Here is a 55,975-nt window from a genome sequence, read left to right as displayed (position 1 = left end):
GGCCGCGGTCGTGCAGGGCCCCCAGGGGACGACCTTCTCGCGCACGAAGCACTGCCTGCCGGAGATCGTGACCACGCTCTGGCGCGCGCGTGACGAGGCCAAGCGGGCCGGGAACGAACCGCTGTCGCAGGCGCTGAAGCTGCTGATGAACTCGTTCGCCGGCGTGCTGGGCGCGTCGGAGTGCCGCTTCTTCAATCCCAAGCTGGTGTCGGCCATCACTCTTCGGGGCCACGAGATGATGAAGCTCACGCGCGAGTTCGTGGAACGCCGGGGCTACGAGGCCATCTACGGCGACACCGACTCCATCTTCATCTGGCTCGGGCGCACCCACACCAACGAGGAGGCGCATGCCGTCGCGGCGGGCCTCGTGAAGGACATCAACGGCTGGTGGACGCGCACCCTGCGCGAGACGCACGGACTCGAGAACTTCCTCGAGATCGAGTTCGACACCCACTACAGCAAGTTCTTCATGCCCACCATCCGCGGCTCCGACGTGGGCAGCAAGAAGCGCTATGCCGGCCTGGGCAAGGACGCCGCGGGCAAGGAGGAAATGATCTACCGCGGCCTGGAGATGGCTCGCAGCGACTGGACCCCGCTGGCGCGGCAGTTCCAGGAGGGGCTGCTCTCGCGCATCTTCCGCGGCGAGCCCTACGAGGAGTTCGTGAGGGAGTACGTGCGCTCGACGCTGTCAGGCGGCCAGGACGAACTGCTCGTCTACAGGAAACGCCTGCGCCATCGCCTGGATGCCTACCTCGTCAACGTGCCGCCGCAGGTGCGCGCCGCGCGCCTGGCCGACGAACACAACGACCGGCTTCATCGGCCCAGGCAATACCAGAACGGCGGCTGGATACGGTACGTCATGACGCGCAACGGTCCGGAACCGATGGAGGCCCTCCACTCCCGGATCGATTACGACCACTACCTGAGCCGGCAGCTGCAGCCGATCGCGGATGCCATCCTGCAGCCCATGGGAGAGAGCTTCGCCGCGCTGACGAGCTCGCAGCAGCATCTTTTCTAGCCCGGCAGAGGGGGCAGTCGCCGGGTCTTCTCAGGTTTTCAGCAGCGAGCCCCGAAAGCAGACGTGCTTGCGGACGTCTGCAGCCTGCCGCTACCGCAGTGCGACCTCGGCTCCATCGGCGGCCACCATGACGCCGGGCGAAGCTTCGTCGATCTCGATGCGCACGCCCATGTGTTTCGTCGCGCTCATGTCCCGCTCGCCAGGAATGGTCATGAGCTCCAGGCAATGGACGTATTCGGCGCGCAGTGCCGGGCTCAGCACGAACTTCTGGGGATAGGCGTTGTTGTTGGCTCTCCAGTGCTCGGAGAGCTTTTCGGTCATCTGCAGGTAGAGGGTGGTCATCCGGGGATTGTCGCGGCGCCGCGGCCACCCGGATTCAGCTCAATAGCACTGGAACAGCACACCCTGCTCCGCGGGTGCCCTGCCAAGCCAGCGCGGCGTCTTGTCGCGCGCATCGCAGTAGTCGGAGGCCTGGACATAGGTCATGGCGCGCAGCACGCCTTCGCGGACTTGCATCACTTCGTTGGGTGGGGTCGAGCAGCCGGCCAGGACCAGGAGAGCAAGCGGAAGCAGTGTGCGCCAATTCATCGGGGCATTCTAAGACCGCGGATCGTTGGAGCTGCGCCCGCGCTCGGGGTAGAGATACTTGAAGTATTCGCCGGAGCGGCCGAACAGTTGCCGCGCCAGCTGGACCGGATCTTCGCCCTTGTGCTTCTCGTAGAGCACGGGCCCCCAGATGATGAAGCCGTCGATGCTGAGGCTCTTCGGGGAGGGCTCGATGGCCTTCCACGCATGCGCGAACTTCGAGATCCAGGCCAGCGCATCCTTGAGCGCATGATTGGGTGGGGCGGGTGTTTCTTCGGTTGGCGGCATGGCGTGCATCCTGGCTGAAAAGACTGTACAAATATACAGTAAACTATGCCCACCGAAAACAAGCTGTTCACAAACGGGCTTGGCGGCTCGATGACTGTCCGGCATGTCCATCCGGTTTTCTGATTTCTCCTTGACGGGTAAACCGTCCCCCGCCGGTCAACCTGAGCGGGGGCCTTGATGCATTGCCAAGCAGATAGGCATTTCAAGCCCAGCCTCGTGCTGGGCTTTTTTTTATGCGGGCGGCACCCGTGTGCGGCCCCGTGAAGCCGCGCTTCTTTTTGCCTGGGCGCAAGGCTATAGTCGGCAGGCACTGTCACATTGCAGTCACTGCAATCTCCCGCTCTCGCCCGCCTGCCCAGATCCCGAAAAGGACGCCCGTGCCGGATTCCCTGACCTCCGAGTTGACCAGCTACTACGACACGGTGCCCTATGACTCGCATCCGTTCCCGCAATCGGCGATGGAGCACCTGGAAGCGCTGGCCTTTCTCTTCGGTCTCGACGTTCCCCCTCCCGCAACGGCCCGCGTGCTCGAACTCGGCTGCGCCGCCGGCGGCAACCTGATTCCCTTCGCGGCACGCCATCCCCAGGCGCGCGCGGTCGGCGTCGACCTGTCGACCGTGCAGGTGGCGCAGGGCATGGCGGCCATCGCGCGTGCGGGGCTCTCGAACATCGAGCTCAGGGCTTTCAATCTCGCGGACATCGATGCCTCGTTCGGCCAGTTCGACTACATCGTCTGCCACGGCGTCTACAGCTGGGTGCCGGCCCCGGTGCAGGAGGCGATCCTGCGCATCTGCGCCGAGAACCTCGCACCGGACGGCGTTGCCTACGTCAGCTACAACGTGTACCCCGGCTGGAAGGCCCGCGAGATCGTGCGCGACGCGATGATCCTGCGCGGCGGCCCCCGCGACTCTCCCGACGAAAAGCTCTCCTATGCCCGCGGCATGCTCGACTTCCTCGAGCAGTCGGCCCGCGCCGACAGCGTGCTCAAGAAGACGCTCGAAGAGGCGATGCCCATCGTGCGTAACGCCAACAGCTCCTACCTGCTGCACGAGTTCCTCGAGCCCTGCAACGCGCCGTGCTATTTCAAGGAGTTCGTCGCGCGCGCGGAGGCCTGTGGCCTTGCCTATCTTTGCGATGCCGAGCCGTCGACGATGTTCGTGCAGAACTACGGCGAGAAGGTGCGCGATCCGCTGCTGCGCGAATGCGGCGGCAGCCAGGTGCTCATGGAGCAGTACCTCGACTTCCTGGTCAACCGCACGTTCCGGCAGACGCTGCTGGTGGGGCAGTCGCATGCCAGGGACATCCGCTACAAGCTGCAGCCCGGGCGCATCCGCCAGCTCGAACTCGCCGGCATGTTCAAGACCGAGGACGGCACCGCGCTCTCGCTCGACGCGCGCGAGCAGCCCTGCAATGCGCAGCGCGGCCTCAAGGTCACGATGCGGCTGCCGGTGCACAAGGCGGTGGCGCATCTGCTCGACACGCGCTATCCGGCCTCGATGTCCGCCGGGGCCCTCATCGGGGCAGTGGCCGGGCTGGTGGGACAGCCCGTAGCGGCGGTCGAGCCGGCCGTGATGGCCATGGTCGAGGAACTGCTGATCCTCGGCGCCTTGCGCTTCAGGCGCTCGCCGGTGCTCACGGCCGATGCGATTTCCAGCCTGCCCCAGGCGCTTTCCGCGGTGCGGGGCTCGGTGGCCCTGGTGGCGGGCGCCAGCGTCACGGCCAGCACCTGCAACCAGTGGCACGAGCACGTGACGGTGTCGCTGCTCGAACGCAGCCTGCTGCCGCTGCTCGACGGCACCCATTCGCACGAGGCGCTGGCAGAGCATCTCGAAGCCGAGGTGCGCAGCGACCGGCTGCGCTTCGTCAAGGACGACAAGCCGCTGACCGACCCGGCGGCCGTCCGGGAGTTCGCGCGCCAGCAGGTCGCGATCGCGCTCGACGCATTGCGCCGCAAGGCGCTGCTGACGGCCTGACCTTATCGATCGGCAAGACACACACATCAGATTCTTCAACACGCTCTAGAGGAGACTTCAACATGCAACAAATCCACTGGACTCCCAGGCTGAGGGGCGCCGTCGCGGCGGTGCTCGCGCTGGCCGCGGCCGGCGCGTCGAACGCCGCTTCTGTGGCGCCCGTCGCGGCCGAGAACGGCATGGTCGTGAGTGCCCAGCACCTGGCCACCAAGGTCGGCGTCGACGTGCTCAAGCGCGGCGGCAACGCGGTCGATGCGGCGGTGGCCGTGGGCTATGCGCTGGCGGTGGTCTACCCCGCGGCCGGCAACCTCGGCGGCGGCGGTTTCATGACCGTGCAGCTGGCCGACGGCCGCAAGACCTTCCTCGACTTCCGCGAGAAGGCACCTCTGGCCGCCACGGCCAACATGTACCTCGACAAGGACGGCAACGTCATCAAGGGCCTGAGCACCAAGGGCCACCTTGCCGTGGGCGTGCCGGGCAGCGTCTCGGGTATGGAATACGCGCGCGAGAAGTACGGCACCATGAAGCGCGGCGACCTGCTCGCCCCGTCGATCCAGCTGGCAGACAAGGGCTTCGCGCTGCAGCAGGGCGACATCGACCTGCTCGCCACCGCCACGGCCGACTTCAAGGAAGACCCGGCCACGGCCGCCATCTTCCTGAACAAGGGCGAGCCCTACAAGGTGGGCGACAAGCTGGTGCAGAAGGACCTGGCCAGGACCCTGCGCGAGATCAGCGCCAAGGGCACCGACGGCTTCTACAAGGGCTGGGTCGGCAATGCCATCGTGGCCTCCAGCCAGGCCGGCAAGGGCCTGATCACGCAGGCCGACCTCGACCAGTACAAGACGCGCGAAATGGCTCCCGTGGAGTGCGATTACCGCGGCTACCGCGTGGTGTCGGCGCCCCCCCCGAGCTCGGGCGGCGTGATCATCTGCGAGATGCTCAACATCCTCGAGGGCTATCCGCTCAAGGACCTGGGCTACCACTCGGCACAGGCCGTGCACTACCAGATCGAAGCCATGCGCCACGCCTACGTGGACCGCAACAGCTACCTGGGCGACCCCGACTTCGTGAAGAACCCGCTCGAGCGCCTGCTCGACAAGGGCTACGCCGAGAAGATCCGTGCCGTCATCGATCCGAAGAAGGCCGGCGTCTCCAAGGACATCAAGCCCGGCGTCGCGCCGCACGAAGGCAGCAACACCACCCACTACTCGATCGCCGACAAGTGGGGCAACGCGGTCTCGGTGACCTACACGCTGAACGACTGGTTCGGCGCCAAAGTCACGGCCGCCAAGACCGGCGTGCTGCTGAACGACGAGATGGACGACTTCACCTCGAAGGTGGGCGTGCCCAACCTCTATGGCCTGGTGCAGGGCGAGGCCAACAAGATCGAGCCGGGCAAGCGCCCGCTGAGCTCCATGAGCCCGACCATCGTGTCCAAGGACGGCAAGCCGGTGATGGTGGTCGGCACCCCGGGTGGCAGCCGCATCATCACCGCGGTGATGCTGACCATGATCAACGCCATCGACTACGGCATGAACGTGCAGGAGGCCGTGGACGCGCCGCGCTTCCACCAGCAGTGGCTGCCCGACGTCACCAATGTCGAGACCTACGCGCTGAGCCACGACACGCGCAAGATCCTGACCGACATGGGCCACAACCTGGGCGTGCCGCAGCCGGCCAACCACCTGGCGGCGATCATCGTCGGCGCGCCTTCGCTGGGCGGCAAGCCGGTGGGCAACAACCGCTTCTACGGCGCCAACGACCCCCGCCGCAACACGGGCCTGGCGGCAGGGTACTGATCCTGCGGCAAACTCGAAGGCGGTCGTGCCCTGGCGGCGCGGCCGCTTTTTTCTTTTCCCATGCATCTGCAAGACATCCTCTACACCCAGGGCTTCGGCACGCGCCGCGTGTGCGCGGGGCTGGTCCAGCAAGGCCACGTGAGCATCGGCGGCGAAGTGGTGGACGACCCGTTCGCCGACCTGGAACCCGAAGGACTCCACTACATCGTCCAGGGCACCCCGTGGGAGTACCACGAGAAGGCCTACCTGATGCTGCACAAGCCCGCCGGCACCGAGTGCTCGCAGAAGCCCTCGACCTATCCGAGCATCTACACGCTGCTGCCGTCACCGCTGCGGCTGCGGCCCAACAAGGGCGCGGTGCAGGGTGTGCAGGCCATCGGCCGGCTCGACCAGGACACCACCGGCCTGCTGCTTCTGACCGACGACGGCCAGTTCATCCACAAGATGGGCTCGCCCAAGCACCACGTGCCCAAGGTCTACGAGGTGACGGCCAAGCACCCGGTGGACGAGGCGCAGATTGCGAAACTGCTGGCCGGCGTGGTGCTCGACGACGATCCGAAGCCGGTGCGCGCCGCCGCCTGCGAATCCGACGGCCCGCTGCACCTGCGGCTCACCCTCACCGAGGGCAAGTACCACCAGGTCAAGCGCATGCTGGCCGCGGTCGGCAACCGGGTGGAGGGGCTGCACCGCTCGCGCATCGGCGAGCTGGCGCTGCCTGCCGAACTCGCGCCCGGGCAGTGGCGTTGGCTGACCTCCGACGAGGTGGCGGGCCTGCGTGCGCCGGCCAAACCCGCCAAGGCGTTGAAATAGAAGGGAAAAACGCGAGGAAAACGCTGAGAAACGGGGGAAAACGGCACGGTCCCGGTCAGCCAGTCTTAAGGGCCGGCCGTTAACATTCCGAACTCTCTCCCGGAACATTCCCTTGCGACTCCCAGCCCGACCGAATGGCCGCCTCGCGGCTTTCCTGCTTGCCTGCATGACGGCCTTCGCGGCCCATACCGCCGCTGCAGCGCCAGAACCCCCTCCGATCTTCGTGCTCAACTCGCTGGACGCGAACGTGAGCGTGATCAATCCCGTCGACTGGACGGAAAGGCAGCGCATTCCCACCGGCAAGGAGCCGCACCACATCTACATGACGCCAGACGAGAAGTCGGTCATCGTGGCCAATTCGGCGGGCGACTCGCTCACTTTCCTGAACCCCCGCACGGCCGAAGTGCAGCGGGTGGTCTACGGCATCATCGATCCGTACCAGCTGCAGTTCTCGCGCGACATGAAGTGGTTCGTCACGGCCGGCAACCGCCTGAACCACGTCGACGTCTACCGCTGGGACGGCAAGGACCTGAAGCTGGCCAAGCGCATCGCCAGCGGCAAGACGCCCAGCCATATCTGGATCGACAACACCAGCACCATCGCCTATGTGACGATGCAGGACAGCGACGAGATGATCGCCGTCGACCTGCCCACCCAGACCATCAAGTGGCGCACCGCCACCGGCGCCATGCCGGCCGACATCTTCGGCGTGCACAACGACAAGACGCTGCTCGTGGGCCTCACCGGCAGCGACGGCGTGCAGGTGTTCGACGTGGCCGGCGCCGAGCCGAAACTGGTCGGCAAGATCCCCACCGGCAAGGGCGCCCACGCCTTCCGCTCGGCCGGCGACGGCAAGAGCGTGTTCGTGAGCAACCGCGTGGCCAACAGCATCAGCCGCATCGACCTGGCGACGCTGAAGGTGGTCGCCACCTACCCGGTGCCCGGCGGTCCCGACTGCATGGACGTCTCGGCCGACGGCAAGACGCTCTACGTGACGTCGCGCTGGGCCAAGAAGCTGAGCGTGGTCGACCTAGCCAGCAACAAGGTCGTGCGCCAGGTCAACGTCGGCCGTTCGCCTCACGGCGTGTGGACGCTGGACCATGCCAGGCGCATCTAGGCGCGCCGGCCTGGCCGTCGCGGCTTCCATGGTCGCGCTGGCGGCGGTGCCGTCTCCCGGCGCCTGGGCGGCGCAGGAGCCCCCCGCCTGCGAAAAGCCCGTCTACCTGACCTTCGACACCGGCCACATGGGCATCGCGCCTCTGGTGGCCGACGTGCTCAAGCGGCAGGACGTTCGCGTCACCTTCTTCGCCGCCGCCGAGCGCACTCAGACCGACGGCGACAGCCTCGACGACCACTGGGCGCCGTGGTGGAAGGCGAGGGCGGCCGAGGGCAACGAATTCGGCTCCCACACATACGACCACGCCTACTGGCGCGCCGACGTGAAGGGCGCGCCGCCGTCCTTCCGCATCAAGCCCTCGGCCGGTCCGCAGAACGGCAAGGAATCGACCTGGAGCGCGGCCGAGTACTGCGCCAACATAAAAAAGGCTTCCGACCGGCTGGCGGCGGTCACCGGAAAGAAGCCACTGCCGCTGTACCGCGCGCCGGGCGGCAAGACCTCGCCCGCACTGCTGGCTGCGGCCGAAGGCTGCGGCTACAAGTACGTGGGCTGGGCGCCCGCCGGCTTTCTCGGCGACGAGCTGCCGAGCGAGAAATTCAGCAACGCGAAGCTGCTCACGCAGGCGCTGGACACCATCCGCCCCGGCGACATCCTGCTCGCGCACCTGGGCATCTGGTCGCGTAAGGACCCGTGGGCTCCGGCCAACCTCGAGCCGCTGATCGTCGGCCTGAAGGCCAAGGGTTTCTGCTTCCGCACGTTGCGCCAGCATCCGGACTTCAAGGCCTGGATCGCCTCCCATCCTTGAACGACTGAACGACGAGTTTCTGACCGTGATCGACTGGCTGACAGACGCCTTTTCCGCCATGCAGGGCTGGTTCTTCGAAACCGCCGTGCAGCCGCTGGTCTACGCCGTGGGGCTGGGCGGCTGGACGGAGGACGCCTTCGACGCCACCGGCTGGCTGCTGGTGGGCATGATCCAGATCCTGGTGCTGCTGGCCATCATCGGGCCGCTGCAGCGCTGGCGTTCGGCGGAGCCGGTGGTCGACCGCCACGCGATCCGCATCGACGTGCTCTACACGCTGATCCACCGGCTGGGGTTGTTCCGGCTGGCGATGTTCTTCACGCTGCAGCCTTTCTTCGACGACGCCATGGGCGTGCTGCGCACGGCGGGGTGGGGCACTTTCCACCTCGACGAGGTGTGGCCGGGCGTCACCGACATTCCCTGGGTTGCCTTCGCCATCTACCTCGTGGTGCTCGATTTCGTGGGCTACTGGATCCACCGGGGCCAGCACCAGTTCAACTGGTGGTGGGGGCTGCATTCGCTGCACCACTCGCAGCGCCAGATGACGATGTGGAGCGACGACCGCAATCACCTGCTCGACGACATCATCCACGACGCGCTGATCGTCATCGTCGCGCAGCTCATCGGCGTGGCGCCGGGGCAGTTCATCGCGTTCGTCGCCTTCACCCAGCTCAGCGAGAGCCTGCAGCACGCCAACCTGCGGCTGAGCTTCGGCGCCATCGGTGAGAGGCTGTGGATCAGCCCGCGCTTCCACCGGCTGCACCACAGCATCGGGCTGGGCCACGAATCGAACGGCCCCACCACTCTCGGCGGCCACAACTTCGGCGTGCTGCTGCCTTGGTGGGACATGCTCTTTCGCACCGCCAACTTCGATAACCGCTACGACCCGACCGGCATCCGCGACCAGGTGGAGCCCCGTGCCGACGGCCGCGTGCGCGACTACGGCCGCGGCTTCTGGGCGCAGCAATGGCTGGGACTGAAGCGAATGGTCGGTCGCGGTTGAGGGGCTCCGGGCCCTGAACCGCGCGCCCGAGGCGTTATCCTCGCTGCCTCATGCGCCTGCTCCTCGACTCCTTCTGGCGCGCGGTCGCCTATTGCATGCTGCCGCGCGTGATCGTGCTGTCGCTGCTGCCGCTGGGGCTCATGATCGTGCTGGCCGCGGCGCTGGGCTACTTCTACTGGGACGCGGCCGTGGTCTGGACGCGCGGCGCGCTCGACGCCTGGCCGCTGCTGTCGAGCTTCTGGTCGTGGCTCGGCCGTCTCTTCTCCGGCGATGTCACTTCCGTGCTGGCATCGCTGGTCGTGGTGTTCGCCGCCACGCCGGTGATCGTGGTGGTCTGCCTGCTGATCGTGGCCGGTTTCATGGCTCCCGCGTTGACGAAGCTGGTCGGCGAACGGCGTTTTCCGGGGCTGGAGCAGAAGAAGGGCGCTTCCTTCCTCGGCAGCGTGGCGCGCTCGCTGGCCGCCACCGTGCTGGCGGTGATCGCGCTGGTGGTGTCGATGCCGCTGTGGCTCATTCCTCCGCTGGTGCTGATATTGCCGCCGCTGATCTGGGGCTGGCTCACCTACCGCGTGATGAGCTTCGACGCGCTGGCCGAGCATGCCAGCCCCGAGGAGCGCGCCGCGCTCATCCGAGCGCACCGGGTGCCGCTCTTGTGCATCGGCGTGCTGTGCGGCTACCTGGGCGCCGCGCCCAGCATCGTCTGGGCGTCGGGCCTGCTGTTCGCCGCCGCCTTCTTCGTGCTTGTGCCGATCGCCATCTGGATCTACACACTGGTTTTCGCCTTCTCGGCGCTCTGGTTCGCCCACTACTGCCTCGACGCGCTCGCGCAGCTGCGCGCCCGGCGCGCGGCGGCGGAAGCATCCGCGGCCGGCGGCACGCCCGCCATCGAGGCCGATGAAGCCAGCAAGGCCGCTCTTTCCCAATGGGGTTCTCCATGACTCGCGCATTCGGTCTCATCGTCGTCGGCGACGAGATCCTCTCCGGCAAGCGTGCCGACAAGCACATGTCCAAGGTCATCGAGCTGCTCGCCGCCCGCGGCCTGCAGCTGGGCTGGGCCGAATACGTGGGCGACGAGCCCGCCCGCATCACGGCGGCGCTGCAGCGCGCCTTCGCCTCGGGCGACGTCGTCTTCTCGACCGGCGGCATCGGCGCCACGCCCGACGACCACACCCGCCAGTGCGCGGCCAGGGCGCTGGGCGTGCCGCTGGCGCTGCACCCCGAGGCCGAGCTGCTGATCCGCGAGCGCATGCAGGACACCGCGCGCGAGCAGGGCGTGCCCTACGAGCCCGACCGGGCCGACAACGTGCACCGGCTCAACATGGGCGTGTTTCCACAGGGGGCCACGCTCATCTACAACCCGTACAACAAGATTCCGGGCTTCAGCGTGGGCGACGTGCACTTCGTGCCGGGCTTTCCCGTCATGGCCTGGCCGATGATCGAATCGGTGCTCGACGGGCGCTACGCCAGCCTGTTCGCCAGCAATGCCGTCGCCGAGAAGTCCGTGATCGTTTTCGGTGCCATGGAGGCCACGCTGACCCCCCTCATGGAAGCCATCGAGGCCACCCATGCCGGCGTCAAGGTGTTCAGCCTGCCCAGCGTCGATCACCCGACCTACGGCCGCCACATCGAACTGGGCGTCAAGGGCGACGCGGGCCGGCTCGACGCCGCCTATGCCCAGCTCATCGAAGGTCTGCACACTTTTGACGCCAAGCTTGGCCCTGAATTGGTGCGATAAAAATCAATGCACCAAAATAGTGAATTTCCGCCTTCATTTGGGTTCCACGGCGGTCATCGAAGCCTCATCCGGCGAGGCGACAATGGCACAGAAACTGCATCCCACGTCCCTGTATTCCTAACCACCATCCAACTCAGGAGAAACTGATGGCAAAGACCGTCGCCGATGTACTCAAGCTCGTCAAGGAAAACGAGGTCAAGTTCGTCGACTTCCGCTTCACCGATACCCGCGGCAAAGAGCAGCACGTGACCGTGCCGGTCTCGGCTTTCGACGAAGACAAATTCACCTCGGGCCACGCATTCGACGGCTCGTCCATCGCCGGCTGGAAGGGGATCGAAGCTTCGGACATGCAGCTCATGCCCGACCCGAACACCGCCAACATCGATCCGTTCTTCGAAGAGACGACGATGATCCTGACCTGCGACGTGATCGACCCCGCCGACGGCAAGGCCTACGAACGCGATCCGCGCTCGCTTGCCAAGCGCGCCGAGGCGTACATGAAGGCATCGGGCCTGGGCGACACCGCCTACTTCGGTCCGGAACCCGAATTCTTCGTGTTCGACGGCGTGCGCTGGAAGAACGACATGTCGGGTTGCTTCGTGAAGATCGAATCCGAAGAAGCCTCGTGGAACACCGACAAAGAGTTTGAGCACGGCAACAGCGGCCACCGTCCCGCGGTCAAGGGCGGCTACTTCCCGGTTCCCCCGGTCGACAGCTTCCAGGACATGCGCTCGGAAATGTGCCTGGTGCTCGAATCGCTGGGCATCCCGGTCGAAGTGCATCACCATGAAGTGGCCAACGCCGGCCAGCTCGAGATCGGCACCAAGTTCAGCACGCTGGTGCAGCGCGCCGACTGGGTCCAGCTGCAGAAGTACGTGATCCACAACGTGGCCCACGCCTACGGCAAGACCGCCACCTTCATGCCCAAGCCCGTCGTCGGCGACAACGGCTCCGGCATGCACGTGCACCAGTCGGTCTGGAAGGACGGCAAGAACCTGTTCGCCGGCGACGGCTATGCAGGCCTCTCGGACTTCGCCCTGCACTACATCGGCGGCATCATCAAGCACGCCCGTGCCCTGAACGCCATCACGAACCCCGGCACCAACAGCTACAAGCGCCTGGTCCCCGGCTTCGAGGCCCCGGTGAAGCTGGCCTACTCGGCCAAGAACCGCTCGGCATCGATCCGCATTCCGTTCGTGGCCAACCCGAAGGGCCGCCGTGTCGAAGCGCGCTTCCCCGATCCGCTGATGAACCCGTACCTCGGTTTCGCGGCCCTGCTGATGGCGGGTCTCGACGGCGTGGAAAACAAGATCCATCCGGGCGAAGCCGCCAGCAAGGACCTGTACCACCTGCCGCCGGAAGAAGACGCGCTGATCCCGACCGTCTGCCACAGCCTCGACCAGGCCCTGGAAAACCTGGACAAGGACCGTGCGTTCCTGACCAAGGGCGGCGTGTTCACCGATGCCTACATCGACGCGTACATCGACCTGAAGATGCAGGAAGTCACGCGCTTCCGCATGGCGACCCATCCGGTCGAGTTCGACATGTACTACTCCCTGTAATCGGTTCCCCCCAGACTGCATGCGCCTTCCTCACGGGAGGTGCAGGCCTGATGGGTCATGAAGGACGGCTCGGCCGTCCTTTTTCTTTTGGGTGGAACATCTGGTCACTTTTGCCGTCGAATTGCACGAAAATGCGCCTTTGTCGCCGCTCTCCACCGATACACATGAAGACTGCTTCCCTCATTTTCCTGGCTGGTTCATTGGTCGCGTTGCCGGCGCTTTCGCAGGAGCGCGTCTGGCGCTGCGGCAACGAATACACGAACAACTCCACCATCGCGCAGCAGAAGGGCTGCAAGGTGATGGAAGGCGGCAACGTCACGGTGGTGCAGGGCACGAGGGCTTCGGGCGGCGGTTCCGCATCTTCCTCTTCGGGTGGTGGCTCCTCGGCGGCGCGTTCACCGGCCGGCAGCCCCCGCGTGGAAGGCGTCGACCAGCGTGCCCGTGACGGCGAGGCGCGCGCGGTGCTCGAGGCCGAGCTCAAGAAGGCCGAGGCGCGGCAGGCCGAGCTGCAGAAGGAATACAACAACGGCGAGCCCGAGAAGCAGGGCAGCGAAGGCCGCAATTACCAGAAATACCTGGACCGCGTCGCCGAGATGAAGGCCGAGCTGGCGCGCAACGAGAGCGACATCGCCGGCATCCGCCGCGAGATCGCCCGGCTGCCCGCCAAGCAGCCTCAGTAAGACGCCATGGTGTTCGGAAAGAAGGCGGCCGGCGCCAATTCGCGCTTCCAGTCCTTCGACCTGCTGTCCACGCTGATCGCGGTGGTCGACAGCAAGGGCTCGGTACTGTTCGCCAACGCGGGGCTCGAGGACGCGCTCGGCACATCGCGCCGCACGCTCGAAGGCTCCCAGTTCGGCGCGTGCTTCCACGAGCCGCAGGTGCTGCGCACGGCCATCGACGGCGCGAGCAGCAACGACTTCGCCACGCTGCGCTACGAAGCCTTCCTGCGCCGCGTGAACCACGAGCTGATGCCGGTGCAGGTTTCGCTCGCGCACGGCGAGAAGAAGGGCGAGCTCATCATCGAAATGTCGCCGCTGGAGCAGCAGGTGCGGCAGGACCGGGAGGAGCGGCTCATCGACCAGGCGCAGGCGAACAAGGAGCTCATCCGCAATCTCGCGCACGAGATCAAGAACCCGCTGGGCGGCATCCGCGGCGCCGCGCAGCTGCTGCAGATGGAGGTCGAATCGCGCGACCTCGTCGAATACACCCAGGTCATCATCCACGAGGCCGACCGGCTGCAGACGCTGGTCGACCGGCTATTGGCGCCGCACCGACGCCCGCACGTGGTGGGCGACGTCAACATCCACGAAGTCTGCGAGCGGGTGCGCTCGGTCATCCTTGCGGAGTTTCCGCGCGACCTGCACATCGAGCGCGATTTCGACGTTTCCATTCCCGAGTTCCGCGGCGATCGCGAGCAGCTCATCCAGGCCACGCTGAACATCGCGCACAACGCGGCGCAGGCGCTGGCGGAGCGCCGCGCCGCCGGTGACGCGCAGATCACTTTCAAGACGCGGGTGGCCCGCCAGGTGATCTTCAACAAGCAGTGGTATCGACTGGCACTGGAATTGCATGTAATCGACAATGGACCGGGTGTGCCGGACACGATCAAGGACCGCATCTTCTATCCGCTCGTATCGGGCAGGGAAGGCGGGACCGGGCTGGGATTGACGCTCGCGCAGACTTTTGTGCAACAGCATCACGGCGTGATCGAGTGCGACAGCGTCCCGGGCCGAACCGATTTCAAGATATTGATACCGCTGCCCTAGCGCAGCCACCGGCAACAGAGGAGATGCATGAAGCCGATCTGGATAGTTGATGACGACCAATCGATTCGCTTCGTGCTCGAGAAGGCTCTGCTGCGCGAAGACCTGCCCACGCGCAGCTTCACCAACACGCGCGAGGTTCTGGCGGCACTCGAGCAGGCCGCCGACGATGACCAGCTCGCGCCCCAGGTCCTGGTGAGCGACATCCGCATGCCCGGCGGTTCCGGGCTCGACCTGCTCGACAAGATCAAGGCCCTGCACCCGGGCCTGCCCGTCATCATCATGACGGCGTTCTCCGACCTCGACAGCGCCGTCTCGGCCTTCCAGGGCGGCGCCTTCGAATACCTGCCCAAGCCCTTCGACCTGCCGCGCGCGGTCGAGCTCATCCGCCGCGCGGTCGACGAAAGCCAGCGCGAGGAAGTGGCCGAGGAGCGCATGGTCGCTGCGCCAGAGATGCTCGGCCAGGCGCCCGCCATGCAGGACGTGTTCCGCGCCATCGGGCGTCTTTCGCAGAGCAACGTCACGGTGCTCATCACCGGTGAATCGGGCTCGGGCAAGGAGCTGGTGGCGCGCGCGCTGCACAAGCACTCGCCGCGCGCCAACGGCCCCTTCGTGGCCATCAACACCGCCGCCATCCCCAAGGACCTCTTGGAGAGCGAACTCTTCGGCCACGAGCGCGGCGCCTTCACCGGCGCGCAGACCATGCGCCGCGGCCGCTTCGAGCAGGCCGAGGGCGGCACGCTCTTCCTCGACGAAATCGGCGACATGCCCTTCGACCTGCAGACGCGCCTGCTGCGCGTGCTGAGCGACGGCCATTTCTACCGCGTGGGCGGCCACAACTCGGTGAAGGCCAACGTGCGCGTCATCGCGGCGACCCACCAGGACCTGGAGCAGCGCGTCAAGCTCGGCGGCTTCCGCGAAGACTTGTTCCACCGCCTCAACGTGATCCGCCTGCGCCTGCCGGCGTTGCGCGAACGCGGCGAGGACGTGCCCGCGCTCACGCGCCACTTCCTGCAGGTGAGCGCGCGCCAGCTCGGCGTGGAGCCCAAGCGCATCTCTGATGCTGCATTGGCGAAGCTCGCGGCATTCAATTTCCCGGGCAACGTGCGCCAGCTGGAAAACATCTGCCACTGGCTGACGGTGATGGCACCGGCCCAGCTGATCGAGGCGAAGGACCTGCCGCCCGAAGTGATGATGGCGGGCGGCACCGGTGCCGAAGCGCATGTCGTGGCCGACGCGCCGTTCGTCGCATCGACGCCCGTGGCGGCACAGCCTGTGCCCTCACTGCCGGTGGCCGGCGGCGAGGCGGTGTCCTCCGCGCTTGCCGTCTCCGAACACGCCGAGACTCATGCTCCAGCAGCGAGCACCACCAGCAGCTGGGAAGGCGGCCTGGAAGCCGAGGCGCAGGCCCTGCTGGCTGCCGGCCGCACCGACGTATGGGACGTGCTTTCGCGCCGATTCGAGTCGAGGCTGATCCTCACCGCGCTGGCCAACACGCGCGGCCGCCGCATCGAGGCGGCGCAGAAACTCGGCATCGGGCGCAACACCATCACCCGAAAGATCCAGGAACTCGGCATCGAATGAAAAAGGCCCCTTCAGGGCCTTTTTTCTTTCTTCCGCTTCGCTCTTTCAGCGGCTGCGCTGCCCCTGCGTCAGCGAATCGATCTGGAACTTGTCGCTGCGGTCCCAGAGCCAGGTGTCCACGTAGGTGTGGCCTCCGAGCTTGCCCGGGTTGGGCAGGGGAGAGGCGGCCTTGATCATCTCCGCGATCATCGGCGCCACCTCCGGCGCATGGCTCGGCGTTCGGCTGAAGGTGACGTTCACCACCTTGCCCGTCGCGTCGATGTCGGTCTCGACCACCACCACCGCATACACCAGCGGCGGCAGCTTGCCCTTGTAGATGCGGCTTGCGTACTTGTTGTAGATGTGTCGCGCGCCGATCTTGCGGTAGGCGCGCACCGCGGGCGTCTGCGCGGTGATGAGCCGCACGGTCGGCACCTCGCGGCCGTCGGTCGTGGTCTCGCCGGTGGAAGAGGGCGGGGTGCCCTTGTTGTCGCCTTCCTCCGCCTTGTCGGCCGGCTTCAGCAGCGAACAGGCCGAGAGCATCAGCGCGACGGCGGCCACTGCCAGTTTGCGCGCGGCCATGGCCTAGGCCCCCAGGTCCAGGTCGAGCACCACCGGGGCATGGTCGCTCGGTTTTTCCCACTTGCGCGGCACGCGGTCGATGATGCAGCCCTTCACGCGCGGCACCAGCGGCTCGCTCACCAGGATGTGGTCGATGCGCAGGCCGCGGTTCTTCTGGTAGCCCAGCATGCGGTAGTCCCACCACGAGTAGCTCTTCTCGGGCTGCTCGAACATGCGGAAGCTGTCCTTCAGGCCGAGATCGAGCAGCGCCTTGAAGTGGTTGCGTTCTTCGGTCGTGTGGTGGATGGTTTCCTTCAGGCCCACGGGGTCGAAGCTGTCGCGGTCTTCGGGCGTGATGTTGAAGTCACCCAGCAGCACGAGGTTCGGGTTGGCCGCCAGTTCCTGCCGCAGCGCGTCGCGCAGCGCGTCGAGCCACTTCATCTTGTATTCGAACTTGTCCGTACCCGGCGCCTGGCCGTTGACGAAGTAACCGTTGACCACGCGCAGCGGACCCGACGGTGTCTCCACCGTGGCCGCGATCACGCGCGACTGGTCGTCGCTGAAGCCGGTGATGTTCTTCACCACGTCGCCCACCGGCGCGAGGCTGAGGATGGCAACGCCGTTGTAGGTCTTCTGGCCGAACACCGCGGCCTCGTAGCCGGCCGACTTGAGCACGTCGAGCGGGAATTTGTCGTCCGTCATCTTCAGCTCCTGCAGGCACAGCACGTCGACAGGGTTGGCGATGAGCCAGTCGAGCACGTGCTGCAGGCGCGCGGTGAGGGAGTTGACGTTCCAGGTGGCTATTTTCATGTGGGAAAAAAGTCTTTTCAGATCAATAACTTATGGCGTTGATCTTGAGAATTCGAGGGCTGACTACCCGGCTGGCTACCCGCAATTCAAGGCGTTGCCGAAGCGCAGGACCCTGCCATCCTACCCAGCATCGGCCGGCTCGCGCGCCTTGAGAAATTCGGAAACACTCTCTGCGGTGACGCGGCTGCCGCGTTTCCCAACCTTGACCAGGGTGAGGTGCTTGTCGCGGATCAGCCGGTAGACCGTCGAGCGCGACACGTCGAGCATCTGCGCGACGCGGTTGACGTCGAAGGCGCAGAGCCTGTTGCGCTTCGAGTTCGTCCTCCGCGCAGATGAGCTCAAGCGCGTGGAGCTCTCCGACCCGCACGCTTTGACGTCCAAAACCGGTCGCGGTCTTATCCAGCGTCAGTTCGACTTCATGACCCGAGCCGACGGAGTCATTCCGGATTGCGCGCTGGCATCGGACTTGTCGCGCGCGTGCCGAGCGAAGCTTCGTGCGCGGGTTCTGGGCGATACGTCTGCGTTCGCTGACTCACCAACGAAGTTCGCCTCGAATCGCCGCCAAGTCTTGGCCGTAGCTGGATCGACATCGCTAGTCCGGCCGATGCCAAGACCCAGCGTTTGGCCGTTCTAACGGTCCGCAACGTGCTGCGCCATGGTGTCGGATTCAAGGCCCATCCGAAGCTGTGGGAGCGCCTCAAGGAGCACGCCGAAGCGCACGGCCAGGCAGCACCTCGCGAATAGAGAGAGCACATCAACCCCGTCGGTGGTCCTGACTGCCACTCGACGGGTTCTAGGCCTCGGTCGAAGCTGCAATTCCCTATGAAAAGGGATCTCCCATTCGCTTGTGCGGAGCAACCGTGCTCAACCGAATCAAATTGCAGAAACCTCGCTTCGAAAGTGGCACGCGTGTTTAAGTGCCAAGCGCGGCATCGCGCAGGTCGACAGCGGCTTTGAAATGCGCTGCTGCCGCGCGATCAATAGTCCCAGATGATCGGTACCCAGCGAAACGCCTCGCCATCGACCGCGACGTGGCCCAGCGAGGGGAACGGCAGGTGGGCGGCAACCAGCAGCCCCCCGGTTTGCGCTAGTTCCTGGAAAAGGCGCATGCGAACACGAGCAGCCTCCTCGGGGTCGTGCTCGAAACCGTTTTGCCAGTCGGGGTGATCGAATCCGACCGGAAACACGGCGTCGCCGGCGAAAGTCAGCCGTTCACCGCCTGACACCAGGTCGACCACGCTGTGCCCAGGAGTGTGGCCGCCGGTGTGGCGAACGATGACACCCGGCGCAACTTCACGCGTGTCCTCGAAGGTCTGCAGCTTGTCGCGGTATTCCTCGTAGAAGCTCCTGGCAGTCGACCGCAGCACCTCGGGCACCGGGTTCGGCATGACGGTGCGAGTGAAGTCGGGCGAGGTCCAGAACTTGACCTCGGCCGCGGAGACATGAATGCGCACGTCCGGGCGCAGGCGCTCCTTGACGCCCGGAACCAGCAGCCCGCCCACGTGGTCCATGTGCATGTGAGTCAGGATCACATCGGTGACGGACTCGAGCGCGATGCCGGCGGCTTCGAGTCGCTGGGGGAACTGACCGGCACGCGGGAAGCCCGAGAACTGACCGCCCAGACCAGCGTCGATGAGGATGGTCTGGTCGCCGCTGCGGGCCACCATCACGTTCAGCGGCCAGTCGTACTTGTCGGGTGGCATGAACATGTCGCTGAGCCAATTCGCAAGATCGGCGGGGGTTGCATTGGTGGCCATCGTCGAAGTAGGCAGCGGCAGCACGCCGTCGCTGACCACCAGCGCATCGATCTCGCCGACTTTCAAGGCATAGCGGGACGGCACAAGCTCTTCGAACTTCTTGGTACCCGATTGCTGGGTTTCATCTAGGGAAAACATGGCGGAATCTCCAAAAGAGGTAGCTCGATCACTCGAGCCGAGCCAGCCCGGGGCTGGCAGGACGTGCCGTTCAACAGTGGGGTTGTCGGGCGCGGATCACGACACGAGGCCGCATGTCGCCAAGAGTAGGCAGGACAGGACCGAGGCGGTAGGCATGCACAAGGGCACACGGTGGTGACTGAAACGCACCAAACACGTCATCCTCAGGTTGCGGATCCTTGCGCCGAACGCGTAGCCAGTCCCAGCGCGTTCGCAACGCCCGCGCCGTAGGCCGCATCCGCTCTGGCGCAGTTGTCGACGTGCCTGCGCTTGATGAACTCCGGTGCATCACCCATGGCCCTTGCGGTGTTCTCGAACAGCACCAATTGCTGCGCAGGCGTCATCAGACGGAACAGGTCACCGGGCTGCTTGAAGTAGTCGGCGTCGTCTTCGCGAAAGTTCCAGAAGTCGGCATCGCCGCGCAGCCTGAGGGGAGGCTCGCGATAGCCGGGCTGTTCCTGCCACTGGCCGAAGCTGTTGGGCTCGTAGTGGGGCAGGCCGGCGTAGTTGCCGTCGACGCGTATCGCGCCGTCCCGATGATTGCTGTGCACGGGGCATCGCGCGGCGTTCACCGGGATCTGGTGGTGGTTCACGCCCAGCCGGTAGCGCTGCGCGTCGGAATAGGCAAACAGGCGCGCCTGCAGCATCTTGTCAGGGGACACCCCGATGCCCGGGACGAGGTTGTTGGGCGCGAAGGCGCTTTGCTCCACGTCGGCGAAGAAGTTCCCGGGATTGCGGTTGAGCTCCATGACGCCCACCTCCACTAGGGGGCAATCCTTCTTCGGCCAGACCTTGGTGAGGTCGAAGGGGTGGTACGGCACGCTCTCGGCATCGGCCTCGGGCATGACCTGGATGTACAGCGTCCATCGGGGGAAGTCCCCGCGTGCGATCGCATCGAAAAGATCGCGCTGGTGGCTCTCGCGGTCCGCACCCACGAGGCTCGCGGCCTCGGCATCGGTGAGGTTCCTGATGCCCTGCTGCGTCTTGAAGTGGAACTTGACCCAGAAACGCTCGTCGCGCGCGTTGACGAAGCTGTAGGTGTGCGAGCCGAAGCCGTGCATGTGGCGGTAGCTCGCCGGAATGCCGCGGTCGCTCATCACGATGGTGACCTGATGCAGTGCTTCGGGCAGCAGCGTCCAGAAGTCCCAGTTGTTGGTGGCGCTGCGCATGTTCGTGCGCGGGTCGCGCTTCACGGCCTTGTTGAGGTCGGGAAACTTGCGTGGATCGCGCAGAAAGAACACGGGCGTGTTGTTGCCCACCAGGTCCCAGTTGCCTTCCTCGGTATAGAACTTGAGCGCGAAGCCGCGGATGTCGCGTTCGGCATCGGCCGCGCCGCGTTCGCCGGCCACGGTGGTGAAGCGCGCGAACATCTCTGTTTTCTTGCCGACGGCGCCGAAGAGCCTGGCTCGGGTGTACCGGGTGATGTCGTGCGTGACGGTGAAGGTGCCGAATGCGCCCGAGCCTTTGGCATGCATGCGACGCTCGGGAATGACCTCGCGGTTCAGGTTGGCGAGCTTCTCGATGAGCCAGACATCCTGCATGAGCAGCGGGCCGCGCGGTCCGGCCGACAGGCTGTTCTGGTTGTCGGCCACGGGCGCGCCGAAGGCGGTGGTCAGAGGAGTCTTGTTCGACTGCTCGGGTGGGGTGTTCATGGAAAGACTCTTGTCGTTGGTGTTCACTGTCTTTCCACTCTAAGAATCTTCCGCGCGTGCCTGCATCTGCCGTTGGGTAGAGGTCGCGGCACACGATGGGAGGGTGCGTCTAAACCTCTGATGAGCTAGGCGGAGGGCACTCGCCCTGCATCTCCAGCACGGTTCGTCCAGTGAATGTTTTCGTCTAACATGAAGGCAGCAGATGAGCCGCTCGAATCCCTCCGTCGCACCGCGAACCCCCATGCAAGAACGCGCCGCTGAGTCGCCCGAACGGACTGATCTGGCGGAGGTTCGCTGGCGTTTCGGCCCCTTCATCCTCAAGGAAATGCAGCGCCGGCTCGAGCGCTCGGGTGAATCGGTGCGGCTCGGCCCCCGCGCTTTCGACCTGCTGCTTCAGCTCATCAAGCGGCCCGGCGAATTCATCGGCAAGGATGAGCTGCTCTCGGCGGTCTGGGCGGGCGTGGTGGTCGAGGAGTCCAGCGTGCGCGTTCACATGTCGATGCTTCGAAAGTCGCTGGGGCGGCCGGGCGAAGGAGACGGTTGCGAGGAGTGGATCTCCAACGTGCCCCAGCGGGGCTATCGATTCAACGCCAGGGTGCATCGCGAGTCGCTCGATGCCGTTGAAGCGCCGCCGCCTTTCCCGGCTCCTTCTTCTTTTGCCAAACCGCCGGCCCGGTTGACCGAACTGGTCGGTCGTGAAGCCGATGTGCAGAGCATCCTCTCAGCGCTCGAGGCCAACCGATTGGTCACCATCGTCGGCACGGGAGGCATCGGAAAAACCAGCGTCGCGATCCATGCTGCGGAGCGTTATCAGCTGCAGCGCGCTGCGCCGACGGCGTTTGCCGATCTTTCGTCATTGATTTCGCAGGACCACGTGCCAGGCACTCTGGCGCGATCGGTGGGGGCCGCCGCCGACATGCCCGACACCTTGCAGGCCATCGTCCAGTGCCTCGCCGGACAGAAGGTGCTCTTGCTGATCGACAACTGCGAGCACGTCATCGACGTGCTTGCGCCACTGATCAACGAGCTGCTGATCGCCTTGCCAGAACTGCGCATCCTGGCGACCAGCCGCGAGTCGATCCGCGTGACGGCCGAGTACGTCGTGCGACTGCCGCCGCTGGCGGTTCCTGATGCGGAAGCCGTGCCTCTCGCCAAGGCCTTGAAGTGGTCGTCGGTCCGGCTGCTGGTCGAGCGCGCCAAGGCCGCGGGCGCAGGCATGTTCAATGAAGCGCATGCCCCTCTGCTGGCCCGGATCTCGCGGCAGGTCGATGGCATCCCGCTGGCCATCGAACTGGTGGCTGCCCGCCTTGGAGTGCAGTCGGTCGGCGATCTGGCGCGCACGCTGGACGATCACATGCGGCTGTATGCCATCGCCAATCGGGCCGTCTCGGCGCGCCACCGCACGCTGGCCGCCGCGCTCGACTGGAGCATCGCGCTGCTTGACGAGACGGAACTGCGGTTCTTCCGCCGGCTGTCGGTGTTCCGGGGGCGCTTCGACGTGGCCGCGGCACTCGGCGTCAACGCCGACATGGATGGCGATGTCGCGTTCGACGCGCTGATCTCGCTGACCAACAAGTCGCTGATCTTCTTCGACACCAGCGACAGCGTCTCGCCCTATCGCCTGCTGGACACCACGCGCAGCTACGCGAGCGCACTGCTCGAGGGCAGCGACGAGCACGCGGCCATGCTTCGGCGTCATGCGTCGTACATGCTCGACGTGATGAAGACCGCCACGGCGGAACTGGCGCAACTGGCCGAGCAGGCCTGGGGCGAGCGCTACGCGTACAGCCTCGACGACGTTCGCTTCGCGTTGGAGGTCTGCCTGGTGCGGCAGCCCGACGCCGGCTTGGGCGCGGCGCTGGTCATCGCGTCGATGCCCCTGTGGTTCCACCTCTCGCAGGTGGCCGAATACCGCGACAGGGTCGCTGCGGCGCTCACGCTGGTGGAGCAGCAACCCGAGCCCGATCTGGAGAGTGCTACTTGGTTGAGAACCGCCTTGATCACGGCACTGCTGAACACCCGGGGCTCGAACGACGACCTGAATGCCGTCTGTGATCAGGCGCTGGCGGGTGCGCTGGCGCTCAAGATGCCGGTGCTGGAGCTGCGCGCACGCTGGGGCCGCTGCACGCACGACATGTTTCGCGGGGAGTACGCCGCGGCTCTGCGGCACTCGCAGCCTGTTCTCGCGCTTGCCCAGTCGGGGGAGGATCCGGCGGCGCTCATCCTTTCCCACCGCGTGAGCGCGATGGCCAATCATTTCTGCGGCAAGTTCGATGTGTCCCGACAGCACAGCGAGGCGTCGATCGCCATCTCCGCCGGCGCCGGGCGCACGCATGCCAACATGCTCGGACCGGATGCGAGCGTGGCGGCGATGGCGGTGCTGTGCCGCACATTGTGGGTGCGAGGCGATACGGCCAACGCGCTCGAGGTTGCCCAAGCCGCCGTTTCCAGGGCCGACTCGCTGGCCAATTCCCTCTCGGTGTGCTCCGCGCTGTACGGCGCCTGTCCTGTCGCGCTTTGGTCTGGCGAGACGGAGCTGGCTCGCCGCTGGGTCGCATTGATGATGGAGGAGGCGCAGCGCCGCGGGTTGCTGGGCTGGCTCCGGTACGCCGAATGGTTCCAGCAGGGACTGCAACTCGCGACGGCCGGCGATCGGCATCCGCTCGTGCAGGAAGTGTCTGCACGGTTCGCCACCTATGACGCACCGCGCAGGGAAATGCTCGTGACGTTCTGCCCCGATTGGTTCGACGACCAGTTGATCGAGCGGCTCGCGCAAGGCGAAGGACTGTGGTGCGCCGCGGAGGTCTGGCGCGCCGCGGGCTGGCGCAGCGAGCGCCGTGGCATGACGGACGAAGCCGAGGGCTTCTACCTGCGCGCCATCGAGACGGCCAGGCAGCAGGGCGCGAAGGGCTGGGAATTGCGCGCCGCGCGCAGCCTGGCCAGCATGCGGGCCGGCCTGAACCCCGAGCAGCAGGCAGAGCGAGGGCGCGACGGTACGGACGGTCGCCCTATGCCCATGCCCGAAAGCCCGAGTCGGCCAGGCGACGCGCCAGATAGGCCGCAGCCTGGTCGTGGTCGTAGAAGCGGCCGTTCCGGGTGAACCCGGACTGCACCGACGTCTTCAACGACAGCGCCTTGCCGGTGACCGACCGCGCGACGACCACCTCGTCGGGCAGGCCGTCGATCGTGTGGACCGGCGCGAGCCGCCCATCGGCAAAGCGCGCGGCGTAGACACGACCCGTTTCCGTGTTGCGGAAGGCCGGCCGGAATCCGAACGAACGATGTTCGGAGACGACACCGCCGCCGTCCTGGCGGGCTTCCTGCTCGAGGATCGATGGATGCATGTGCTCACCCCGTGATCGATGTTGCGGAATGTCGTGACACGTGGGAGTCGATGCTAGGCAGGCGATGCATGGTGCGGAAGGCTGCTCTGCCGCATCGCGGTGTTTCCAGCCAGGCAACTGTGAGGGCGCGAACACCCTGGTGAGCGCGAACCTGCCCGCGTGCCATTGATGCTGGCTGCGCAACCCGCTGGTTCCCGAAACCGGCCTACCGGTCGACGCTCCGGCTCCATAGCATGAGCGCCCAGCAGTACCGCAGGTCAGAGCCGAAAGTTGGCGATGGCTGCCTGCATTGCGCGCACTCGGCCGCGTCCTCCTTCAAGAAAGAATCTCATGCCCATCGATGACCGAGAGCCGCCCGCGCGGCGTCTTTTCCTGCGCCGGCTCGGCGGCGCGTCCGGCGCGGCGCTTGCGGCGCCCATGCTGCTTGGCGGCGCCGGCACTCCACCTGCTCCGGCGCAAGACGCCGCAGCCCGCGACGCTGAAAAGTCCCGCGAGTCAGGCTACCTGTCGCTAGGGCCCCGGGAGGCAGCCTGTGTCGAGGCCCTGGTCAACATGATGTGTCCAGCCGACTCGCTCACGCCGAACGGCGTCGATTGCGGCCTGCACATCTACATCGACCGACAGTTGGCCGGTGCCTGGGGGCGCGGCGACCGGCTCTACCGGCAAGGCCCGTGGCGACCCGGCAAGCCGCAGCACGGCTCGCAGTCGCCATTGACGCCGGAGGAGCAGTTCAAGGCCGGCGTCGCCGCTTTGAATCGGGAGATCCGTCGGCGCATGGGCAAGGTCATCGAACAACTCACCCCCACCGAGCTCGACGGGCTGCTCCAGGACGTTGCGGCCGGCCGATGGGACGACGAACGTTTCGCGCTCGGCGAGTGGTTCGACAACTGCTTCTATCCGCTGTTCGTGCAGGCCTGTTTCGCGGACCCGTTCTACGGCGGCAACCGCGACAAGGTTTTCTGGCGCGCAGTCGGCTACCCGGGGCTGCCGGCCTTGCACGCACGCAATGTCGTGGAGTACCGCGGCCGGCCCTATCCAGGCGCAGCGGCGCCGCAGTCGATCGAGGACTTCAGCTGAAGGCGGATGCCATGACACTCAAGAAACTACCCAGGCGCACCGTCGTTTTCGTCGGCGGCGGTCTCACCGCGGGCCTTGCCGCGCGGCAACTGATGAACACCGGCATCGACGTGCTCGTGCTAGAACGCGGCGGCGATCTCGCCGGCAGTGCCGCCGCGACCTTGCCCAACCAGCGCGACGAGTTGCGCTGGGGCGTGCGCAACGGCCTGGTGCAGAACTGGGCCACCGAGACTTACACGCTGCGCCACGCAGCCTCCGAGCAGGCGCTGCCCATCCGACGCATGGAGGCGTTCCTGCCTGGGGACGGCATGGGTGGCGCGGCCAACCACTGGAACGGGCAGACCTGGCGCTGGGCGGAATACGACCCCGCGCTGCGCACCCACCTCGAGAGCCGCTATGGCAAGGCGGCCATACCCCGCGAGATGACGGTCCAGGACTGGGGCGTCAGCTACGCGGAGATGGAGCCCTATCACGACCTCTTCGAGCGCCTCTTCGGCATCGCGGGGCAGGCGGGCAACATCGGCGGACGGCTCATCGATGGCGGCAATCCGTTCGAAGCACCGCGACGGCGGGATTTTCCCCAGCCACCGCTGGAGATCCTGGAATCGGGCCGGATCTTCCAGGCCGCCGCGCAGAGCCTGGGGTACAAGCCGTTCCCGCTGCCGGCAGCCAATTCGCCGCGCGCCTACACCAATCCGGATGGAGTGAACCTGGCGCCGTGCCAGTACTGCGGGCATTGCGAGCGCTTCTTCTGCGAGGCCAATGCCAAGGCCAGCCCCGCGGTGTTGCTCTATCCAATGCTGCAGAAGCACCGCGACTTCGAGATTCGGCTGCACGCACAGGTGACCGGCATCGACTACGACCGCACGGCCAGGCGTGTGACCGGCGTGCGGTTCATCGACCTCGAGACTGCGCAGGAGTATGAACAGCCGGCCGACGTCGTCGTGCTCTCCGGCTTCACGATGACGAACACCAGGCTGCTCCTCGCGAGCGGCATCGGCAAGCCCTACGACCCGAAGACCGGCAAGGGCGCGGTGGGCAAGAACTTCTGCTACCAGGTGATGTCTTCCGTGCCCGTTTTCTTCAAGGACCGCTGGATCAACCCCTTCATGGCCACGGGCGCTTCGCAGATGGTGGTGGATGAGTTCAATGGCGACAACTTCGACCACACCGGCCTGGGCTTCTTCGGTGGCGGCTACATCTACGCGAACGTGACCAATGGCCGCCCGATCAATTCGCGTCTTCTGCCGGCCGGAGCGCCGCGCTGGGGCACCGCCTGGAAGCAGGCCAACGCGGACTGGTACGCGCACGCCTTCAACGTGGCCGTGCACGGAAGCAACTACCCGCACCGCGAGAACTACCTCGACCTCGATCCGGTCTACCGCGACGCCTACGGCCAGCCCTTGCTGCGAATGACCTTCAATTTCCACGACAACGACCACCGGATGAGCGAGTACGTGACAGGCAAGGCTGCGGGCATCGCGCGCGCCATGGGCGCCACCATCGTCGGCGCGCCCCAACCACGGCGCGGCGACTTCGACGCGAGGCAGTACCAGACCACGCACACCACCGGTGGGACCATCATGGGCGTCGATCCCGCAACGAGCGTGGTGTCTCCCCGGCTGCAGCACTGGGATGTGCAGAACCTCTTCGTGGTCGGCGCTTCGGTCTACGCGCACAACGCCGGCTACAACCCCACAGGGCCGCTCGCGGCGCTGGCGCTGCGCCTGGGCGACGACCTCGTGCGCTATGCCCGCCAGCCGCGGATGTTGTGAGCGGCGGCCGCGTGGCTCAGGCCCCGATATGCCTGGCCCGGCCTACCGAGAGACCCAGCGCGCACATCGCGATGCAAAGCACCGTACAGACCACGAGCGGCGTGGTCCAGCTCCCCGAGGACTCGTGAAGAAAACCGATGAATGTCGGACCGACGGCCGCGAGCAGGTAGCCGATACATTGCGACATGCCCGAGAGCGAAGCCGCGATCTTCTGGTTGGTTGCACGCAGCCCTACGAAGGCGAGGCTCAGGATCAGTGCGGCGCCCATTCCCATGCCGAACGCGAAGACCCAGAGAGGTGCCAGCGCAGGCATCGCGAGCAGGCCGGCAAGGCCGATGGCGCTCAACGCCGGGGATGCGAAGGAGATCCAGCGCTGGTCGGGCATGCGTTGCAGCAGCGGCATCAGCAGCAGCGCGGGAATGGCGCCGGCCAGCTGCATCCATCCGTGCAGCGCGCCTGCACGTGCACTCGAATCTCCGACCTCCTGAAGGATCGACGGCAGCCACGCGATGGCGGCGAAATGGATGAAGCAGGTCAGCCCGAGGTAGGCGGCGACCTGCCAGGCCAGCGGAGCCTTCCATACCGACGCAGCCGGTGCCTCCGTCGCGAGGCCGGGCGCCGAGGTCTTGCGAAGACGCAGTTGTGGAAGCCACAAGATGGCGGCGGCCAGCGGAAGCACAGCGACGCTGCCCAGCGAGGCCTGCCATCCGGCACCGAGCGCCTGGTCCAGCGGGACGGCGACGGCGGACGCCAGGCCGGCGGCGGTGATCATCGCCAGCGCATAGCAGGCCGTGAGCCTGGCCACGTGCGTGGGAAAGTCGCGCTTCAGCAGGCTGGGCAGCAGCACGTTGGCGACGGCGATGGCGCTGCCGATGACGCAGGTGCCAGCGTACAGCGCGGGCGTGGTACCCGCCGACCGCACGGCAATGCCGGCGATCAGCAGAACAACAGCCGCGAACAGCACGCGCTCCAGGCCGAAGCGATGCGCAACGCCGGCCGCGAAGGGCGAGACCACGGCGAACGCGAACAGCGGCAGCGTGGTCAGCAGGCCGGCCGCGGAGGCGCTGAGCGCGAAGCTCGCGCGGACAGGTTCGAGCAGCGGGCCCAGCGCGGTGATCGGTGCGCGCAGGCTGGCGGCGGTGCACAGGATGCCGATGAGCAGCAGCGCAGAATGTTGCGAGGAGTGCACCTGTGATGTCGAGGAATGCATGGTGTTGGAAGTGATGCTGTGTTGCTTTTGAATCTAGCGACGGCGCCCTTTTCGAGATGACGGCCGACCGACAGAAAATTCGCGAATCCGGTCAAAATGAAAAACGTGAGTCCCCACCGAACAGGCCCCTGGAACTTCGAGTTCGACAAGATGGATGCCGACGTGGCGGCTTGGCGGATCCGTACCCATGGACGCGCCGAAGCGCTCGCGACGCACACGCATGCTCAGGGGCAGCTGGTGATGGTGCTGCGTGGCGCCATGACCTGCGAGGTGCCTGGCGCGCTGTGGATGGCGCCCGTCCACGGCGGGCTATGGATTCCAGGCAACGTGCCACATGGAAACCGCGTGACGACCGATGCGGATGTGTGCTTTCTGTTCGTGGCGAGTGACGCCGCAGACATGCCGGGGGACTGCTGCGCAGTGGGCATCTCGCCCCTGCTGCGAGAACTCATCCTCCATCTGGCCACGCGGCCCGGGGGCGATGTGCCTGACGGCGAGATCGGGCGCCTGCATGCCGTGGTGCTCGACCAGCTCGTGCGCATGCCCGCGGAGCCAATGCACTTGCCGGTGTCCGACGAGCCGCGCCTGCGCAGGCTCGTCACGGGGTTGATGGCCGACCCCGCCGACCGCGCCACCGCCACGCAGTGGGCATCGCGCCTTGCGATGAGCGAGCGCACCTTCGCACGGCTGGTCCGGCACGAGACGGGCATGTCCTTCGGCCGATGGCGCCAGCGGCTGCAGCTGATCGTGGCGTTGCAGTGGCTGTCTTCGGGGCAGTCGGTGCAGCAGGTGGCCGTCGACCTGGGCTACGACTCGGTGGGTGCGTTCATCGCGATGTTCAAGAAGGCGATGGGCAAGCCGCCGGCGCGCTACCTCGCCGAACAGCGCCTTGCGCACGGCCGGTGAGCTTGCCCCACTGCTTACTTCACCGGAATGAAGAAGTCGACGCCCTTGTCCTTGATCAGTGTCACAGTGAATCGGGCCGGCTGCGTGCTGCTCGCGTTACGCCCGACGGTGTGGATGTCGTTCGGCCCCTCGTAGAAGGTCTGGCCCTTGGTGAGAGTGACTTCCTTGCCGCCCTTGACGCCCATGACGATCGATCCCTCTAGCACGTACACGAACGCGTGCGCATCGTGCTTGTGGACGGGATCGACCGCGCCCGGGGGGTACTCGACGCTGATCATCAGCACTTCCTTGCCGGGAATGTTGGGCAGGTCGTGTGTCAGCAGCGGCGTCACGATGGCCGCAGGCGCGGCCATTGCGTGCTGTGCGAGCAAGACGCTGCACGCCAGCAGGATTCGGCTTCCGGTTTTCCTGATCAAAGACATTGGTTCTTCCTTTCGATGGCCCGTCATGTCGGGCCGGGTTGCAAACGATCGACGCGAAGCGTCGATCTTCCTGAAGGCTCACTTTGCCGGGTGAGCGCCGGGAGGCCATGCCCTCGACGGGGCAGGCCGGTCTATCCCTTTGAGGTAGTGCGACGCGCTAGAAGCGCCGCGCGTAGCGGACCTGGATGAAGTTCTCTCCAGGGTTCGGATGCTTGATGCCGGCGTTCGAGAAGTGCTCCAGCCGCAACGAGATTTCGTGCTGGCCGCGCTCGCCGAAGCTGCGGCCCACTGCCAGGTGCGTTCCGAAGTTGAAGCTGGTCGAGAAACTTTTCTGCCTCGTTCGATAGACGGATGAGGTCGCCGTCAAGCCGACCCCCGCCTCGACGAACCACGGGGAGGCACCGTCGTCTGGCCGGTAGCGCAGCGCGGGCACCAGCGCGAACTGCGACAGCTGCGAGAGCCCGGCCCGGTCCCGCGATTGGACGTTCCAGTACGAGTACGAGGCTTCGAGATAGCTGCTCACTTCTCCGGTGCCGAGTTGCCACCGATAAGGCATGTCCCAGGTAAGCCCTGCCGTCAGGGCGCGGGTGCTGTGCGCAGAGCCGAATTGCGTGAAGAAAGAAGAGGGTTGGAGCAATGAGGTTTCGGCGCTAGCCGCCAGTGGGAGGCATGCACCGAGGCCGAGCAGGGCCGCTGCCGCGGCATGGCGCTTGAGACGGAGCTGAGACCCCCGGAGGGCCACACGGAGAGTTGGATCGAACATTTGTATTTGTGCTACGGCGGTATCGAACGGCACGCATCACCGTGTCGTCGAAGGCATCAGAGGTTCAGAAAGTCAGAGAGTCAGGGCAGGCGCACGGCGTGCCTGTGCGTACCGGTCGATGAGGGCTCGGGAGCCACGGTGAACGCCAGCGCGGCGTCGGCCGCTGCGGTTGCTGGCGCGTCGGCGGGCGTCTCGAAGCGCCCGTTCAGGCGATTGCCGGCCGAATCCTCAAGGGTGCCGCGCGCGACGAGCCTGTACTCGCCCACGCGCCAAGGCGTGTGCGGGGTGAATGTCCAGGTACTCTCGCCGTCTTTCAACAGCGCGTGGCCGTTCACGCGTCGGCCGCGCCAGTCAGCGACCGCGAGGTAATCGGTGCCCCGGCCGTCGATAGGGCCGTCCAAGATCACGACGAGCGGCTGCCTCGACGCGGCGCGAACCGGCGACAGGCGCCACGCCGAAGCCACGGGACCGTTCGTGTCCACGGGGCCGACGCGCCAGTGCTGGATGGGGCGGCCATCGAGCGTCAATGTCACTTCGTCGCCGTCAACCAGGATCGGTCCCAGTGCGTCGCGCGCATTCAGGCCGGTCTTGACGCGACCCGGATGCATCAGCACCGTCAGGATCCGTCCGCTCGGCGACCAGAGTTCCTGCTCGAGAAACGGCTGCGCAAGGGGCTTCCCATCAGGACGCAGCAGCGCGATCCTTGGGAGCACCGGGCCTTCGATCCGTGTGGAAAACTCGATGGAAAGACGCAGCAGATTGGCCGGCACCTGGCTCGCGGACGGCTGCACGCGCACCACCTGCGCGGCCGCCGGAGATGGTGCGGCTGCAGCTGGTGGCGCGAGGGAAGCGGCGTGCGAGACGTGCAGTGCCGCGGCGAGCGCCATGGCGCCGCACAATCGACGAAGAGGCACCGCTTACTCCGATGCCTTGATCAGGTCCGGGAAGCCTTCGTCCTTCAGCAGCATGTCCTGCCGAGGCTTGATGTTCTGCAACTGGAAGTCGTTGCCCTTGAAGCTGTACTCCGCGAAGGCGTATTCCGAGACGTGGTCGGTCAGCCGGAAGCTCAGCTCCTTGCCGATGGAGACGAGCTGCAGCGCGTCCTTCTCGAGCCGACGGCGTACCACGACGAACGATTTCTCGTCGAGGTTGTCCAGCCGCAGCGTGCCGGCCAGGGGCGCCTGCATCACCTCGACGCCCGCGAGCTGCCCGAAGGGCACCTGCTTTTCGATGCCGGGCCGCGAACCCGTCGCCTCCAGCTGCGACACGGGGATGACGTTCGACACACGGTCGAAGTTCGCCAGCAGCAGGAAGTCCTCGGTCTTGCCCTGTTCGGTGCGCGAGTAGGAAATCATGTCGGCCGGCGTGTTGCCATAGCCGAGCTCGGCGACGGTCTTGCCACGGATGTGCGCGCCGTCCTTGAGATCGTCGAGCGGAATCGTCACCAGCGGGGTGCAGGTGTAGGCGGCGACCAGGTACGGCTTGCCGCCCCAGCTTGCGAAGCTCATCGCGCGAATGGGGGCGCGCGTCTCGATCAGGTTGTGGCCCGCGTGGTAGATTTCCACCGAGGTGATCGACTGCTTCGAATCGAACGGGTATCTGATCCGGCGCAGCGTCGAGGCGAAGTCCTGGTTCGAAAGGCCGGCCACGAAGAGCTCGCCGTCGCGCCACTTCATGTCGGTGACGGTGAAGCTGCGCTCCGGCGTTTCCCTCCAGAAGCTGTAGTCCGTGGTGGGGGCATCGCGCAGGGCGACGGAGGTCGAGGCCGCTGCCTTCAGGTCGATGCGGTGCGCCTTCTTGTCGCTGGTGATCATGATGAGCGCCGGCGTCTTCGCGCTGCCGTAGCTTACGGCGACGTACACCTGCGCGGTGCCGGGCCGCACGACCATGTCCTCCACCGTGACCTTGGCGCCGCCGACCTGGGCGGAGAGCAGCGACTCGAGGTCCAGGATGTTGAATGCGGAGCCCGCGGGCTGCTGCTGCGCCGCTGGCAACGAGATCGCGTGGACGCGGGCGGCTTTCCAGTCGGCGATGAACAGGGTGTTGCCGGGACCCGCGGCAAGGCGGGAGATGGACTTCACGTCCGCCGCTGCGGCGCCGAGGGCCGTGCAAAGGCCGCAGGCGAGGACGGCGGTGATGGTGCTGAGACGCATGGAGGGCTCCTAGAAGAGGGATGGACCCCATCGATGCTAGGAACGCCCGCGTCTCGGCGGTAGGCATGGGCAAGGGATCACGGCGTTGTCCGCAAGGCACCAATGCCGCCGTCGATTCACCACAGACTCTGGAGCAGTTCGTCGAGCTTGACGCTCGCGTTGTCGCCGAGATCGGCCACTTCGTTGGGATAGTTTTTCTTCAGCAGCCGGGCGACCTCGGGAAGCTTGGCCGGATCGAGGTCGAACGCGCTGATGCGGTTGGGCAGGCCGAGCAACTTCACCACCTGCGAGATCTGGTCGGCCAGATGGGCCGCCACATCTGCATTCTGCGAAGTACTGGAGGGCGTCGCGGCGAAGACGCCGAGCTTGTCTCCGTAGAAATCCGCGCACGCACGGATCACTGGTGCCAGCGTGATGCAAGAGGTCACGCTGTGCGGCAGGCCGAAAGTGCCGCCCAGGATGTGGCCGATGCGGTGGCTGAGGCCGTAGATGACCGAGGCCGGCGAGAAGTAGCACTGCCATGCCGCGAGCTGCAACTGCAGCAGGTCGTCGGCCGTCACCAGCCCTTTCTCGAGCGCCGCGCGTGTTTCCACGGCCTGTGGCCATTTCTGCAGGACGCGGAGAAACCGCGCCAGCCCGCTGGCCGCCATGATCGCGTGGGGATGCTCCTTCGTGACCTTGCGCATGCCCTCCACCGCATGGTCCATGCCCTTGACGGCCGATGCGAGCAGCAGCGCGCGCGGGGTGTCGGACACGAGCACCGGATCGATCACGACCACCTTGGGCACCGTCTCGCGCACCGCATAGCTGCGCTTGAATTTCTGCGGGCCGTCCGTCTCGGTGATGCCGAAGTAGTGCGAGAACTCGGAGCCCGACAGCGTGGTGGGCAGGGCGGCGATGGGCAAGTAATGCCCGGTCTTCTCGTGGTGCAGATGCGATACCGCCTTGGCCGCGTCGAGCACCGATCCGCCGCCGAGTGCGACGATCGATGCGGCGCCTGCTTGCAGGCAGGCGTCGAGGCCTTCCTGCACCGCCACGTCGGGCACGTGGGCGGGCAGTTCCGTGAAGCTGCCCGCCTGCTCCTTCAGGTTGGGTTGGACACAGCTGCGGTAGAGGCCTTCCAGGGGCGCCACCGTGAACGTGATGGGTCGATGGATGCCGTGGTCGCCGAGCCGTGCGACGACGCTCTGCAGGATGTGTTGGCCCCAGTAGATGCCTTCTTGCGGCAAGCAGTTCAAGTGATTCATGTCGGTCGCGCGTTGTATGTCGGACCGACAAGATAGGCCGGCCACCTCCAGGTCACAAGCCGCTGTTTGCCAGACGCAGCGTCCATGCGCGTGGACGACGGCGCGCGACGTCGCAGGGGTTCAGGCGAAGCGCGATGGGTGATCGAAGGCCGTGATGACCGGGATCTCCACCGCCAGGAAATCCACCAGCGAACGAACCGCGGGCAGCAGCCCGGTGCGAAAGGGAATGAGTGCTGAAATGCGCGCATCCGCGGCCGACCAGTCGGGCAGCAGCTGCTGAAGGGCGCCGGAGCGCAGTTCCGAGCGACAGATATAGCCCGGTAGCGCGGCGATGCCCAGGCTGGCGCACGCGGCTTCCTTGAGCGCGACCATGTTGTTGCTCTGGAAGCGCGGATCGATGGGCATCACGATCTCCTCGCGGTGCGGCCCCTGCAACTGCCATTGGAGCGGGCCGTTGCGCACCATCGCCACGGTTGCGTGCTGCGCAAGATCGGCCGGGCTTTCGGGAACGCCATTCTTCTTGAGATAGGCTGGACTCGCGAACAGGTACCACGGTACGTCCGCGAGCGCACGTTGTACCAGCGTGGAGTTCTGCAATGGAGCTGTATGGCCGCGAATTGCCAGGTCGAAGCCTTCGCCCACGATGTCCACGTACCGGTCGGTCGCGATCTCGATCACGCGCACCTTCGGATACTGGTTGAGAAAAACAGGAAGAATCTCGCGCAGCGCGAACTGCGCGATCTCCACCGCCGTGGTCAGGCGGATCACGCCGCTGGGTTCGGTCAGGCGCTGGCGTACGGCCTCTTCGGCGACCTCGGAGCTGTGCAGCATCGCCACGGCGTACTCGTAGAACTCCTTGCCGATGTCGGTCATGCCGAACTGGCGCGAGGTCCTGTTGAGAAGCCGCACGCCCAGGTAGCTTTCGAGTTCCTGGACGCGATGGCTCAATGTCGACTTCGGAAGGCGCAGCGCCGTGCCGGCGGCCGTGAAGCCGCCACGGTCGACGACCTGCACGAAGTAGAAGACATCCTTCAGATCCAACATCGGCGGCCTGCAAAGAGCGCTGGAAAGCGGGCGGTGGGACGCCGCGCGAGGCGGCCGTACGACCCGAGCATAGCGCCAGGGGCAATCCGCGCAACGGGTGCCATCAACACTCCTGCAGCCCGCTTCCCGATTCCGTCAGGCCGCTTCGGCAACGGCTTTCGGCAGGCGCAGCGCCCGTGCGGTGAGCGCCACGCGACGCCCCTGGTAGGCGGCCACTGCGAGCTCTTCGGCCGCGGGCATCACCGAGTCCTTGTGGGAGACGTGCGTCGCGCCGTAGGGCGTGCCCGCGGCGAACATCGCCGGGTCGGCGTATCCGAGCGGGACGATGATGAGCCCGAGGTGCGCCATGGGGCCGTACAGAGAGAGCAGCGTCGCCTCGTTGCCACCGTGCCTGGACGAGGTCGAGCCGAACACCGAGCCGACCTTTCCGTTGAGCTTGCCCTGGAACCAGAGGCCGCCCAGGGAATCGATGTAGGCCTTGAGCTCCGATGCAATGGAGCCAAAGCGCGTCGGCGTGCCGAAGACGATGGCATCTGCCCAGTCGGCGTCGGCTTCGGTCGGCGCCTCGTACTTCGCGTTCATCGCGCCGGCGCGCTCGGACCACTCGGGCACATCGCGCATGATCTCCGGAGCGACGAACTCCCGGGCGCGGCGCAGGCGCACTTCGGCCCCTTCGGCTGCCGCGCCTTGCGCGATGGCGTTGGCAAGGCGTTCGGTGGAGCTGTTGCGCGAATAGAAGGCAATGAGGACTTTGGGTTTGGACATGGCTTGGCCAATGGGCGAGTGACAAGAAGAAAAAGGGCGAGCGCTTCCCCGGAGCTGCTGCTGCGGGTGGCGTCGGAGAAGGCGGTGCGGCGTTCAGACCGTGATGGGTTCCAGGCGGCCCAGCAGTTCGTCCCTGCGGGCGCGCAGCCATGGAGGAAGCTGGAACTCCGAACCGAAATGGCCGGGCTCCTCGTCGATCGCGAAGCCGATGTCGGTGGTGGCGGCCTCGAACATCACGCCGCCGGGCATCTTGAAATACATCGAGCGGAAGTAGTTGCGGTTGACCGACTCGGACGTGTCGATGTGACCCATCGACATCAGCTTTTCCTTGATCTGCATCTGCTGCTCCACGTTGTCCACTGCGAAGGCGACGTGGTGGATGGTGCCCTCGCCGTAGATCGACGAGCCCTGCAGCCGGTCCGGCTCGTGCAGGAATTCGACGATCGTGCCGGGTGTTCCATCGGCGGTCTCGAAGCGGTGGTGCGGGCCCGACTCGCCGGCATAGCGAAACGCCAGGGCGTCCTGCATGAAGATGATCGATTCGGCCACCTCGCGCAGCGACAGCGTGATGCTGTGCACGCCGCGGATCGCGTACTGGGCGGGGATGTCCTCGGCCGTGCAGGGCGGGCGTGTGTCGCGGTCGGATGCCACCAGGTCGAACTCGATGCCGCACGGGTGCTGGAAGCGCTGTCGCTTCTCGCCGAAGCGCTCGACCACGTCGGCATCGAAGGTCACGCCGTGGGCGCGAAAGCGATCGCGCCAGAAGTGAAGCGAGCCTGCCGGCACCGAGTAGTTGATCACCTTGATCTGACCCGAGCCGCGACGGCCTTTCACGCCCTTCTGCCGGAAGGGAAACGAGGTCACCAGCGTGCCGGCATCGCCCTGGGCGTTGCCGTAGTAGAGGTGGTAGACGGGGTCTTCGCCGTCCAGCAGCACCGTTTTCTTGACCAGGCTCTGGCCTAGCAGCTTGACGTAGAAGTCCACGTCTTCCTGAGCGCCGCTGACGCAGGCCGTCAGATGGTGGAAGCCTTTGATGATCGACATGGGATGAATCCTCTCTTGTTGGATGCGGATGAATGGGACTGCCGCGGTGGCGGCAGGGGGCTCGTCACTGCTCGATGAATGACGCGAAACTCTCGACCTCGTGCTTCTGCAGGGTCATGCGGTTCTCGGGCAGGTCGTTGTCGGCCCAGCCCATCGACATGCCGGCGATCACCATTTCGTCGGCGGGAATGCCTAGCTCGGCGCGCAGCACGTGGTGCTGCAGCGACCAGATCTGCTGCGGGCAGGTGTCTAGGCCGCGTCCCTTAGCAGCCAGCATGACGTTCTGCAGGAAGCAGCCGTAGCACAGGAAGCTGGCCCACTCCAGGCGCCGGTCCATGGTGAAGATGATGCCCACCGGCGCGTCGAAGAAGAGGAACTGGCGCTCCACGTCGCGCATGCGCCCGACCTTGTCGCTGCGGTGCACGCCCTGCGCGTCGCCGAGCTGGCCGCGGAAGGTGTTGAAACGCGTCGAATAGGGTTCGTGCAGGGGCTGCGGGAAGAACGGGTACTCCGGCGCCAGCTTGTCGTGGTTGGCGCGGAACTCCGCCACGGCGGCCTGGGTGACGCGCTCGCGGGCCTCGCCGGTCACGACGTAGCAGCGCCAGGGCTGCGTGTTGCTCGAGCTCGGCGCGTACTTGGCCACCGAGAGAATGTCCTTCACCACATCGAGCGGAACGGCGCGGTCCACGAAGCCGCGCTTGCTGCGCCGCTCCCGGATCAGGTCGTCGATGAACGGCGTCGTGTGCATGGGCGTGGGCTCCATCAAGAGGTTGGCTGACATGGCTCGTCTTTCTCGCTTTCGCGGTGGATGGTGGGAAATCGTAGGTACGCCCCGGCTGCCCGGGAAGACCCCATTGCTTGCACATTGGGTCCCGGAATCGCGAACGACCGGGAGCCCGCGAACGCTTTCAGCGGCGTTGTCCGGCCATGTGCGGACACACGGGTGGCGGATCGCCGATGAAGGTGCGCGACGACCAGAGCTCGGGGAACGGAATCTCCTCGAGCGTGGGCATGAGCCACGCGACGCCTTCGGTGCCGAAGTAGGCCGGCCGCGCACCGAAGGTGCGGCGCGTGGCCATCAGGTGCCTGAACTTCCAGTTGCAGAAGCCCTGCGCGATGTCGGCCAGCACTTCGCCGAGTTGCTGAAGCTCGGAGTGCTTGTCCGGCGCCGCGTAGATGTCGCGCCACACCTGCTCGACTTCCTTGCTCGGGGCATAGGGTTCGCTCACATCGCGTTCGAGCAACGCGCGGGGCACGTTCATTCCGCGCCGCTGCAAGTAGGCAAGCACGTCGTCGTAGAGGCTGGGCTCGGCCAGCGCCTGGCGCAGCTGCGCCAGGCGCTGCGGCTGCGGCTCGAAGTGCTGCAGGTGCACGGCCTGCTTGATGCCGAACAGATAGACCATCTGCCGGTAAGTCCAGCCTTGCAGGGCCGTGTCCTGGCCATAGGTGCCGACGGCGCGTGAAAGTATGGCCAGCAGGTCGTTGGGCGTCATCCAGTCGATCGAGCGCCAGATCGCGTCCAGTGGTGCATGGTGGGCCGAGATGCGTTGCAGTGTCCTGTAGGCCTGCGGCAGATCGTCAGCGCGCAGGAAGCGCTGCGCCGATTGCATCTCCTTGATGATGAGCATCCAGTAGAGCTCCGACACCTGTACGTGGGTGATCCACGCATGCTCGCCGGGATGGTCGCTGACAGTGCGATGCAGCGAATGCAGCGTGTCGGTCTGTATCCATGCGCTGTAGGGTGTCTGCCCGACGGGCGTGGCGCCCGGCGTGGGTCGGTCCGTGGATTGCGTGGGGTTGCTCATCTTGTGCTCCTGTTTCCGTGGGGATCTGTCAGCGCATCGGGGACGCGGGGGCTTGGGTGCGAAGCCGCTGTTCCATCTGCCGCGCCACCCGCAGGAGCGCGCCGTCATGGCCCGGCCTGGCGACGACCTGCAATGCGGAAGGCAGTTGGCCGTCGCGCGGTGCGAGGGGTATCGAGATGGCCGGAAACCCCGCGACGTTGAAAGGCGCGGTGTAGGCCATCAGCGCCTCGCGCACGGTGCCGGTCCACGCGCCGATGCGAATCGCGCTTTCATGCAGGGCCGGCGCGGTGCACGGGCATGTCGGTAGTACGAGGAAATCGACGCGAGCCATGGCTCGGTGCAGCCTGGCTGTGAAGTCCCTTCGGGTCTGCTGAGCCGCTGCATATTCGCCAAGCGTCATCGCCTTGGCCCGCTCAAGGCGCTCCGCGGTTTCGCGGCTGTAGTGCGCGGCAATCCGGTCCGCATCGTTGTGCCTGAAGTGTCCGGCACCGCCTTCGGTCAGCACGATGTGCGCGAAGGCTTCGTAGGTGCCGTCAAATAGCCCTTCGGCTTCGACATTCGCGCAGGCGAAGAGCTCGCCGAGTGTCGCGACGGCTGCATCGAAGGCCGATGCCACTTCAGCGCTCGCCGGCACGGGCGGCACCTCGCGAAGCACGCCGAGGCGGGCTCGGGTGAAGCCCCGATCTGCGAGCGCATCGATGGAGAAGGCGCCGGCCAGGATGGCGATGTCGTCGACCGTCTCGCCCAGAAGTCCTGGGTGGTCCAGCGAGGGGGCCAGCGGAAATATCCCTTGCGTCGGGAGCAGGCCGTACGTGGGCTTGAAGCCTGCGACGCCGCAAAGCGCCGCCGGAATCCGCACCGATCCACCGGTGTCGGTGCCCAGTCCCGCTGCCACGGCACCGTAGGCGATGGCCGCGGCCGCGCCACCGCTGGATCCGCCGGGAATGCGCGTCGGGTCCAGAGGGTTCAGCGTGTCGCCGAAAACCTTGCTGGATGTGGTGACGCCCCACGCGAACTCGTGCGTGGTGGTCTTGCCGAGAACGATCGCGCCGCGCTCGCGAAGCGAAGCCACCAACTCCGCATCGGCTGTGGGAACGTGGCCTCGCCAGGCCGCCGAGCCGTAGCTGGTTTCGAGGCCCTGTGTGTCGATCAGGTCCTTGACGCCAAGGATCAGCCCTTCGAGGGGGCGCGTGCGTCCTTCCGCGTAGCGCCGCTCGCTCTCCCGCGCGGCCCGCAGGGCCCCCTCCTCGTCGATGGCGGCGAATGCACGAAGGATGCGCTTGGAAGACTCCGCCGCGTCCAGCGCCTGCTCGACCAGGCCCGACACCGTGATGTGCCGCTCGGCCAGCGCCTGCAACGCACGGCGAAGGCCAGGGGCGCGGGGGATGGCGCCTACAGGACGGTGATCGCTCTTGTTCGTCATGGCAGTCAGGGGCACAGGCGGAATGAGTGGTCCAACGGTTTGCAAGGCGTGCGTGTCCGTCTCCGTCATGAAAGACGTGACGATCGATGAGGCGGGAAATGCAGCGGACGCGGCGGGGGCGAGGCGTGAGCCGCCGTGAAGCTCAGGCCGTGGCTTCAGCCAGGCAGCTGGCCACCGAATCCATGAAGCGCGATTGCGGCATCGAGGCGATCGAGGCCCCGATCGCTTCCTCGCACAGCGAGCGCCGCTTGCAAAGCACCTCGAAGTAGCGAGCGACGCCGGGCAGGGCGTCCCACAGCGAGGACAGTCCCAGGTAATTGATGCGTACGAGGTTGACGCCCCACAGCACGTCCGCGAGCGAGAAGGGGTGGCCGTTGATGCAGCCGAAAGAGCCCTTGCCCAGGTCGAGCTCGAGGTTCTCCAGCAACTGGCTGACGCGATGGCGTGCGGCACGCTGGAACTCCGGATCGTGGCACACCTGCTTGCCGCCGATTTCCTTCGTGATCTTGGCGCGATAGGCGGCCACCAGCTCGAGATCGCCGGCGTTATCGGCGATCAGCCGCTCGAGCGCGATGACCTTGTAGTGATAGACCGTTCGCATCGAGGTCTTGAGCGCTTCGGGCCGGAGGTCGGCGTCGGGATGGAAACCGTAGAGCAGCGCCCCGTTGGGAATCCGGTCGACGATGCCGACCTGGCGCATCACCTCCTCGCGCGAAGCGGGCTCATCGGGAATCAGTTGCACCGGCTGGCGGTCCACAGCATCGAGGTAGCAGCAGATGCGCTGCGAATCGGCGACCACCCGGCCTTCCTGATGGTCGAGCAGCAGCGGTACGACGCAGGGATCGAAGCCTTCCGTCTCCACGGAGGTGCGCCCGCTATACCCGGAGACGAAACCGCGCCCCAACTCCCTTGCAGCGATCAGCCGCAGTCGGATGTAGGCGGGGCTGTAATGCTCGGCCGGCACCAGTCCGGTGGGCTCCATCGAACCCAGGATGCGCATGTCGTTGGAACGGTAGGAAAGCGCCTTCTCGTTGAGTACCGTGCGGACCTTCTGCGAGCACAGGGAGCTTGCCGCATGGAACAGTTCGAACCGTGGATCCGGGCTGCCGCCCACGACGGTGATTCGGTTCGGGTCGAGCACGGCAGCGCGTGCGGCGGCGGCCATTTCCATCAGCGGTTCGGTGTTCGTCATCACGGTCCTCTTGGCGGCCTGCGAGGCAGGCGCAGCAACTATCGATCGGTGGGGTTGCGTTCAACAGTGCGTTGAAGGCAATCAAATCGTAGGCAGCTTGGTCAGAGGTGAGAAGGCGGCAAAGCTTGCACGCTCGGTCCCTGAAATCCGAACGATGGCGGCGCTCAGGCGCTGGACGAGGTGTTCTCCCCGTGGAGAAGAGGTACCCATCCAGGCTGAGCTTGCACGCGTGCCACCCATGCTTCGATGCCGGAAAAGCGCGCCATCGCGTAGCCTCCTTGCTCGGCGAGCGACACATAGGCCGAAGCCGCTAGGTCGGCGATGGTGTAGCTGTCACCAGCAAGCCAGGTGTGATCGAGAAGCCATTCGTCCAATTTCTCCAGTGCGGGGTATCCATCGGCGTGATAGCGCACGATGTCCTGCATCCGGTCGTTCGCGAGTCCGTGCAAGTGGAGCACGCGTGCTGTAGCAATACTTTTCTGAAGATCGGCCTGCTCGAAGAAGAGCCAGCTCATCACTTCCGTTCGCAGGTGTGGATCATCTGGCAGATAGGGCGTGCCGTTGGCGAGATGCACCAGGATGGCGCCTGATTCCACGATGGGGCGGCCATCCTCCAGCAAGAGCACGGGCACTCGAGCAAAACGGCTGATCCGCCGAAACGAAGGATCGCGCGTTTCGCCTTTACGGATGTCGAGCGTGACACGCTCGTAGGGCAGTCCAAGCTGGCTCAGGAGGATGCGGACCTTCCATGAGTTGCCGGACAGGCGACTGTCATAGAGACGCAGCATGGTGGACTCCAACGGATGGGCGCACGATGAATTGCACTCGATTCTCCCTCCAATGTGCAGCCCCTGCAAAAGGGGGAGGCGGTTGCCATACCAACGGCTGAAGTGCGAGCGGTAGCGAATCCTTAATGTGTTTCCAGACGACGCACTGCATGTGTCCGTCTGCCAAGCAAAGGGCTTGCCACTCATCAAGGCGCCCCGTTTTCATTGTCCGTCCCAAAAGGAATATCCAATATGAACCAACCCCGACTACCCTGGACCGAGATCTCTGCCAAGTCCTATCAGGCGATGGCGGGCGTCAACGTCTCGATCGCGAAGTCCTCGCTCGGTCATTCGCTCATGGAACTCGTGCAGACGCGCGTCTCCCAGATCAACGGCTGCGCCTTCTGCCTCGACATGCATGCGCGCGACCTGCGCAAGCACGGCGAGACCTGGCAGCGCCTGAACAGCCTGTCGACCTGGCGCGAGACCAGCTTCTACAACGAGCGCGAGCGCGCGGCGCTGGCCTGGGCCGAGGAACTGACGCGCCTTGCCGACCAGCACGGTGACCAGGACACGGCCTTCGAAGCGCTCAAGAAGCAGTTCAGCGACCAGGAGATCGTCGAGTTGAGCTGGACGATCGCCGTGATCAATGCGTGGAACCGCATGGCCGTCGGCATGCGCACGCCTCCGTCGACACAGCCGCTCGAATAAGCGAAAAAGCCGCCGGCGTGTGCACGACACGCCGGCGGCTTTTTATGAAGGAAAAGAAGTGGGAGAGGACCAGGGCCATCGCAGCCACGTACCGCCGTGCGCTGTGAATCTCAGCCGCTCTTCAGGTGTTGGGCCAGGAACGCCTGGGTCCTGCCGTTCGCGAGGCCTGCAGCCCGCGCGTCATAAGCGGTGCCGCGGTGTCGCGCGAAGGCGTGACGGCATCCCGGGTAGCTGTGGAGCTGCACCTGCGGACTCTTTCCCAGGGCTGCGACTATCTGCCTGCGTGCGTCGGGTGGGATGTACTCGTCTTCTTCCGCGAGATGCACCATCAGCGGGCTGCCGATGCCGCCTGCCTCCTCGAGGTGCTTGTCGGCGTTGCCGGGGTAGTAGGCCACCGCGGCATCAGCGGCTGCGTGAGCAGTGGTCAGGTAGCTCATGAGGCCGCCGAGGCAGTAGCCGACGAGACCGACCCGGTGGTTCGACTCAGCCAGCGCGCGGGCGGTTGCGATGGCGGCGCCAATGTCGCGCACGCCGGCGTCGAGGTCGAAGGCGTTGTAAAGCGCCATGGCTTTCGCCAGCTCGGCTTCCGTGCGATCGGTCATGTCGATGCCCGGCTCGATGCGCCAGAACAGGTCGGGACAGATCGCCAGGTAGCCCTGCGCGGCGAGTTCGTCGCACGACTGCCGCATGTCGGCATTGACGCCGAAGACTTCATGGATCACGACGATGGCCGGCGCGGTTGCGCCTGTGCCCGCGCTTGCGGGACGGGCGACATACGCCGAGAAGGAACCCTCGCCGGTGGTGATGCGGAGTGTGTCTTGCATGACCGGCTCAGGCGCTGAGCCAGAAGGCGAGGTTGCTGGCGTACTGCTTGGTCGAGCGCAATGCCTCGGGGAACTGTGCCATGCCGTCCCCGGGCGATTCGGCCACGAAGGTCGGGCAGCCGCAGGCGGGATCCCAGTTGTAGTCGGCGAAATGATGGAAGGTCGACTGCGCGATGGCACGACCGCCATGTTCCGAGCGCTCGAACGCCACGGCGATGTTGAAGCGTCGGCCCGAGACGAGGCTCTGTCCTTCGACGACCACCCGACCCGTCGAATCATCCGCCGGCACTCCGACCACCCCTTCGTGCGGGTGCGAGGGAAGGTATTGGATGACGCCGGTCGAGGACTGCCGGTCGCGCATGACGGGATGAATGCTGCCGACCGAGCGAACACGCTGGAAATCGCCGTTGGCGCCCGAGTGGTAGTTGGGCCAGGAGATGTTCGTGGCGTAGGTGTCGTCGACGCAGTGCCGGCTCTCGTCGGGTTCTCGATTGTGGCTGTGGAAGTAGTGGGCGGCCCCGATGCCGCCCAGATTGCAGATGGAGCTTCCCACGTCCATGTGGTCCCGGGTCACCATGAGCGCGCCACCAAGGCGGCGAAACCGGCTGATTCCCATGCAGTCTGCGTCGGTCAACCCGTCGCCCCCGTCTACCGCAAAAAGCCAGAGTTGGTCCACGTCCGATCCGTCCAGGGTCGACAGCACCGGGTCCGGCGTGCCGCGTTGGGTGCGGTTGCGGGCGGTCACCCGGAAGGCAAGGCCTCCGTCTTTGTCTCTCAGTCCGGCGAGGAATGAAGCCAGTCGGCTGAAGCGTGAGATGTCCCAGTCATCGGGCTGCTCTTCAATCGTGGTCTGTAGTAGGAGGTTCAGCATGGCGAAGGGGTTGGATGACAGTGTTCAGCTGCGCAGGAAGGCAAGAAGGTCCGCGTTGACCTTGTCCTGCATCGTCGCGGTGAGTCCGTGCGGTGCACCGGGGTAGTAGATTTCCCTGACCCCCTTGATGAGCTTTGCGGACTTCCTGGCGGAGTCGTGCACGGGAACGATCTGGTCGTCCTCGCCGTGCATGATCAGGGTGGGGATGTCGAACTTCTTCAGATCCTCGGTGAAGTCGGTTTCCGAGAAGGCCTTCACGCACTCGTAGGCGTTCTTCTGGCCGCTTTGCATGCTCCAGAGCCAGAACTGGTCGAGCACGCCCTGCGACACTTTTGCGCCGCTGCGGTTGGCGCCGTAGAAGGCCACGGCCAGGTCCTTGTAGTACTGGGAACGGTCTCCCGCCACGCCCGCGCGAATTCCGTCGAAGACCTCGATCGGCAGACCCTCCGGATTCGACGCCGACTTCACCATGACCGGCGGCACCGCGCCGATGAGCACCGCCTTGGCCACGCGCTTCGAACCGTGGCGGCCGATGTAGCGGGCCACCTCGCCGCCCCCGGTGGAGTGGCCGACCATCGAGACGTTCTTCAGGTCAAGCGCGTTGAACACTTCGGCCAGGTCGTCGGCGTAGCCGTTCATGTCATTGCCCGACGACGATTGCGTCGAGCGGCCGTGGCCGCGGCGGTCGTGCGCGATGACGCGAAAGCCGTTGCGCGCCAGGAAGTGCATCTGCCCGTCCCACGCGTCGGCATTGAGGGGCCAGCCATGCGAGAACGTGACCACCGGGCCGCTGCCCCAGTCCTTGTAGTAGATGCGCGTGCCGTCCTTCATCGTGACGGTGTCGCTGGTCATCCTCGGGTTGCGGTTGCCGGAACCGGGGGCGCCCGCGGCGGCACCGTGCATGCCCATCGCGAGCGTGCCGGTGGCAACGGCCGCACTGGATGCGATCAGGTTTCTGCGCGAGGGGTTCTGAGGTGTGGTCATGATTTCCTTTGAGACGGGGTTGGAGATCCGGATTACGAACACGGCGCACCTATGTCGCGCGAATGCCGTGAGACGGAAGTCATCGTAGGTTCGGCATTCGCGCGGCGGTAGATTCGCGAAGGGATGCACGCTGTTGCTGGGCGCGCACCAATACGTGCCCGCAGACGGCCGGTACACGTTCAGGTCGGTGCGTCGAGGTCCGTGAGGCATTGGAGGTCCGCCGCGCGGATGCGTGTCGTCATGAAGTCGATGAAGACGCGCATGCGTGAGGGAAGATGCTGCCGGCTCAGGTAGCAGATGTAGTGTCCGTGGTCGTCGGGGACGTGCTGCGTCAGGCAGGCCACCAGCGAGCCCTTGCGCAGCGGTTCGCAGATCAGGTATCCCGCCATCTGCGCGATGCCGTGTCCATCGAGCACGGCCTGGAGCACCAGGTCTGCATCGTTGTAGGTGAGCTTCGACGCCGGCGCGAACCTGCGAAGCAGCCCGTCCGCCTTGAATTCCCACTCGGCGACACGACCCGAGGCGGTGCGAAAGTTGATGCATTGGTGGCCCATCAACTCGTCCAGCGAGGTCGGCAGGCCATGCGCATCCCGGTAGCCCGGCGAGGCGCAGACCAGCAGTTGCATGGGGATGATCTGCTTGGCGATGATCTGTGCGTCTTCCATGCGGCCGTTGCGGAAGGCGATGTCCACGCGGTCCGATGTGAAGTCGGTCGGCTTGTCGTTGAGCAGCAAGTCGATCGATACCTCCGGATACGCGGCAAGGAAATCGCCGAGCAAAGGGGCGACCACGCGCCGGCCGAAGCCGACGGACGAGCTGATGCGCAGGTGCCCTCGCGGTGGGCCCTCGCGCAGGTCACGCATCTCTTCGACGGCCTGGACGATCCGGTCGACTCCGGTGTGGCAGTTGGCATAGAAGAGATCGCCTTCCCGCGTCAGCGAGGTGCTCCGCGTGGTCCGGGTGAAGAGCCTGACATTGAGCTGATCCTCCAGCTTCTGAACGCTGCGGCTCACCGCGGAGCGCCCGATGCCCAGCCGGTCCGCTGCGCGGGCAAAACTGCCTTCGGTCACGACGGCAATGAAGGCCACGACACCCGCATAGCTGGTCGCGAAGCTCGAAGCCAGCGGGTCCGCACGCGGCGTGAGGGGAATGGAAGTGGGGCAGGGCAGGGAAGAATTCGTCATTTGCAGCATCTCGGTGGCATGAAGGCCGTGGGGACGGCCTTCTCACAACGAGCACTCTGCGCGCGACGGCAAACAAGGACCAGTTAATGCCTGTCAATGTTTGTTATGGCCGGCCCGTGCACCACCTCCCGAGCTGCTCGGGAGGGCGTGCCTGTCTCTAGAACTTCAGCAACGAAGCCAGCGCGGCCAGCTTTTCGGGGTTTCTCTGGGCCTGGATCCGGGTGATTCCCACGCCGTCGGTCTCCACCGACTGCACGGACTCGAGCACGCTGTCGATGAAGCGCAGGAAACCCCATTCGCCGTTGATCGGTGCGATCCGCATACGCACCTTGTCGCCGTACCGCCTGCTGGTCGCGAAATAGAGCTGCGCAATGCGGTCGCGGCCCTTGAGCGGAGCGTCGAAGCTTGGCACCTTGCCGCCCCCGTCGCCGACGAACTCGGCGTCGTCCGACAGCAGGGAGCGCAACGCCGCGAAGTCCCCGCGCTGCGCCGCCTCGGAAAATTCCTTCAGCAGGCGGATGTGCTCCTCCGGCGCGACCCGGAAACGCTTGCGCTTCTCGAGGATCTGGAGTTTCGCCCGGTGCACGAGCTGGCGGCTGGCGGCTTCGGTCCTGCCCAGGATGTGGGCGATGTCGCCGTAGCTGGCGCCGAAGACCTCGCGCATCAGGAATGCCGCGCGACTCTCCGGCGAGAGCCGCTCCAGCACGGTAAGGAAGGCGATCGAGATGTTCTCCGCCTTCTCCAGCATCTGCTCCGGCGAGGGCGAATTGTCGGACATCACCGGCTCGGGCAGCCACATGCCGATGTAGTGCTCGCGCTCCACCTTCGCGCTGCGCAGCCGGTCGATCGCCAGATGGGTGACGGTCGACACCAGCCACGCTTCCTCGTTGTCGATGGCACCGTTCGCCTGACGCCTGCGCAGCCAGGCGTCCTGCACGACGTCTTCGGCTTCCTCGGTCGAACCGAGCATCCGGTAGGCGATGCCATGCAGCCGTGGCCGCAGGCTGTCGAAGACGTTGCTGATCTCGTTGGTGCCGTCTGTGTCGTTCATGACCTTGTGTCTGGTTGTTCTTGCGGGGAAGCCCCGTGCCACAGAAGACGTGCCGAACCCTGCGCCTGTGACGGCCTGCTTGTCACTTCGTAGGGACTCCACAGATGCTGCAAGCGTAGGAGCCCGGTGCCGATTCGGCCAGCCTGTGTTGGCGAGAGCTTCTTCTGCTACTTTTGGGGGGTGCGGTTCAAGGCGGAGTCCGACGCGGAGCGAGCGGCGCTCAAGTAGAGCGCCTTCGCCTCGCTGTCCATGCCGAGGCGCTCGCTGCGTGGCCCGGCGCGCGAAGTGCGGCGAGCGGTCAGCGCGAGGCGCAGCCCGGCGACCGTCTTCGCATCGGCACCCGGCAGCCGCTCGACGCGGTTGATGGTGGTGAGCACACGGTCTCGATACTCCTCGGCCTGCGAAGCCTGAAACCACAGCGGGACGGAGGCGACGGCGAGCGCCACGCCGACCTCCGTGCCGGTCGCCGCGTCAGCCTCGGTGCCGCCAGGCTGCTCAAGCCAGGCGTCGAGGGCGGCCCGCACGTCGTCCAGGTGATGGGCGTATCGCTCGGTCCACGCATCGACGTCGAGCCTGGACAGCTGCGCCGTGGCTTCGTCCATGAGGCTGCGCATGAGCTCGGCATGCCGTCGCCCCAGTGCGGGCGATTCGTCGGTCCGTGAGAGCAGATTGGCCGCGTAGCTCCTCGTCGTGCCGAGCAGGCGATAAGGCGCAACCGCATCGCTGTTGTCGAAGGCGACCAGCGACTTGTTGGCCAGCGAGATCAAGGCATCGAAGGCGGATTCAATGTCCATGTCGCCTTCGGCGAGCTTCAGCGCGGAATTCAGGTCGAACCGGCCTCGAAAGACCGACAGGAAGCGAAAGAGCCTGAGCTCCTGCGGGTTCAACAGCGCGATGCTCCAGTCGAGGGCCGCGGCAAGCGTTCGATGCCGTGCGAGCACCGTCGCGTTGCCGGCGGAGTACAGCCGCATGTGGTCGTTCAGCCGCGATGCGAGGTCGTTGATCGATTGCACACCCAGCCTGGCCGCCACCAGTTCGATGGCCAGCGGGATGCCATCGACCTGCCGTGCAATCCGCGCAAGAAGCCCGCCGTCCGAATCGCCGAACTGGCGAGCGCCGGCGGCCTGCGCCCGCTCCACCAGCAATTCGACTGCCGCAGAACGCATTGCCTGGGCCAACGTCAACCGGTCCGTCTCGGGCACGACGAGCGGCGCCAGTCGCAGCACGCGTTCGCCTTCCATGCGGAAAGCCTCCCGGCTCGTAGCGAGGATGCGCAGCTTGGGCAGCTCAGCGAGCAGTCCGGCGATCAGGGGCGCGAGTGCGTCCACCACGTGCTCGCAGTTGTCGATCAGCAGCAGCACGTCGCGCCCTTCGAGCTGCCGGTGAATTGCACGCATGGTGTCGGGTGCGTCGGACGGCACACCCAGCGCCCGCGCCAAGGCTCCCGCCACGTGGTCCTCACCGATCAGGGGCGAAAGGTCGACGAAGCCGATCTGCATGCCCGTTCGGGCCTGATGGCATTCCGCAGCGCGGATGGCGAGACGCGTCTTGCCTATGCCGCCAAGGCCCGCGAGGGTGACGATGCGGCTGGTGTCCATGGCCGTCAGCAGGCGCTTCAGGTCGGCTTCCCGGCCGATCAGTCGGGTCAGCCGCGTCGGCAGCTTCGTGAACGCGGGGGCGGCGGACTGGGATGCAAAGGACGCCGCGATCGCCATCGAGAGCGTTCCGGGGCGGGTGGTGTCGCTGCATTCGCGCAGGACCTTGCCGTTGAGCCGATAGCCCTGCAGCGGAATGTTCGAGATCCATTCGACGCAGTCGTCGCCGGCGCCCGGTCGGCCCAGGGCCTTGCGAAGCATGGACATCTGCACGCGAACACTGGCATCCTCGACAACCACGCCAGCCCAGACGGTAGCGAGCAGCTCATCCTTGCCGAGCACCTTGCCGGCGTGCTTGACCAACTGGAGCAGCAGCTCGAAGGAGCGGAAGCCCAGCCGAACGGCCTCGCCGGCACGTTCGAGCCGGCGCTGTGTTTCGTACACGACGAAGGGACCGAAGCGCCATAGGACTTCGGCGGTCGCCTGTGGCGGGCTGGCGGGCAATGATGACATGCGGATCTCCGTCAGCAAGGGTGGCGGGCAAGGCCGCGTGCGATGGCTTGGCGAGCGCTCATGGTCAATTCGGTAGGGGTCTTGATCGGCAAATCGGGTCCGTCCAGAAGGCCGCTGCCACTTCTCCCGGTCCAGGTCAGGTTGCTGCAGGGCCGCATGCCGGCCGGACACGCGTTCGCGTCTCCATACCAAAGACGTTCGAGCCGGGTGTTTTGTGACAGGTTTTTTTCCCCGGCCCTTGCGTGGCTGCTTCGCCGGAGCGATCCGGCTGGTCATCGTAGGTCTGACCGGGCCATGTTCGATCGGCCCTGTGTCGGACGATGCATCCAGAAACGGCTAACGATGCCGACCCCGTGTTCGTGGTGGATCGGCATTGGTGTCTGCCCGACAACACCGTGGGCCGCGGCACATGCCTTCCAGCGGCGGCGGTGGGCTCCTACGATCGCGCCGCTCGCAACGCCTTCAGTCGACTTCCGAACGGATGACCCATGACTCCTTCTTCCATGCCCAGCGTGCACCCGCTTGCCGCTGCCTGCTTCCTCTCACCTCCGCAGCGAACATGAGTGCCCTGTCCAAACCCGATCACCAAGGCGCCTCGGCAGCGATCCTCGATCCTCGCGCGGCCCTGCACTTGCGCTGCGCGACCCGGGACCGGGCCCTGGCCGTGGTGTCGCACGAACTCAAGCAGCCCCTGAACATCATCCAGATGAACGCGGGGCTCCTGCAACGATTGCCCGCGTCGACCGTGTCGGGGCACATCCGCGGTATCGCCGAATCGATCCAGCGCGCCATCGAGAGCCAGACCCGGATCATCAATGACTTGCTCGATTTCTCACGGGTGCGTACCGGCAAGCTCGCACTGCATTGCGCGGAGGTGGACCTGGGCGAGTTGGTGCCACGCCTAGCTGCTGCGCTGGACGCCAGCTGGCGCGGTGGCCGTATCCGCACGGAGGTGCAGGCCGGCGATCCGATCCGTTGCCACGCCGACGCGGTACGGCTCGAGCAGATCGTCGGCAACCTGCTGGACAACGCTATGAAGTTCTCGCCCGAAGGGGCCGAGATCGTCGTGCGTCTTCGCTCGGAGGACGGTTTCGCCCGCATCTGTGTGGAGGACCGCGGCTGCGGCATCGCGCCCGAATTCCTGCCGCACGTCTTCGGCCTGTTCAGCCAGGGTGGTGCCGCCGCCGATGGTTCTCATGGCGGTTTCGGCATCGGCCTCGCACTGGTTCACGGCTTGGCGGTCGCGCATGGCGGCTTCGTCAAGGCGACTTCGGCGGGCGTCGGCCATGGCGCCGAATTCAACGTGTGGATTCCTCTTCATCGCCGCTCCCATTCCTGAGCGACCCCGAAATCCCGACCCGCGCCCCGGCGCTTGATTGATTGCATCTCATGAAAATATCCCTCGACCCTTCTCTCGATGCACGTCGTCAGGACGTGCCTTCGTCCACTGTCCTTTCGAGCTGGTATGACGCCAACGCTGCCATCCAGCGCCTCTGGGCCATCCAGCCCGCAGGGGGCGAAGGCTCGCCGGCGATGCGTGTCGTCGTGATGCTTGCGCCATCACCCGACGGGGACGATGCGAATCTGACCTGGATGGCACGCGGTCCGGGTTGGGAGCAAGAGCTTCGGCAGCAACTGGCAGGTGCCGTGCAACTCGAATGGATCGACGGCCCGCTGCCGGACGAATTCGAGATCGACGGCGAGGGCGTAGTGCTGTCCCTGCTGTGCTGGCGCGACGCGACGTTGCTGCAGGACTGAACCGCACCTCGATTGGTGCGAAGGCGTCAACACCGTAGTCATTGGCAAACGCCTAGTGCCCATCGGCCTGCCTTTCTACGATTCTCCCGGCGCCATTGCCGTATCCCATCCTTCTTTCAAGTCCCTCATCGTGAGCAAGATCCTCGTTCTTTACTACAGCATGTATGGCCATCTCGAGCAGATGGCGAAAGCGGTCGCCGAAGGCGTGCGCTCGGTTCCCGGCAGCGAAGCCACCGTCAAGCGTGTGCCGGAGACGATGTCCGCCGAGGCATTGCGCCAGGCGGGCGCCAAGGTCGAACAGGACGCTGAAATCGCCACGGTGGCGGAGCTTCCGGGCTACGACGCCATCCTGTTCGGTACGCCCACGCGTTTCGGCGGCATGGCGGGCCAGATGCGAACCTTCCTTGACCAGACCGGCAGCCTCTGGGCCACGGGCGCGCTCATCGGAAAGCTCGGCGGCGTGTTTACGTCGACAGCCACGCAACACGGCGGCCATGAGACCACCATCGCGTCGTTCCATACGGCGCTGCTGCACCACGGCATGCTGGTCGTCGGCGTGCCGTACTCGTGCACGGGGCTGACGAACATGGCCGAGATCACCGGAGGCTCACCTTACGGCGCGGGCACGCTCGCCGGAGCCGATGGCCAGCGCATGCCGTCCGCCAACGAGCTTTCCATCGCGCGCTTCCAGGGCACGCACGTGGCGCGTCTGGCCAATCGCCTCGCAGCCTGACACGCCGTTCGAGAACGAGGTTCGCTGATGACGCATGGCATTGCAGCAATCGGTCGCTATGGCTACCGCACGCAGATAGAGGTGGGCAGCCGCCACAGGCTCGTCGCGGATGAGCCATCCGCCCTGGGCGGCGCAGACACCGGCCCCGCGCCCTATGACCTGCTGATCGCGGCCCTGGGTGCATGCACGGCGATCACGCTGCGCATGTATGCCAACCTCAAGAAATGGCCGCTCGAATCCGTGGAGGTGAAGCTGCATCTGTCGCGCGATGGCGATGCCATGGCTGTGGAGCGGTCGCTGCGCATGGTTGGGTTGGACGAGGCGCAGAAAGCGAGACTGGCCGAGATCGCCGAGCGCACGCCGGTCACGCTGACGCTGAAGTCGGGTGTGCGGATTCGTACGACCGTGGCCTGAAGGAAGACACCATGCCAACCCGCTCATTCGATTTCCTCAACCGCGAGGGCCAGCGCCTGTCGGGCACGCTGGAGATGCCGGAAGGCATCCAGCGCGGCTGGGCGCTCTTCGCGCACTGCTTCACCTGTGGCAAGAAGAACCTGGCCGCGGTGCGCGTGGCCCGCGCTCTGGCCAGCGCCGGTATCGGCGTGCTGCGCTTCGACTTCACTGGCCTCGGCGACAGCGAAGGCAGTTTTGCGGATTCGAGTTTCAGCCTCAACGTGCAGGACCTGGTTTCGGCCGCCGAAGCGATGAAGGACTCGGGCATGCCGCCCGACCTGCTGATCGGACACAGCCTGGGCGGCGCGGCCATTCTCGCAGCGGCGGGCAGCGTCGACAGTGCGCGCGCCGTGGCGACGATCGCCGCACCGTTCGATGTCGGGCATGTGCTGCACCTGCTCGACCCCGAGGGACTGGCGCGACTGGATGGCGAGCCGGAAGCGCTCCTGAAGGTCGTTGGGCGACCGATGTCTGTGAGCAAGGCCTTCGTCGACGACCTGCGAGGGCATGACCAGGGCGCGCGCATCGGTGCGCTTCGCCGGGCGTTGCTGGTGCTGCACGCGCCGCGTGACCTGACAGTCGACATCGAGAACGCGACGCACATCTTCCTTGCGGCCCGGCACCCGAAGAGCTACGTATCGCTCGGCGATGCGGACCATCTGCTGTCCAGACGCGAGGATGCCGAATATGCAGCAAGCCTCATAGCTGCCTGGGCCCTGCGCTATCTGCCGGAGCCGGCCATTTCACCAGCCGAGCCGGCCGATGCCGTGGCCGAGGAGACCGGCTTGGGCAAGTTCCAGCTGGCGCTGCGCTCAGGTGGCTCCCGCTGGCTGGCCGACGAGCCCGAGACCGCCGGCGGGCTCGGCTCCGGGCCGACGCCTTATGACCTGCTGTCGTCGGCGCTTGCCGCATGCACCACGATGACGCTGCGCCATTACGCCGATGGCAGGGGATGGCCGGTGACCCGCATCCGCACGGCAGTGAACCATCGTCGCGACAAGGACCGCTCGCCCCCGGATTTCTTCAGTCGTGAGGTTGCCATCGAGGGCGCCTTGGACGACGAACAGCGCGCCCATTTGCTGGAGGTCGCGCAGAAGTGTCCGGTCCATCGCACGCTCGAGCAGGGCTCGGGCTTCGACGCCATCGCTTTCGACCGGCAGTCCTGAGTTGTGATGAAGGTGAAGACACTTGCCATGCGTGGCGAAGCCCACGAGCGCGTTGCAGAAATCGTCAACCGCTGCATCGCGGCGTCGAGGCTTTCCCAGACGCTCGTCGACCTTGCGCACCTCAGGGTGTCGCAGCTCAATTGCAACGACGTGCGAACGGATGCTCATTTCCTGGCATTGCTTGGTGCGGGCTACCCGGTCAGGAAGCTCATGCTGGTCTCGGACTGGTTCGATGCCGGGACAGGTCTCACGCCGCGCGAGAAGGCCGCGCTCTCCTGGGCCGAGGCCCTGGTCACGGCTGGCGAAGACGGCGTGGGGCGGGCGCGATGCCTGCAGGTGGCTGCCGTTTTTGAGCACAACGAGCTCGTGGCGCTCAGCCTGGCCATCGCACTGGAGAACGCCCGTAGCCGAAGGGCCTGCGCGCCGACGCGAGGGCCGTTGCAATGATCGTGCTCGCCGACGAGCCTGGCGACGCAGAAGGCCATCCCGGCGGGCATCCCGGGTTCCTGGTGCCCTACACCGGCGACGAGATCCTTCCGCTCTACACCACGACCGTTGCCGTTTCCGGCGGAGAGGCCCGGCATGCGCGCGTGTCCGGGAGAGCCGTATCCGACGATGGCAACCTCGACCTGGTTCTTCGGCAGCCGACGGAGCTGGGCGGCGACGGTGGCGGAACCAATTCACAGCAGCTGTTCGCAGCCGGTTTCGCGGCATGCTTCCACGGTGCCATGGCGATAGCCGCGGCGTCCATGCGCACGCGTCTTCCGCCGCACATCGATATCGCTGCCACGGTTTCGTTCGGGCGCGATCCGGTCGACGGACTCTTCCTCATCACCGCCGAGCTCGAGGTGAGCCTGCCGCAGATGGACACCCGCGAAGCGGCCGAACTCGTCGCGCAAGCCGAGCGCATCTGCCCCTACATGAAGATGTCGCGCGTAGGCATGCGCTCGACGATCCGCTTTGTCTGAGTCCGGTTCGATGGCCTTGCGCCGGGCAGTGCTGCGCGCATTGGTGAATCGAGGGCAACACCGTCGTCCGCGCCACATGCCTACCGGGGCGCAGCGTTCAAAACTACGATTTTCTTCATGGGCCGCGAGTCACGCGGCCTGACGATTTGCCTTCCGCCCGTCGCAACGAAGATGACGGGTGTCAGATTGCCGAGGCGGCTGTAATGAGGCGTGCACTTTCCATCCGTTCGTGCACGGGACGAACTCACGTCGGCGCGGGAACTCCCGCGTAAATCCGATCAGCAACACGGCGACGCGGCGGGTGGAGGGCGCCTTTCAAGGACCACCGCATGACCACGACCTGTACGCACCTCGACCAGATCCACTCCGTCACCCCTTCCAGCCAAGGATGCGAAGACTGCCTGCGCATCGGCGGTCGCTGGGTGCATCTGCGCATGTGCCTCACATGCGGACACGTCGGCTGTTGCGACTCGTCGGAACACAAACACGCCACCCAGCATTTCCACATGACGGGCCATCCTCTGGTCCAGTCGATCGAACCCGGCGAGGACTGGCGCTGGTGCTACGTGGATGAAGTCCACGTCCGGGGCTGATTCGTCGTCTCGCGCGCACCTGCCGTTCGCGTGTCCGTCGTGTCGAATTGATGCCCCGCATGCAACATGGAAGTACCTCTCGCAAGGCTACCGCCCGAAGAGACCGAAACCTAGCATCCAGATCGTCCCGTGATGTTCGCGGACCGGCGCTCCAGCCGTCCTGGGGTCAGGGCTTGGTGCCCTCTGGGAAATCACATGGTGCTGCGTATGTCCACTTTGGCTTCGTCTCCTGTGCCGCGCGCCGCGCGTCGTGCACGCGCGCCACGCAACGGGCAGAGGACACGGCTCGACGCGATGCCGTGTACGTCGCAGCCTGCTGCGCGCACTGCGCCGGAAGGCCCGATGGACTTCGCCTGGCGTTGGGGCTACATGGCCGTTTGCCTGCTGACGATGGCGGGCGCCGCGGCCGTGGCCAGTGGCGAAGCAGCCAGCGCGGAGTTGAAGTTCGCCACGGGAGCGGTAGCAAGTCCCGTGCTGGTGCCGGACATCTGTACCGCGGACTCCAGGCGCGCCGGGTACGACCTCGCCACTCAACAGATTTTCCCAGGGCGACCCGTCCACTCACCGAGCAACTCATCTTCGAAGGAAACACCATGACTCGACTCTTCACCCTCGCTCGCGCTTTCGCGATCGCCTGCGTTGCGGCAATCCACCTGGCG

General features: G+C 65.8%; 57 protein-coding genes (2 of these 57 cut by a window edge). 27 read left to right on the top strand and 30 right to left on the bottom strand.

Annotated features, from left to right (window positions below; translation table 11 throughout):
• Positions 1-1,018 carry the end of a DNA polymerase II gene (locus ACAM57_RS22570; RefSeq protein WP_369659010.1) on the top strand. It extends 1,376 nt beyond the left edge of the window, so only the last 1,018 of its 2,394 coding nucleotides appear in the window; its start codon lies off the left edge, out of view; its stop codon occupies positions 1,016-1,018.
• Positions 1,019-1,108: 90 nt separating this feature from the next.
• Here the strand turns inward: ACAM57_RS22570 and ACAM57_RS22565 are convergent, their stop codons facing one another.
• From ACAM57_RS22565 to ACAM57_RS22555, 3 genes are all read right to left on the bottom strand, one after another.
• Positions 1,109-1,360: a hypothetical protein gene (locus ACAM57_RS22565; protein ID WP_126024524.1), complete on the bottom strand. Its 252-nt coding sequence runs from the start codon at positions 1,358-1,360 to the stop codon at positions 1,109-1,111.
• A gap of 39 nt (positions 1,361-1,399) precedes the next feature.
• On the bottom strand, positions 1,400-1,534 hold the full coding sequence (locus ACAM57_RS22560; RefSeq protein WP_256228313.1) for a hypothetical protein: 135 nt from the start codon (positions 1,532-1,534) through the stop codon (positions 1,400-1,402).
• 81 nt (positions 1,535-1,615) lie between these two features.
• Positions 1,616-1,891, bottom strand: a complete 276-nt coding sequence (locus ACAM57_RS22555) for a hypothetical protein (RefSeq protein WP_126024525.1) — start codon at positions 1,889-1,891, stop codon at positions 1,616-1,618.
• 377 nt (positions 1,892-2,268) lie between these two features.
• Here ACAM57_RS22555 and ACAM57_RS22550 point away from each other — a divergent pair, with 377 nt between their 5' ends.
• The 12 genes from ACAM57_RS22550 to ntrC all read left to right on the top strand — a co-directional run bounded on the left by ACAM57_RS22550 (position 2,269) and on the right by ntrC (position 16,039).
• On the top strand, positions 2,269-3,864 hold the full coding sequence (locus tag ACAM57_RS22550) for a methyltransferase regulatory domain-containing protein (RefSeq protein ID WP_369659009.1): 1,596 nt from the start codon (positions 2,269-2,271) through the stop codon (positions 3,862-3,864).
• 62 nt (positions 3,865-3,926) lie between these two features.
• A complete protein-coding gene (gene ggt / locus ACAM57_RS22545) occupies positions 3,927-5,663 on the top strand; it encodes a gamma-glutamyltransferase (protein WP_369659008.1) in 1,737 nt (578 codons plus the stop codon).
• 60 nt (positions 5,664-5,723) lie between these two features.
• On the top strand, positions 5,724-6,473 hold the full coding sequence (locus tag ACAM57_RS22540; RefSeq protein WP_369659007.1) for a pseudouridine synthase: 750 nt from the start codon (positions 5,724-5,726) through the stop codon (positions 6,471-6,473).
• 112 nt (positions 6,474-6,585) lie between these two features.
• Entirely contained in the window at positions 6,586-7,590 is a 1,005-nt protein-coding gene (locus ACAM57_RS22535; protein WP_369659006.1) for a YncE family protein, read from the top strand.
• A complete protein-coding gene (locus ACAM57_RS22530; protein ID WP_369659005.1) occupies positions 7,574-8,395 on the top strand; it encodes a polysaccharide deacetylase family protein in 822 nt (273 codons plus the stop codon). The genes ACAM57_RS22535 and ACAM57_RS22530 overlap by 17 nt, the downstream gene beginning before the upstream one ends.
• 25 nt (positions 8,396-8,420) lie before the next feature.
• The gene (locus ACAM57_RS22525; RefSeq protein ID WP_184635868.1) at positions 8,421-9,395 is read left to right on the top strand and encodes a sterol desaturase family protein; all 975 of its coding nucleotides are present in this window, start codon (positions 8,421-8,423) and stop codon (positions 9,393-9,395) included.
• Between the two features lie 50 nt (positions 9,396-9,445).
• Entirely contained in the window at positions 9,446-10,333 is an 888-nt protein-coding gene (locus ACAM57_RS22520) for an EI24 domain-containing protein (RefSeq protein ID WP_126024532.1), read from the top strand.
• Positions 10,330-11,130 carry a competence/damage-inducible protein A gene (locus ACAM57_RS22515; protein ID WP_369659004.1) on the top strand — a complete coding sequence of 267 codons (801 nt, stop codon included), beginning with the start codon at positions 10,330-10,332 and terminating at the stop codon, positions 11,128-11,130. Before ACAM57_RS22520 ends, ACAM57_RS22515 begins: the two co-directional genes overlap by 4 nt.
• A 146-nt stretch (positions 11,131-11,276) precedes the next feature.
• Positions 11,277-12,692 (top strand): type I glutamate--ammonia ligase, encoded by a 1,416-nt coding sequence (gene glnA / locus ACAM57_RS22510; protein ID WP_126024534.1) that lies wholly within the window; start codon positions 11,277-11,279, stop codon positions 12,690-12,692.
• Between the two features lie 164 nt (positions 12,693-12,856).
• Positions 12,857-13,372: a hypothetical protein gene (locus tag ACAM57_RS22505; RefSeq protein ID WP_184635873.1), complete on the top strand. Its 516-nt coding sequence runs from the start codon at positions 12,857-12,859 to the stop codon at positions 13,370-13,372.
• Positions 13,373-13,378: 6 nt separating this feature from the next.
• A complete protein-coding gene (glnL, locus tag ACAM57_RS22500; protein ID WP_126024536.1) occupies positions 13,379-14,458 on the top strand; it encodes a nitrogen regulation protein NR(II) in 1,080 nt (359 codons plus the stop codon).
• A 27-nt stretch (positions 14,459-14,485) separates the two neighbouring features.
• Positions 14,486-16,039, top strand: a complete 1,554-nt coding sequence (gene ntrC, locus ACAM57_RS22495; RefSeq protein WP_369659003.1) for a nitrogen regulation protein NR(I) — start codon at positions 14,486-14,488, stop codon at positions 16,037-16,039.
• A 45-nt stretch (positions 16,040-16,084) separates the two neighbouring features.
• On the opposite strand, the gene ACAM57_RS22490 is transcribed toward ntrC, so the two are convergent.
• The 5 genes from ACAM57_RS22490 to ACAM57_RS22470 all read right to left on the bottom strand — a co-directional run bounded on the left by ACAM57_RS22490 (position 16,085) and on the right by ACAM57_RS22470 (position 20,975).
• Positions 16,085-16,600 (bottom strand): hypothetical protein, encoded by a 516-nt coding sequence (locus ACAM57_RS22490; protein ID WP_184635877.1) that lies wholly within the window; start codon positions 16,598-16,600, stop codon positions 16,085-16,087.
• 3 nt (positions 16,601-16,603) lie between these two features.
• Entirely contained in the window at positions 16,604-17,389 is a 786-nt protein-coding gene (gene xth, locus ACAM57_RS22485) for an exodeoxyribonuclease III (protein ID WP_369659002.1), read from the bottom strand.
• Between the two features lie 120 nt (positions 17,390-17,509).
• Positions 17,510-17,731: a helix-turn-helix domain-containing protein gene (locus tag ACAM57_RS22480; protein ID WP_369659001.1), complete on the bottom strand. Its 222-nt coding sequence runs from the start codon at positions 17,729-17,731 to the stop codon at positions 17,510-17,512.
• A 635-nt stretch (positions 17,732-18,366) separates the two neighbouring features.
• On the bottom strand, positions 18,367-19,284 hold the full coding sequence (locus tag ACAM57_RS22475) for an MBL fold metallo-hydrolase (protein WP_369659000.1): 918 nt from the start codon (positions 19,282-19,284) through the stop codon (positions 18,367-18,369).
• Between the two features lie 203 nt (positions 19,285-19,487).
• Positions 19,488-20,975, bottom strand: coding sequence for a catalase (locus ACAM57_RS22470; RefSeq protein WP_369658999.1), 1,488 nt, complete (start codon positions 20,973-20,975; stop codon positions 19,488-19,490).
• Between the two features lie 241 nt (positions 20,976-21,216).
• Here ACAM57_RS22470 and ACAM57_RS22465 point away from each other — a divergent pair, with 241 nt between their 5' ends.
• Entirely contained in the window at positions 21,217-24,075 is a 2,859-nt protein-coding gene (locus tag ACAM57_RS22465) for a winged helix-turn-helix domain-containing protein (RefSeq protein ID WP_369658998.1), read from the top strand.
• Here the strand turns inward: ACAM57_RS22465 and ACAM57_RS22460 are convergent.
• Positions 23,984-24,319, bottom strand: coding sequence for a hypothetical protein (locus ACAM57_RS22460; RefSeq protein ID WP_369658997.1), 336 nt, complete (start codon positions 24,317-24,319; stop codon positions 23,984-23,986). The genes ACAM57_RS22465 and ACAM57_RS22460 overlap by 92 nt on opposite strands.
• Positions 24,320-24,649: 330 nt before the next feature.
• Between ACAM57_RS22460 and ACAM57_RS22455 the strand changes: the two genes are divergently transcribed.
• The gene (locus ACAM57_RS22455; RefSeq protein WP_369658996.1) at positions 24,650-25,396 is read left to right on the top strand and encodes a gluconate 2-dehydrogenase subunit 3 family protein; all 747 of its coding nucleotides are present in this window, start codon (positions 24,650-24,652) and stop codon (positions 25,394-25,396) included.
• Positions 25,397-25,407: 11 nt separating this feature from the next.
• Complete coding sequence (locus ACAM57_RS22450; RefSeq protein WP_369658995.1) at positions 25,408-27,171, top strand: GMC family oxidoreductase; 1,764 nt, start codon at positions 25,408-25,410, stop codon at positions 27,169-27,171.
• A 16-nt stretch (positions 27,172-27,187) separates the two neighbouring features.
• Here the strand turns inward: ACAM57_RS22450 and ACAM57_RS22445 are convergent, their stop codons facing one another.
• Positions 27,188-28,381 carry an MFS transporter gene (locus ACAM57_RS22445; RefSeq protein ID WP_369658994.1) on the bottom strand — a complete coding sequence of 398 codons (1,194 nt, stop codon included), beginning with the start codon at positions 28,379-28,381 and terminating at the stop codon, positions 27,188-27,190.
• A 96-nt stretch (positions 28,382-28,477) separates the two neighbouring features.
• Between ACAM57_RS22445 and ACAM57_RS22440 the strand changes: the two genes are divergently transcribed.
• Positions 28,478-29,287 (top strand): helix-turn-helix transcriptional regulator, encoded by an 810-nt coding sequence (locus ACAM57_RS22440; protein ID WP_369658993.1) that lies wholly within the window; start codon positions 28,478-28,480, stop codon positions 29,285-29,287.
• 14 nt (positions 29,288-29,301) lie between these two features.
• Here the strand turns inward: ACAM57_RS22440 and ACAM57_RS22435 are convergent, their stop codons facing one another.
• The 13 genes from ACAM57_RS22435 to ACAM57_RS22375 all read right to left on the bottom strand — a co-directional run bounded on the left by ACAM57_RS22435 (position 29,302) and on the right by ACAM57_RS22375 (position 41,933).
• Positions 29,302-29,709, bottom strand: a complete 408-nt coding sequence (locus ACAM57_RS22435) for a cupin domain-containing protein (protein WP_093058929.1) — start codon at positions 29,707-29,709, stop codon at positions 29,302-29,304.
• Positions 29,710-29,866: 157 nt separating this feature from the next.
• Positions 29,867-30,472 carry an acyloxyacyl hydrolase gene (locus tag ACAM57_RS22430; protein WP_369658992.1) on the bottom strand — a complete coding sequence of 202 codons (606 nt, stop codon included), beginning with the start codon at positions 30,470-30,472 and terminating at the stop codon, positions 29,867-29,869.
• Between the two features lie 80 nt (positions 30,473-30,552).
• Complete coding sequence (locus ACAM57_RS22425) at positions 30,553-31,359, bottom strand: hypothetical protein (protein ID WP_369658991.1); 807 nt, start codon at positions 31,357-31,359, stop codon at positions 30,553-30,555.
• A gap of 30 nt (positions 31,360-31,389) precedes the next feature.
• Positions 31,390-32,625, bottom strand: coding sequence for a hypothetical protein (locus tag ACAM57_RS22420; RefSeq protein ID WP_369658990.1), 1,236 nt, complete (start codon positions 32,623-32,625; stop codon positions 31,390-31,392).
• A gap of 116 nt (positions 32,626-32,741) precedes the next feature.
• On the bottom strand, positions 32,742-33,872 hold the full coding sequence (locus tag ACAM57_RS22415; RefSeq protein ID WP_369658989.1) for an iron-containing alcohol dehydrogenase: 1,131 nt from the start codon (positions 33,870-33,872) through the stop codon (positions 32,742-32,744).
• A 120-nt stretch (positions 33,873-33,992) separates the two neighbouring features.
• On the bottom strand, positions 33,993-34,916 hold the full coding sequence (locus tag ACAM57_RS22410; RefSeq protein WP_369658988.1) for a LysR substrate-binding domain-containing protein: 924 nt from the start codon (positions 34,914-34,916) through the stop codon (positions 33,993-33,995).
• A gap of 135 nt (positions 34,917-35,051) precedes the next feature.
• Positions 35,052-35,681, bottom strand: a complete 630-nt coding sequence (gene wrbA, locus ACAM57_RS22405) for an NAD(P)H:quinone oxidoreductase (protein ID WP_369658987.1) — start codon at positions 35,679-35,681, stop codon at positions 35,052-35,054.
• A gap of 93 nt (positions 35,682-35,774) precedes the next feature.
• Complete coding sequence (locus tag ACAM57_RS22400; RefSeq protein WP_369658986.1) at positions 35,775-36,725, bottom strand: ring-cleaving dioxygenase; 951 nt, start codon at positions 36,723-36,725, stop codon at positions 35,775-35,777.
• A 64-nt stretch (positions 36,726-36,789) separates the two neighbouring features.
• Entirely contained in the window at positions 36,790-37,473 is a 684-nt protein-coding gene (locus ACAM57_RS22395; protein WP_369662465.1) for a nitroreductase, read from the bottom strand.
• A 160-nt stretch (positions 37,474-37,633) separates the two neighbouring features.
• Entirely contained in the window at positions 37,634-38,530 is an 897-nt protein-coding gene (locus ACAM57_RS22390; protein WP_369658985.1) for a tryptophan 2,3-dioxygenase, read from the bottom strand.
• A gap of 28 nt (positions 38,531-38,558) precedes the next feature.
• A complete protein-coding gene (locus ACAM57_RS22385) occupies positions 38,559-39,953 on the bottom strand; it encodes an amidase (RefSeq protein WP_369658984.1) in 1,395 nt (464 codons plus the stop codon).
• Positions 39,954-40,095: 142 nt separating this feature from the next.
• Positions 40,096-41,145 carry a glutathione S-transferase family protein gene (locus tag ACAM57_RS22380; protein ID WP_369658983.1) on the bottom strand — a complete coding sequence of 350 codons (1,050 nt, stop codon included), beginning with the start codon at positions 41,143-41,145 and terminating at the stop codon, positions 40,096-40,098.
• Positions 41,146-41,309: 164 nt separating this feature from the next.
• Entirely contained in the window at positions 41,310-41,933 is a 624-nt protein-coding gene (locus ACAM57_RS22375) for a glutathione S-transferase family protein (protein WP_369658982.1), read from the bottom strand.
• Between the two features lie 231 nt (positions 41,934-42,164).
• Between ACAM57_RS22375 and ACAM57_RS22370 the strand changes: the two genes are divergently transcribed.
• Positions 42,165-42,623, top strand: a complete 459-nt coding sequence (locus ACAM57_RS22370) for a carboxymuconolactone decarboxylase family protein (protein ID WP_369658981.1) — start codon at positions 42,165-42,167, stop codon at positions 42,621-42,623.
• A gap of 110 nt (positions 42,624-42,733) precedes the next feature.
• On the opposite strand, the gene ACAM57_RS22365 is transcribed toward ACAM57_RS22370, so the two are convergent.
• From ACAM57_RS22365 to ACAM57_RS22340, 6 genes are all read right to left on the bottom strand, one after another.
• Positions 42,734-43,447, bottom strand: a complete 714-nt coding sequence (locus tag ACAM57_RS22365) for a dienelactone hydrolase family protein (RefSeq protein ID WP_369658980.1) — start codon at positions 43,445-43,447, stop codon at positions 42,734-42,736.
• A gap of 7 nt (positions 43,448-43,454) precedes the next feature.
• Positions 43,455-44,318, bottom strand: coding sequence for a hypothetical protein (locus ACAM57_RS22360; RefSeq protein WP_369658979.1), 864 nt, complete (start codon positions 44,316-44,318; stop codon positions 43,455-43,457).
• A gap of 24 nt (positions 44,319-44,342) precedes the next feature.
• On the bottom strand, positions 44,343-45,170 hold the full coding sequence (locus ACAM57_RS22355; protein WP_369662464.1) for an alpha/beta fold hydrolase: 828 nt from the start codon (positions 45,168-45,170) through the stop codon (positions 44,343-44,345).
• 311 nt (positions 45,171-45,481) lie between these two features.
• Positions 45,482-46,486: a LysR family transcriptional regulator gene (locus ACAM57_RS22350; protein WP_369658978.1), complete on the bottom strand. Its 1,005-nt coding sequence runs from the start codon at positions 46,484-46,486 to the stop codon at positions 45,482-45,484.
• Between the two features lie 157 nt (positions 46,487-46,643).
• Entirely contained in the window at positions 46,644-47,537 is an 894-nt protein-coding gene (locus ACAM57_RS22345; RefSeq protein ID WP_369658977.1) for an RNA polymerase sigma-70 factor, read from the bottom strand.
• 167 nt (positions 47,538-47,704) lie between these two features.
• A complete protein-coding gene (locus tag ACAM57_RS22340) occupies positions 47,705-49,645 on the bottom strand; it encodes a winged helix-turn-helix domain-containing protein (RefSeq protein ID WP_369658976.1) in 1,941 nt (646 codons plus the stop codon).
• A 559-nt stretch (positions 49,646-50,204) separates the two neighbouring features.
• On the opposite strand from ACAM57_RS22340, the gene ACAM57_RS22335 reads away from it, so the two are divergent.
• The 8 genes from ACAM57_RS22335 (at position 50,205) to ACAM57_RS22300 (ending at position 55,316) form a co-directional block, all read left to right on the top strand.
• Positions 50,205-50,984, top strand: coding sequence for a sensor histidine kinase (locus tag ACAM57_RS22335; protein ID WP_369658975.1), 780 nt, complete (start codon positions 50,205-50,207; stop codon positions 50,982-50,984).
• Between the two features lie 50 nt (positions 50,985-51,034).
• On the top strand, positions 51,035-51,403 hold the full coding sequence (locus tag ACAM57_RS22330) for a hypothetical protein (RefSeq protein ID WP_369658974.1): 369 nt from the start codon (positions 51,035-51,037) through the stop codon (positions 51,401-51,403).
• A 130-nt stretch (positions 51,404-51,533) separates the two neighbouring features.
• Positions 51,534-52,136, top strand: a complete 603-nt coding sequence (gene wrbA, locus ACAM57_RS22325) for an NAD(P)H:quinone oxidoreductase (RefSeq protein WP_369658973.1) — start codon at positions 51,534-51,536, stop codon at positions 52,134-52,136.
• A 27-nt stretch (positions 52,137-52,163) separates the two neighbouring features.
• Positions 52,164-52,550: an OsmC family protein gene (locus ACAM57_RS22320; protein WP_369658972.1), complete on the top strand. Its 387-nt coding sequence runs from the start codon at positions 52,164-52,166 to the stop codon at positions 52,548-52,550.
• Between the two features lie 11 nt (positions 52,551-52,561).
• A complete protein-coding gene (locus tag ACAM57_RS22315; RefSeq protein WP_369658971.1) occupies positions 52,562-53,755 on the top strand; it encodes an alpha/beta fold hydrolase in 1,194 nt (397 codons plus the stop codon).
• 6 nt (positions 53,756-53,761) lie between these two features.
• Positions 53,762-54,202 (top strand): carboxymuconolactone decarboxylase family protein, encoded by a 441-nt coding sequence (locus tag ACAM57_RS22310; protein WP_369658970.1) that lies wholly within the window; start codon positions 53,762-53,764, stop codon positions 54,200-54,202.
• Positions 54,199-54,723, top strand: coding sequence for an Ohr family peroxiredoxin (locus ACAM57_RS22305; protein ID WP_369658969.1), 525 nt, complete (start codon positions 54,199-54,201; stop codon positions 54,721-54,723). The genes ACAM57_RS22310 and ACAM57_RS22305 overlap by 4 nt, the downstream gene beginning before the upstream one ends.
• A gap of 329 nt (positions 54,724-55,052) precedes the next feature.
• A complete protein-coding gene (locus ACAM57_RS22300) occupies positions 55,053-55,316 on the top strand; it encodes a ubiquitin carboxyl-terminal hydrolase 14 (protein ID WP_369658968.1) in 264 nt (87 codons plus the stop codon).
• A 365-nt stretch (positions 55,317-55,681) separates the two neighbouring features.
• Here ACAM57_RS22300 and ACAM57_RS22295 read toward each other — a convergent pair whose 3' ends face one another.
• Complete coding sequence (locus tag ACAM57_RS22295; RefSeq protein WP_369658967.1) at positions 55,682-55,804, bottom strand: hypothetical protein; 123 nt, start codon at positions 55,802-55,804, stop codon at positions 55,682-55,684.
• Positions 55,805-55,909: 105 nt separating this feature from the next.
• On the opposite strand from ACAM57_RS22295, the gene ACAM57_RS22290 reads away from it, so the two are divergent.
• A protein-coding gene (locus ACAM57_RS22290; protein WP_369658966.1) for an alpha/beta fold hydrolase crosses the window boundary here: on the top strand, positions 55,910-55,975 show its start. Its footprint extends 753 nt past the window's final position; 66 of the gene's 819 nt are visible here — the first part of the coding sequence; it begins with the start codon at positions 55,910-55,912; its stop codon lies off the right edge, out of view.

The organism is Variovorax sp. V15 (assembly GCF_041154425.1).
GTDB lineage: Bacteria > Pseudomonadota > Gammaproteobacteria > Burkholderiales > Burkholderiaceae_C > Variovorax > Variovorax guangxiensis.
The sequence above is the reverse complement of the archived record's forward strand: the minus strand, read 5'-3'. Positions and strand labels throughout refer to the sequence as shown.

Coding starts and splice junctions, on each gene's coding strand:
- ACAM57_RS22490 (WP_184635877.1), bottom strand. CDS start 16,600: ATGGCCGCGCGCAAACTGGCAGTGGCCGCCGTCGCGCTGATGCTCTCG.
- ACAM57_RS22455 (WP_369658996.1), top strand. CDS start 24,650: ATGCCCATCGATGACCGAGAGCCGCCCGCGCGGCGTCTTTTCCTGCGC.
- ACAM57_RS22565 (WP_126024524.1), bottom strand. CDS start 1,360: ATGACCACCCTCTACCTGCAGATGACCGAAAAGCTCTCCGAGCACTGG.
- ACAM57_RS22555 (WP_126024525.1), bottom strand. CDS start 1,891: ATGCCGCCAACCGAAGAAACACCCGCCCCACCCAATCATGCGCTCAAG.
- ACAM57_RS22400 (WP_369658986.1), bottom strand. CDS start 36,725: ATGTCGATCATCAAAGGCTTCCACCATCTGACGGCCTGCGTCAGCGGC.
- ACAM57_RS22375 (WP_369658982.1), bottom strand. CDS start 41,933: ATGCTGCGTCTCTATGACAGTCGCCTGTCCGGCAACTCATGGAAGGTC.
- ACAM57_RS22470 (WP_369658999.1), bottom strand. CDS start 20,975: ATGAACACCCCACCCGAGCAGTCGAACAAGACTCCTCTGACCACCGCC.
- ACAM57_RS22355 (WP_369662464.1), bottom strand. CDS start 45,170: ATGACCAGCGACACCGTCACGATGAAGGACGGCACGCGCATCTACTAC.
- ACAM57_RS22380 (WP_369658983.1), bottom strand. CDS start 41,145: ATGACGAACACCGAACCGCTGATGGAAATGGCCGCCGCCGCACGCGCT.
- ACAM57_RS22365 (WP_369658980.1), bottom strand. CDS start 43,447: ATGCAAGACACACTCCGCATCACCACCGGCGAGGGTTCCTTCTCGGCG.
- ACAM57_RS22310 (WP_369658970.1), top strand. CDS start 53,762: ATGAAGGTGAAGACACTTGCCATGCGTGGCGAAGCCCACGAGCGCGTT.
- ACAM57_RS22445 (WP_369658994.1), bottom strand. CDS start 28,381: ATGCATTCCTCGACATCACAGGTGCACTCCTCGCAACATTCTGCGCTG.
- ACAM57_RS22360 (WP_369658979.1), bottom strand. CDS start 44,318: ATGCTGAACCTCCTACTACAGACCACGATTGAAGAGCAGCCCGATGAC.
- ACAM57_RS22295 (WP_369658967.1), bottom strand. CDS start 55,804: ATGTCCGGCACCAGCACGGGACTTGCTACCGCTCCCGTGGCGAACTTC.
- glnL (WP_126024536.1), top strand. CDS start 13,379: ATGGTGTTCGGAAAGAAGGCGGCCGGCGCCAATTCGCGCTTCCAGTCC.
- xth (WP_369659002.1), bottom strand. CDS start 17,389: ATGAAAATAGCCACCTGGAACGTCAACTCCCTCACCGCGCGCCTGCAG.
- ACAM57_RS22330 (WP_369658974.1), top strand. CDS start 51,035: ATGAAAATATCCCTCGACCCTTCTCTCGATGCACGTCGTCAGGACGTG.
- ACAM57_RS22315 (WP_369658971.1), top strand. CDS start 52,562: ATGCCAACCCGCTCATTCGATTTCCTCAACCGCGAGGGCCAGCGCCTG.
- ACAM57_RS22340 (WP_369658976.1), bottom strand. CDS start 49,645: ATGTCATCATTGCCCGCCAGCCCGCCACAGGCGACCGCCGAAGTCCTA.
- ACAM57_RS22320 (WP_369658972.1), top strand. CDS start 52,164: ATGACGCATGGCATTGCAGCAATCGGTCGCTATGGCTACCGCACGCAG.
- ACAM57_RS22305 (WP_369658969.1), top strand. CDS start 54,199: ATGATCGTGCTCGCCGACGAGCCTGGCGACGCAGAAGGCCATCCCGGC.
- ACAM57_RS22300 (WP_369658968.1), top strand. CDS start 55,053: ATGACCACGACCTGTACGCACCTCGACCAGATCCACTCCGTCACCCCT.
- ACAM57_RS22475 (WP_369659000.1), bottom strand. CDS start 19,284: ATGTTTTCCCTAGATGAAACCCAGCAATCGGGTACCAAGAAGTTCGAA.
- ACAM57_RS22530 (WP_369659005.1), top strand. CDS start 7,574: ATGCCAGGCGCATCTAGGCGCGCCGGCCTGGCCGTCGCGGCTTCCATG.
- ACAM57_RS22435 (WP_093058929.1), bottom strand. CDS start 29,709: ATGTCTTTGATCAGGAAAACCGGAAGCCGAATCCTGCTGGCGTGCAGC.
- ggt (WP_369659008.1), top strand. CDS start 3,927: ATGCAACAAATCCACTGGACTCCCAGGCTGAGGGGCGCCGTCGCGGCG.
- ACAM57_RS22345 (WP_369658977.1), bottom strand. CDS start 47,537: ATGAACGACACAGACGGCACCAACGAGATCAGCAACGTCTTCGACAGC.
- ACAM57_RS22415 (WP_369658989.1), bottom strand. CDS start 33,872: ATGAATCACTTGAACTGCTTGCCGCAAGAAGGCATCTACTGGGGCCAA.
- ACAM57_RS22390 (WP_369658985.1), bottom strand. CDS start 38,530: ATGAGCAACCCCACGCAATCCACGGACCGACCCACGCCGGGCGCCACG.
- ACAM57_RS22440 (WP_369658993.1), top strand. CDS start 28,478: ATGAAAAACGTGAGTCCCCACCGAACAGGCCCCTGGAACTTCGAGTTC.
- ACAM57_RS22430 (WP_369658992.1), bottom strand. CDS start 30,472: ATGTTCGATCCAACTCTCCGTGTGGCCCTCCGGGGGTCTCAGCTCCGT.
- ACAM57_RS22410 (WP_369658988.1), bottom strand. CDS start 34,916: ATGTTGGATCTGAAGGATGTCTTCTACTTCGTGCAGGTCGTCGACCGT.
- ACAM57_RS22335 (WP_369658975.1), top strand. CDS start 50,205: ATGAGTGCCCTGTCCAAACCCGATCACCAAGGCGCCTCGGCAGCGATC.
- glnA (WP_126024534.1), top strand. CDS start 11,277: ATGGCAAAGACCGTCGCCGATGTACTCAAGCTCGTCAAGGAAAACGAG.
- ACAM57_RS22395 (WP_369662465.1), bottom strand. CDS start 37,473: ATGCACACGACGCCGTTCATCGACGACCTGATCCGGGAGCGGCGCAGC.
- ACAM57_RS22540 (WP_369659007.1), top strand. CDS start 5,724: ATGCATCTGCAAGACATCCTCTACACCCAGGGCTTCGGCACGCGCCGC.
- ACAM57_RS22385 (WP_369658984.1), bottom strand. CDS start 39,953: ATGACGAACAAGAGCGATCACCGTCCTGTAGGCGCCATCCCCCGCGCC.
- ACAM57_RS22450 (WP_369658995.1), top strand. CDS start 25,408: ATGACACTCAAGAAACTACCCAGGCGCACCGTCGTTTTCGTCGGCGGC.
- ACAM57_RS22420 (WP_369658990.1), bottom strand. CDS start 32,625: ATGCGTCTCAGCACCATCACCGCCGTCCTCGCCTGCGGCCTTTGCACG.
- ACAM57_RS22465 (WP_369658998.1), top strand. CDS start 21,217: ATGCAAGAACGCGCCGCTGAGTCGCCCGAACGGACTGATCTGGCGGAG.
- ntrC (WP_369659003.1), top strand. CDS start 14,486: ATGAAGCCGATCTGGATAGTTGATGACGACCAATCGATTCGCTTCGTG.
- ACAM57_RS22350 (WP_369658978.1), bottom strand. CDS start 46,486: ATGACGAATTCTTCCCTGCCCTGCCCCACTTCCATTCCCCTCACGCCG.
- ACAM57_RS22560 (WP_256228313.1), bottom strand. CDS start 1,534: ATGCAAGTCCGCGAAGGCGTGCTGCGCGCCATGACCTATGTCCAGGCC.
- ACAM57_RS22425 (WP_369658991.1), bottom strand. CDS start 31,359: ATGGCGCTCGCCGCGGCACTGCACGTCTCGCACGCCGCTTCCCTCGCG.
- ACAM57_RS22505 (WP_184635873.1), top strand. CDS start 12,857: ATGAAGACTGCTTCCCTCATTTTCCTGGCTGGTTCATTGGTCGCGTTG.
- wrbA (WP_369658987.1), bottom strand. CDS start 35,681: ATGTCCAAACCCAAAGTCCTCATTGCCTTCTATTCGCGCAACAGCTCC.
- ACAM57_RS22515 (WP_369659004.1), top strand. CDS start 10,330: ATGACTCGCGCATTCGGTCTCATCGTCGTCGGCGACGAGATCCTCTCC.
- ACAM57_RS22370 (WP_369658981.1), top strand. CDS start 42,165: ATGAACCAACCCCGACTACCCTGGACCGAGATCTCTGCCAAGTCCTAT.
- ACAM57_RS22520 (WP_126024532.1), top strand. CDS start 9,446: ATGCGCCTGCTCCTCGACTCCTTCTGGCGCGCGGTCGCCTATTGCATG.
- ACAM57_RS22460 (WP_369658997.1), bottom strand. CDS start 24,319: ATGCATCCATCGATCCTCGAGCAGGAAGCCCGCCAGGACGGCGGCGGT.